Raw genomic sequence first — 51,260 nt, forward strand, 5'->3', positions numbered from 1 at the left:
CGAACGCCGCCCAGCCGTCGTTCACTTCCCAGTTCCAGTTGGCGCCGGTCGTGGACGATTCAGCGTTGATATCGTCGATCATGTGGTAGCCGGCGTCGATGGCGCCGTACCAACCATTGGGTTCCGCTGATGCAACACCAGCCGACAGGGCCAGGGCGGCCGCTGCGCTGGAGGCCAGCACGAAAGTCTTCATACGCATAGGGGGGTATCCCTCCGCCTCTGTTATAGTAGGGGGCGGGTCTACCGCCTACGCGGGTCTTACCAGCCTTGCTGTATAAGGTCGAGGCGGAAACGTGACGATATAGACCAGCAAATCTGAGACCGTGGCCTTGATGATACACGTGAATTTCGGGTTGGGCCACAGAATGGTTAATCACAAGCCCTCGACACGTCACAATCTAGGACCGCGCGGCGGCATAACCTATGCGAGCGTCACGTCTCGTTTTTTGGATCGACCATCTGCATCCCGAGCCACTCCGCAATCAGCGCCGGCTTGTCGGCCCCCTCGATCTCGACCGTCAGTTCGTGTTTCAGCAACCAGCGTCCGCCGCCCTTGTCGTCTGCCGATAACAGCTTGAAGCGACCGCGAATGCGTGATCCTGCTGGCACCGGCGCCAGGAACCTCAGCTTGTCGAAGCCGTAGTTCACGCCCATCACGACGCCCTCCAGGGGCGCCACCGCGTCATAGCTCATGGCCGAAGCGAGGCTCAGGGTCAGGAAGCCGTGCGCGATGGTTCCGCCGAACGGCGTGGCCATGGCCGCCTCCGGATCGACATGGATGAACTGGTGGTCTTCGGTGCAATCGGCGAAGGCGTCGATACGGGCCTGAGTGACGTCGAACCATTTCGACACCCCAACCTCCTGACCGATCAATGCTTGAAGTTCACTAGCCTTGGTCATTGTGCGTTTCCTCAGTTCATTTGATGTGAGGTTGGCCGACCCTTGCCACGAAGGAAAGATCCTCAGCCGCCAAAGCGCCCCTCGATGATCTCGGCGTACAGTGTCGGATCGACGTTGCCGCCCGAAAGGACGATGGCCGTCGCCCGTCCTTTCGTCCCGATCTTTCTGGCAAGCAGGGCCGCGAGCGATACGGCGCCGCCTGGTTCGAGGACGATCTTGAGATGGCGGAACGCGAACCGCATCGCTTCCGCAACCTCGGCATCCGAGACGGTGATCGCCCCCGCCAGCCGCCGGTTGATCGGCCAGGTCAGCACACCCGGCATCGGCGACATCAGGGCGTCGCAGATCGAGGGCGCGCCATGCGGATGACCGACCCGCTCTCCGGCTGCCAGCGACCGCGCCGTGTCGTCGAAGGCTTCCGGCTCGACCACGAACACCTTCGTCGCCGGACTGCGCTCGGCCATGACCAGATTGATCCCGGCCATCAACCCGCCGCCGGACGCCCCGCATAGCAACTGGTCGAACGGCGCATCCGCCTGATCCAGCATTTCCAGCGCCGTCGTCCCCTGGCCCTCGATAATGAAGGGATCATCGAACGGCGGAACCAGGATCGACCCGCGCTCGGCGGCGATGGCTGCGCCGATCGCCTCGCGGCTTTCGGTCCAGCGGTCGTAGAAGCGCACCGCGCCGCCGAAGCCGATCACGCCCTCGACCTTCACTCTGGGCGAATCCGACGGCATGACGATGATCGCCGGCGTCCCGACCATGGCGGCGGCAGCGGCCACCCCTTGGGCATGGTTCCCGGACGAGAAGGCGACGACGCCGCGCGCCTTCTCCTCTTCGGTCAGTCGGCTGATGCGGTTGTAAGCGCCGCGAAACTTGAAGGCTCCGGCGCGCTGCAGGCTTTCTGCTTTCATCAGAACCCGCCCGCCGACCACCGCGTTCAGAGCCGGGCTTTCGAGCAGGGGCGTGCGGACGGCGACTCCGTCAATCTGGCGGGCGGCGTCGAGGACGCCTTCATAGCTGGGCAGGTGCGTCGTCATATGCTCCCCTTAGCCCAAGACGCAGCCGGGAGAGAACCATGAGCCTGATCCTCGCCATCGACCAGGGCACGACCTCCACCCGCGCCATCGCCTTCGAGGTCGCGCCTCAAGCAGCGCGAAGCGCGGTAGGCGAAGAAAAAGGGGACCTGAGGCCCGTCGCGGTCAGCCAGATCGAGCTGGCCCAGCATTTCCCGAAGTCCGGCTGGGTCGAACATGACGCCGCCGAAATCTGGACCGCGACGCTCCAGACCTGTCGAGAGGTGGTGCGCAAGGCCGGAGGCGTCGCCCGCTTCAACGCCATCGGCATCACCAATCAGCGGGAAACAGCCGTAATCTGGGACGCAGCGACCGGCGAGCCGCTGCATCGCGCCATCGTCTGGCAGGATCGCCGCACCGCCGACGTCACCGCACGCCTGACCGCCCAAGGCCACGAGCCTAGGGTCCAGACCGCGACCGGCCTGATCCTTGATCCCTATTTCTCGGCAACCAAGTTCGCCTGGCTGCTGGACGCCGTGCCCGGATCGCGCGAGCGGGCGGCGAAGGGCGAGGTCAAGCTGGGCACGATCGACGCCTGGCTGATCTGGAAACTGACCGGCGGTCGAGTCCACGCCACCGATGCGACCAATGCATCACGCACGTCGCTGATGGATCTGAGGACGGTCGAATGGCGTGACGACCTGTGCGCCTTGTTCGACATCCCGCGCGAAGCCCTGCCTGACATCGTCCCCTGCGCGGGTGTGATCGGCGAGACCGATCCAGCATTGTTCGGCCAGCCTCTGCCGATCGCCGGATCGGCGGGCGACCAGCAGGCGGCCCTTGTCGGGCACGGGGCGCTGAAGGCTGGGGACGCCAAGATCACGTATGGCACCGGCGCCTTTCTGGTCGCCAATGTCGGCGCGGAGCCCGTGGCCTCGACACGGCGTCTGTTGGGCACGCTCGGCTATCAGGCCGACGGCCAGTCCGCCTATGCGCTGGAGGGGTCGATCTTCTCGGCCGGCTCGGCGATCCAGTGGCTGAGAGACGGGGTCGGGCTGATCTCGGAGTCGCGCCAGTCGGAGGCGATGGCGCAGACCCTCAAGGACAACGGCGGGGTGTACATGGTCCCCGGCTTCACGGGTCTGGGCGCACCATGGTGGGAACCGGAAGCGAGAGGAACCATCGTCGGGCTGACACGGGATTCCGGTCCGGCCCATTTCGTACGCGCCGCGCTGGAAGCCCTGGCCTATCAGACGCGCGATTTGCTCGACGCCCTGGCCGCCGACGGAGCCCCGCCGCTGAAGACGCTGAAGGTGGACGGCGGCGTCACCGCCAACAGTTTCGCCATGCAGTTCGTCGCCGACATCTGCGAGGTCGAGGTGGAGCGTCCGGCCTTCCAGGAGATGACGGCCCTGGGCGCCGCGCGCCTGGCGGCCCTGGGCGTCGGCCTTTTGCCGGACTTGGAGGCGCGCCCGGCCGAGGCGCCCGCCTGCTGGAAACCACGCATGAAGGCGGACGAGCGCGAGCGTCTGCTTTCCGGCTGGCGTCGGGCCGTGAAGGCCGCCATCATCGCCGCGTCGGACCGGGCGTGAGATCCGGACGGCTCAAGGAAACGAAGAGGACCGCCGCATGACTGACGCCGCCCCGCTGGACGCCCAAAGCGCCTTCTCCGGCACGCGCGAGGTCGATCCGCGCTATCGCCTGGACGAGGCGGCGCTGGACGCCTGGATGCGCGCCCACGTCTCGGGATACGCTGGCCCGCTTACGGTGCGTCAGTTCAAGGGCGGCCAGTCGAACCCGACCTATGAACTGGTGACGCCCACGCACGCGTATGTGCTGCGTCGCAAACCGCCCGGCGTCCTGTTGCCCAGCGCCCACGCCGTCGACCGCGAGTTTCAGGTCATCTCGGCTCTGGCCGCGCAAGGCTTCCCCGTCGCCAAGCCTCATGCCCTATGCCTGGACGAAACCGTCATCGGCTCGATCTTCTATGTGATGGACAAGGTCGAGGGTCGGATCTTCTGGGATTTGAAGCTGCCCAGCCTGACGCCCGTGGAGCGGCGCGCCGTATATGAAGCCCAGACGGACACGCTGGCCCGGCTGCACGCCTTCGATCCGGCCGCCATCGGCCTGGGCGACTACGGCAAGGCCGGAAACTATTTCGCGCGTCAGGTCGGCCGCTGGACCAAACAGTATCATGCGTCGGAGACCGAGCCGGTTCCGGCAATGGACCGGCTGATCGCCTTCCTGCCCGACAGCCTCCCGGCTGAAGGCCCGAGCCGCATCGTCCACGGGGACTTTCGTCTCGACAACATGATCCTCGCGCCGGATCGAGCAGAGGTTCGCGCCGTGCTGGATTGGGAGCTGTCGACCCTGGGCGATCCGATGGCCGACTTCTCCTATCTGCTGATCGCCTGGGCCATTCCGGCTTCGCTGCGCAACGGCCTCGCCGGGGCTGATCTGGAGGCCCTGGGCATCCCGTCCGTGGAGGAGACCGTCGAACGCTACGCCGCCGCGACAGGCATGCGGCCCGCCAACCTCGACTGGCTCTACGCGTACAACCTGTTCCGCCTGGCCGCGATCTGCCAGGGCATCGCCGGCCGCGTCCGCGACGGCACGGCCGCCAGCGCCCACGCCAGGACCATGGCGGCCCAGGTCGGTCCGCTCAGCGACGCGGCGTGGGCCTTTGCGAAGCAGGCAGGCGCCTAGTCCCTGACGGCGGCACCCAGGATGCGCTTGTCCGTCTTGCCTTGCACCAGCACCGCCACGGCCTCGCCGGGGCGGGCGGACGGCAGGGCGTAGAGCATCGGGCGGCCGCGCCATTCGCCCAGGCGCGTCACACCGCGCACGACGTTCATGTGCCGCACGGCCTGGCCGCGGTTCTCGCCCTGGCGGACCTCGACCACCAGAGGGCCGGGCGTATAGGTCACCGCCACCACCTCAGCGCCGCCGACCGGCGCGCGGCCGGAACCGACGCCGACGCCGGCTCCGTTCTCGCGGAATTCGATTTCCGGCGGCCAGGCCTGACGCACCGCCTCCTGATCGATGGCGGTTTCAAGCTCGACGCTGCGGGCGCCTGACACCTGACGTCGGCCGTCGATCACGACCTGGGGCGTCGAGACGCCGCGCTGGCGCAGGGCGGCGCGATAGGCGCGCTGGCGCTGAACGAACTCTGGCCGGGCGAAGGTGTCGGTCCAGCCCAGATAATCCCAGTAGTCGACGCCATAGGTCAGGGCGATGACGCCCGGCTGGGCCGCTGCCTTCTCCACCGCCGCATTCGCCTCGATGCAGCCGCCGCAGCCCTGGGCGGTGAACAGTTCGACGACCACCGGCGGGCCGTTGGCCGTCGCATGGCGCGGCGCGAGCGGCGGACGCCCCGCCGCCGGCTGGGCCGCCGAGGCGACGGCTGCAAGGGCGCCCGCCATGACCGTGCCCGCGATGATCCAGCCCTTGGTGTTCATGCCGTCGTTCTTAGCCCTTGGGCTGCAATGGAGCGCCTCATATTCGCGTGAGGCTCTCTCCGCTTCATTCAATCCATCAGTTGTTGCGACAGATAGACATAGTGGCGGGCCCAGCGACGGGCGTTGGCGACCGGGTCGGCGTCGTTGGAGTGGCCGCCGGCCGTGTCCTCATAATAGAGGTGGGCATAGCCCATATCCCCCAGGCGCGCGGCGAACTTGCGCGCATGGCCGGGGTGGACGCGGTCGTCGCGTGTGTTGGTGGTCAGATAGACGCGCGGATAGGGCTGGCCCGGACGGAGCTGCTGATAGGCGGAATATTTCGCGATCCACGCGGCTTCTTCCGGGATGCGCGGGTCGCCGTATTCGCCGATCCACGACGCCCCGGCCGGCAGTTCGTGATAGCGCAGCATGTCCACCAGCGGGCTCTCGATCACCGCCGCATTGAACAGTTCAGGGTGCTGGGTGATCGACACCGAGGTCAGGACCCCGCCGTTCGACCGCCCATAGATGCCCAGGCGACGCGGGCTGGTGATCCCGCGCTGTTCCAGATCGCGCGCTACGGCGGCGAAGTCGTCAAAGGCCTTCTGACGATCGCCGTCCAAGGCCGCCTGGTGCCAGTCGGGGCCGAACTCGCCGCCGCCGCGGATGTTGGCCTGCACGAACACGCCGCCCCGCTCAAGCCACAGCTTGCCCATCTCGGGCTTGTAGGCCGGGTTGAGACTGACCTGGAAACCGCCATAGCCAAGCATGACGGTCGGGTTGGACCCGTCCAGCTTCATGTCGCGCGGGCGGGTGACGAAATAGGGGATCTTGGTCCCGTCGGTCGAGGTCGCCTCGAACTGTTCGGTCACGTCGCGCGACGCGTCGAACTTGGCTGGCGCTGACTTCAGCGGGGTCAGGGTCGCGGCGCCCGCATCGGCCAGGCTTAGGGTTGGCGGAACGAGGAAGCCCTGGGTCGAGACGAAGACCTCGCCGCGTGATTTGGACGAGTCGCCGAGACCGACCGCGAGGTTGTCGGGGACCGTGATGTCCTGACGGCTCCAGCCGCGCTCGCCGTTCGAACGGAAGACGCCAGCACGTCCACGCACATTGTCCGTGTAGGAAACGACCACGCGATCCGACAGAACGCGAACGTCGCGTACAGCCTGACGCGCGTCAGGCGAGAAGATCAGCGGCGCGGCGTTGCTGACAACCGTCTCGCCGTCGGCCCGCGCCTGCAGCACCTCCAACGGCATCGACAGCAGGTCGCCGCCCTTGAACGCCGTCCCGCCGGTCAGGCTCCAGTTCTCTTCCGGCGAGAAGATCAGGGCGTCGTTCAGGACGCCATAGACCGAGACGCGGGCGGGCAGCCTAAGCTGGGTCGTCTTGCCGTCGTGCGCCAACTGCCATGTCTCGGACCGGAAGGTGTCCAGCGGACGGGTGATGATGACGGCCGTCACCTTGCCGTCCTTGGCGCGATAGACGGCGGGGCTCACGCCGTATCCGCCGTCGCCCTGTTCGCCGCGATAGACCTCGGTCGCCTGGGCCAGGGTCTGGCCGCGCTTCAGCGTCTTGACGATGAAGGGATAGCCGGACTCCGTCATGGTGCCCGCGCCGAAATCGGTGGCGACCAGAAGCGTGTCGCGGTCCAGCCATTCGATGCGGTGCTTGCCTTCGGGCAGGCTGAACCCGCCGTCCACGAAACGCTTGGTCGTCAGGTCGAACTCGCGCACGACCACCGCGTCCTTGCCGCCGTCGGACAGATTGATCAGGCAGCGGGTGTCGTCCGGCGCCAGGCAGTCGGCGCCTTTGAACACCCAGTCTTTGCCCTCCGCCTTGGACAGGGCGTCGATGTCCAGCAGCGTCTCCCATTGCGGCGTTGCGGTCCGGTAGCTGGCCAGCGTCGTGCGACGCCAGACGCCCTTGGGATTGGTCGCGTCCTGCCAGAAGTTGCCGATGCCGTCGCCCAGGAAGGACGGGCTGGGGATGCGATCGGTCGCCGTCAGGATCGCCTGGGCCTCGGCGCGGAAGGTCTCGTAGCGCGGATCGCCGGTCAGGGCGGCCAGGGACTTGCGGTTCTCTTCGGCGACAAAGGCCATCGCCTCGGCCCCGTCCACCTGCTCCAGCGCCAGATGATCGTCCGCCGCCGCAACGCCCGCCGGGGTCAGGTCGCGGGGGAAGTGTGGAGGGGGGCTGTCGTTGGTCGAGACCACGATTTCTTCGCCGCCGGTCGGGACCGGTGCGGTTGCGCAAGCGACCATAAGAAGTGCCGGGATGGCGGCTGACAGGATCAGGTGACGCATGGCTTGAACTCCGCAAATCTGATCCTCCCCCGCGTCGCGGTGGAGGGGGACCGCCGTCAGGCGGTGGAGGGGGCGGAACCAGACACGGTGCGCGGGGTCGCCCCCTCCACCACTTCGTGGTCCCCCTCCCCCATTTCGCTGCGCGTCATGGGGGAGGATCGAAGAAGACCTATTCCTGCGCCGGCGTGTCCATCAGGCGGCGCGACAGATAGGTGTATTCCAGCGCCAGACGACGCGCGGTTTCGCGCAGGTTGGCCCCGGCCGCGTGGCCGCCATCGACGTTTTCATAAAACAGCACCGGATAGCCCAGCTCTTCCAGACGCGCCGCCGCCTTGCGGGCGTGACCCGGATGGACCCGGTCGTCCTTGGTCGAGGTATGGATGAAGACTTCCGGGTAGGGCTGGCCCGCCCGCAGGTTCTGGTAGGGCGAATACTGCTCGATCCAGGCGCGCTGTTCCGGAATGTCCGGGTTGCCGTATTCGCCGATCCACGAGGCGCCGGCGAGCAGCTTGTGAAAGCGCAGCATGTCGAACAGAGGCACCTGGATGACGGCGGCGTTGATCAGGTCCGGCCGCTGGGTCAGCATCGCCCCCATGAACAGCCCGCCCTGCGAGCCGCCCATGATGCCCAGCTTGGGCTGGCTGGTGATGTCGCGGGCGATCAGATCCAGGGCTACGGCCTGGAAATCCTCATGCGCGCGCTGGCGGTTCTGTTGCAGGGCCGCCTCGTGCCAGCGGGGTCCGAATTCGCCACCGCCGCGCGTATTGGCGATGACATAGACGCCGCCCCGCTCCAGCCACAGCTTGCCGACCGTCGCCGAATAGCCGGGCAGCAGCGAGCTTTCGAATCCGCCGTAGCCATACAGAAGCGTGGGGTTGGAGCCGTCCAGCGGCATGTCCGCCTTATGCACCACGAAATAGGGGATCAGCGTCCCGTCCGCCGAACGGGCCTCGTGCTGATCGACCGTCATGCCGGCGGCGTCGAACTTGGCCGGCATCGACTTGACCTGATCGACCGCGCCGGTCGCCGCATCGGCCAGCCACAGGCTGGAGGGGTTCAGATAGCCGGTGACGCTGACGAAGACCTTGTCGTCCTTCTCCGAGGCCGAACCGACGCCGACCGAAACGTTCTGGGGCAGGTCCAGCGTCGTGTGCGCCCATTCGCCGTCACTTCCTTCTGGGCCGGGCGTATAGACCCGCACCGAGCCGCGCACATTGTCGTACAAGGCCACGACCAGCCGGTTGCGCGTGACGTTGACGCCCTCGATGGCCTGACGCTCGGTCGGGCGCAGCACCAGCTGAGCCGGGGTCGACTGATCGGCGAGCCAGGCCTCCAGCGGCCAGGCGATCAGGTCGCCGGTCTTGAAATCCTGACCCGACGGCGCGGTCCAGTCCTGTTTCAGCGACACCAGAAGCTGGCCCTGGACCAGGCCGGTGATGTCGGACTTGGCCGGCAGTTGAAGCTGCGTCAGGGCGCCGTCGTCGCCCAGCCGCCAGGTCTCGGACGAATAGAAGTCCACCGAACGGTTGATCAGCGTCGCCTTCACCACCCCGTCGGCGTCGCGCAGCGTATAGCCGGACACCGAAACGTCGGTCGGCTGGCCGGTGAACAGGGTCTCGGCCTGGTCGGGCGTCTGGCCGCGCTTCATACGCTTGACCACCATCGGATAGCCCGAGTTGGTCAGGGTGCCGGGACCGAAGTCGCGCGAGATCAGCAGGGTGTCCTTGTCGATCCAGGATGCGCCGCCCTTGGATTCCGGCAGGGTGATGCCGCCGTCGACGAACTTGCGCTCGACCGTGTCGAACTCGCGCAGGGTCACCGCGTCCTTGCCGCCGTTCGACAGGCTGATCAGGCAGTAGCGCTCTTCAGGCTGAAGGCAGGTCGAGCCCTTGTAGACCCAGTTCTGGCCCTCGGCCGCCGCCAGGGCGTCGATGTCGAGGATGGTCTGCCAGTCGGGCGTGGCGGTGCGATAGCTGTCCAGCGTCGTGCGACGCCACAGCCCGCGCACATGCTGAGCGTCCTGCCAGAAGTTGTCGATATGGCCGTCGTGGGTGAAGCCAGGCGACGGGATGCGGTCCTGGGCCTGGACGATCTCCAGCGCCTGCTGGTGCAGGGTCTCGTAACGCGGATCGCCTTGCAGGACGGCGAAGGTGCGTTCGTTGTGGGCCTTGACCCACTCCATCGCCCGCTCGCCCTCGACCTCTTCGAGCCACAGATAGGGGTCGGTCGCGTCGCTGGTCGCGAAGCCGCCGGATGCGGGGGCGGGTGAGGAGGCGGAAGTCTGGGCCATGGATACCGAGGTCAGGCTGGTGGAGGCGAGAAGCGTCGCAAGCGCGACGGCGGAAGCACGGATCATGGACAGGTCCCCGAAAACGAAGCCGGCACCTTAACGACGCCTCCCCGTGCGGCAAGCCGTGCGACCTTACCGTTTTGTCACACCGGCGGGACGCGCCGCATCATCCCTCGTCGGGAATGCAAAGCAGATTGCCGCACGCCTTGCAGTGGACGGCGTCAGGGTCGTGGTTCTGCAGGCCGCAGCGATCGCAGGGGAAATGCACCTTGTGCGGTCGGATCAGGGCCTGGGCCAGGCGCAGGAACAGGGTGATGCCGACCAGCATGACGGCGATGGACAACAACCGCCCCCACGGCCCCGGCAGGGTGACGTCGCCAAACCCGGTCGTCGTCAGAGTAGCCACTGTGAAATACAGCGCATCCACATAGCCGGCGATGCCGTCATGCCCCCTGAAGGTCGCATAGACGAAGCCGGTCGCCACGAAGACGAAGGTGATCAGATTGGCCAGGGCGCGGGCGATCCCCTCGACCCGCGTGTCGTCGAACCGCGCCCCCACGGTGCGCCAGAAAAAGTCCGAGTTCAGCAGGGTCCACAGCCGCAACATCCGCAGGAAGCCGAGATTGAACAGCCAGGCCGGAAACAGCAGGGTCGCCAGCACGAACAGGTCGACCCAGACGATCGGCCGCTTCAGCCAGTCCTTGATGTTCGCATAGGCATAGGCCCGCGCGGCCAGATCCAGAGCCAGAATGGCGGCGATGAAATAGTCCAGCGCATAGAAGGCCCAGCCCATGTTCTTCAGGATGGGCGCCGCAAGGAAAAAGCCGATGATCGCCAGGTCGATGCCGATGACCATCAACCGGAACCGCACCGCCGCCGGCTGACTGCCGTGATACAGATATCGCAGTCGGGCGCGCAGTCGCAGGCCGTTGTCCTTGGGGTCGGTTTCGGTCTGGGACACGCTGGTTTCCGCGACGCTGGGTTGGGCCTATATGGCCTGCATGACCCGTCCTTTCGTCAAGATGAACGGCGCCGGCAATGACTTCGTCGTCGTCAATGCGCTGGAACAGCCGTTCGCTCCCGGCGAGGACCAGATTCGTGCTCTGGGCGACCGCCGGACGGGCGAGGGCTTCGACCAGCTGATCGCCATCGAACCGTCAGACACAGCCGACGCCTTCATGCGGGTGTGGAACGCCGACGGATCGATGGTCGAGACCTGCGGCAACGCCCTGCGCTGCGTCGGCTGGCTGCTGATGCAGGCCAACGCCTCCGACCGCGTGGTGATCGACACGGCGGGCGGCCCGACCACCGCCACCCGCGCCGGCGACCACCGCGTGACCGTGGACATGGGCAAGCCTCGCCTGGACTGGACCCAGGTTCCGCTGGCCGAAGAGATGGACACGCGCGGGATCGAGCTTCAGGTCGGGCCGATCGACGCGCCGATCCTGCATACGCCCGGCGCCGTCTCCATGGGCAATCCGCATGTGGTCTTCTTCACCGACCGCCAGGACGACGGCTTCGTCACCGGATCCGGCTCGCTGGTCGAGCATCACCCGCTGTTCCCGCAAGGGGTCAATGTCGGCTTCGCCAACGTGCTGGACCGGGACCATATCCGCCTGCGGGTCTGGGAGCGGGGCGCTGGCCTGACCAAGGCCTGCGGCACCGGCGCCTGCGCCGCCCTGGTCGCCACTGCGCGGCGCGGCCTGACCGAACGCAAGGCGACAGTGGTCGTCGATGGCGGCGAACTGCTCATCGACTGGGATGCGGAAACCGATCACGTCCTGATGACCGGGCCGGTCGAGATCGAACGGACGGGCGTGCTGTCGATCTGACGGCGTTGACGCTGACGCGAAGGTAAGTCTCCGGGCCGATTGCGCAGGCTTCCTCCGCGTCAAGGGTTGGCGCGGCCCGTCCCAGCCTCTAGGACACGAACGGTTACAGCCACGCCGACGCCCTGGACGACCGATGCCCGATCAGACCGAAAAGCAAACCTTCTCCGACGACGAAGCGCTGGACTTCCACCGCATCCCGACGCCGGGCAAGATCTCCATGGCGCCGACCAAGCCGATGGCGACCCAGCGCGACCTGTCGCTGGCCTATTCGCCGGGCGTAGCCGTGCCGGTCCTGGCCATCGCCGCCGATGCTGACAAGGCCTACGACTACACCTCCAAGGGCAACCTGGTCGCCGTCATCTCGAACGGCACGGCGATCCTGGGCCTGGGCAACCTGGGTCACATGGCCTCCAAGCCGGTCATGGAGGGCAAGTCGGTCCTGTTCAAACGGTTCGCCGACGTCGATAGCTTCGACGTCGAGGTGAAGACCACCGATCCGGACGAGTTCATCACCGTCGTCAAGAACATCGGCGACACCTGGGGCGGCATCAATCTGGAGGACATCAAGTCCCCCGAATGCTTCGTCATCGAAAGCGAGCTTCAGGACCTGCTGGACATCCCCGTCTTCCATGACGACCAGCACGGCACCGCCATCATCTCGACCGCCGGCCTGATCAACGCCGTGCATATCGCCGGCAAGAAGCTGGACGAGATCAAGGTCGTGCTGGCCGGCGCCGGGGCGGCGGGCCTGTCCTCCATCGCCCTGATGAAGGCCGCGGGCGTCAAGGCCGAGAACACCGTGATCTGCGACCGCGACGGCGTCGTCTACAAGGGTCGCGACCACGGCATGGATCAGTGGAAGGCCGCCCACGCCACCGACACCCCACTGCGCACCCTAGCCGAAGCCATGGTCGGTGCCGACGTGGTGCTGGGCCTGTCCGCCAAGGGCGCGATCACCAGGGAGATGGTCGCGTCGATGGCGCCCAATCCGATCATCTTCGCCATGGCCAACCCCGACCCCGAGATCACGCCCGAGGACGTCAAGTCGGTGCGTTCGGACGCCATCATCGCCACAGGCCGCTCGGACTATGTGAATCAGGTCAACAACGTCCTGGCCTTCCCCTATCTGTTCCGAGGCGCGCTGGACGTGCGCGCGCGCCGCGTGAACCACGAGATGAAGATCGCCTGCGCCCAGGCTCTGGCAGCCCTGGCGCGCGAAGACGTGCCGGACGAGGTCGCCGCCGCCTATCGCGGACGCAAGCTGAAGTTCGGCCCTGACTACATCATCCCGACGCCCTTCGATCCGCGCCTGATCTGGTACATACCGCCCTTCATCGCCCAGGCGGCGATGGACACAGGCGTGGCCCGCGTCCAGATCGAGGACATGGACGCCTATCGCCACGCGCTGCGTTCGCGCGTCGATCCGTCCGCCGCCCTGATGCAGAAGATCAGCTCGGCCGTGCGCGGCGGGCCGAACAAGCGCGTCGTCTTCGCCGAGGGCGAAGAACCCGCCGTCATCCGCGCCGCCTGGGGCTTCAAACAGGCCGATCTGGGCACGCCAATCCTAGTCGGCCGCGAGGATCTGATCCGTCAGAACGCGGCAGAGGCCGGTCTGAACTTCGACGAGCTGGGCATCGAGATCACCAACGCCCGCGTCTCCGACCACAATGTCGAGGACACCGACTGGCTGTACGAAAAACTCCAGCGCCGGGGCTATCTGCGCCGCGACGTGCAGCGGATGATCAATCAGGACCGCAACTATTTCGCCGCCACCCTGGTCGCCAAGGGCCGGGCCGACGCCATGGTCGCGGGCGTGACACGCAACTTCAACATGGCGCTGAAGGAGGTCCAGCGCGTGCTGGATGTGGACGACACCCTGATCGGGCTGTCGATCCTGCTGGCCAAGGGTCGCACCCTGTTCGTCGCCGACACCACCATCCACGAACTGCCGAACGCCGAGGAGTTGGCCGACATCGCGGTCAAGGCGGCCGATACGGTCAGGAAGCTGGGTCGCAATCCGCGCGTGGCCTTCCTGTCCTATTCCACCTTCGGCAACCCGCCCGGCGACCGCGCCGAGAAGGTGCGCGAGGCGATCCGCATCCTGGACAAGAAGGGCGTCGATTTCGAATACGAGGGCGAAATGCCTCCGGAAGTCGCGCTGGATCCCAAGGGGCATTCGGCCTACGCCTTCAACCGCCTGACCAAGCCGGCCAACGTCCTGGTCATGCCCGCCATTCATTCGGCCGCCATCTCGACCAAGCTGGTTCAGGCCCTGGGCGGCGCGACCGTGATCGGACCGTTGCTGGTCGGTTTGGAGAAGCCGGTGCAGATCGTCAGCTTGGGCGCCTCGGTCAGCGAGATCATCACCGCCGCCACCTTCGCCGCCTATGACGCCGGCCCCGCCTTCCAGGGCTCGGGCCTGACCTCGGCGCCGCGTCCCCCTGCGGCCGTGGTCGAGCGTTGAGCGAACCTTCGCCCTTTCCACCCGCCGCCCCGCCGCCCCGGCGGGTGGAGCCGGGCCTCTATCTGGTCGCCACCCCGATCGGCAACCTGCGCGACATGACGCTGAGGGCGCTGGACGTGCTGGCCGCCGCCGATCTGGTGCTGGCCGAGGACACCCGCGTCACCGCTAAACTTCTGAGCGCCTATGGTCTGAAGGCGAAGCTGGAACGGTGCGACGACCATGCGTCCGGCCGCGCCGCCGAACAGGCGATCGAACGGCTGCGTGAGGGTCAGGTGGTGGCCCTGGTTTCGGATGCGGGCACGCCTCTGGTCAGCGACCCCGGCTTCGTCGTCGCCCGCGCGGTGATCGCCGAAGGACTGCCCGTCCATCCGATCCCCGGCGCCTCGAGTCTGCTGGCCGCCCTGTGCATCGGCGGCCTGCCGGCCGACCGGGTGCTGTTCGCCGGCTTCCTGCCGCCCAAAACGGCAGGCCGCACCGCCGCGCTGGACGCCTTGAAGGGTCAGCGCCAGACGCTGGTCTTCTTCGAAAGCGGGCCGCGCCTGAAGGACAGCCTGACCGATATGGCCGCCGTGCTGGGTCCGCGCCCCGCAGCCGTCGCCCGCGAGCTGACCAAACTCTATGAAGAGTGCGTGCGCGGGACGCTGGACAACTTGGCCGTCGATCCGCGCCTAGACGCGCCCAAGGGCGAGATCGTCGTGGTCGTCGGCCCCGGCGAAGAGGTTCAGGCGACCGAGGCCGACGCGGACGCCGCCCTGATCGACGCCCTTCAGACCCTGTCGACTGGGGACGCCGCCTCCGAGGTGGCCAAGGCCCTGGGGCTGAACCGAAAGACCCTATATCGCCGGGCGCTGGAGCTGAAGGGCAAGTGAAACGCCTGTCTCGTCCCGCGCCGGTCCGTCGCTCCAAGGCGGCGTGGCGTCAGGCGAAGGGCGGGGCGGCTTTCAAGTCCGGTCACGCCGCCGAATGGATCGCGGCCTTCTGGCTCATCCTGCGCGGCTATCGCGTGCTGGGGTTTCGTCTGAAGAGCCGGGCCGGCGAGATCGATCTGCTGGTCTGTCGCGGTCGGGTGTTGGCGGTCGTCGAGGTCAAACGCCGCGCGACGATGGAGGCGGCCCTCCTGGCGCTGAAGCCGGTCCAATACGATCGACTGGTCGCAGCGGGCGAGGCGATCCGACGCAATCGGCCGGGTCTGCAACGTCTGGATTTGAGAATTGATATGGTGGCGCTGGCTCCTTGGCGCGTTCCACGTCATCTTCGCGGCGTCGAGAGGCGCTGACGAGGGGATCGCATGACGCGCGAGGAGGCCGAGGCCGTTCTGACCGCCGCCGGTCAGGCCGAAGACGACGCCTTCCCCTTGCTGGAGGCGGCGATCGCCTGCGCCATCCATGACCATCCGTTGCGTGATCCCGAGCCTGTTCGCGCCCTGGCCCGCAACGCCTGCGACCGGCTGAAGGAGCGGATCGGCGGCGAAGGGCCCGACGAGGCCCTGGCCGAAACCCTGTGCGCCGACCTGCGGCTGAACGGCGACCTGATCCATTACGACCATCCCGACAACACCGACATCATCGCGGTCGCCGAGCGGCGGCGCGGCCTGTCCGCCGTGCTGGCGGTCTTCTATCTGCACGCGGCGCGCGCGGCCGGCATCACCGCGGCCGGCGTCGATTTTCCGGGCCATTTCATGGTTCGCGTCGAAACGCCCGAAGGTCCTGTCGCCCTGGACCCGTTCAGCCAGGGGCGGCTGATCCTGCCCAGCGAACTGACCCGGCGCGCGCTTCGCGCCGGTCTGATGCCGCACGTCGCGGATCGGCTGGATCTTCTGATGGCGCCGGTGACGGATCGTCAGTCGTTGATCCGGCTGCAGAATGTGCTGTTCAGCCGGGCCATTCGCGGCCGGGACTATGAGGGCGCCGAGCGGTCGGCCCTGCGTCGCGCCCTGCTGGACCCCGAGGACCACCGGCCGTGGCTCGATGTCGCCTCGGCTCGCGAGAAGCAGGGGGCGCTCGCCGGCTCGTTGCAAGCCCTGGCGCGCGCCCAGGGTCTGGACGGCGTCGAGGAGGCGCGGCGGTTCACGACCTTCGAACGCGTGCGGATGCAGTTGAACTAGACGACGGCCTCGCCGCGCAAAAGCCGGGGCAAGTCGCCTGTCGCGCCGCCCGCCTCCTGCATGAAGGCGCGGCGCAGAGGACCGATGCGATTGACCGCGGCCATGCCCAGGTCGCGCGCCAGACGCACCGGCGCGATGTCGTTGGAGAACAGGCGCACAAAGGCATCGAAGCCCGCCGCCAGGGCCGCATTGTCGAACCGGCGCCAGCGGGCGTAGCGCTCCAGAACGGTTTCCGACCCGATGTCCTCGCCCAGGCGCGCGGCCTCGGCCAGCACCTCGGCCAGAGCCGCCGCATCCTTCAGCCCCATGTTCAGACCCTGACCGGCGACGGGGTGAACACCGTGCGCCGCATCCCCGATCAGGGCGATGCGCGGCGCGATCAGTTTTTCCGCCAGGCTGAGCGACAGCGGATAGACGAAGCGCGGACCCTCGACCGTCGCGCCATCAAGAAACTCCCCAAACCGCCGCATCAGATGGGCGTGGAAGGCGTCGTCCGAGGCGTCGCGCAACGCCTCGCCCCGTCGCGTCGTCTCGGTCCAGACCAGGCTGGCGCGCTGATCGGTCAGGGGCAGGATGGCGAAGGGGCCGCTGGGCAGGAAATATTCGTGCGCGACATTTCCGTGGTCGCGACCCAGCCGCACCGTGGCCACCACGCCGCTCTGGCCATAGCCCCAGCCGACGGTCTCGATCCCGGCCGCGCGGCGCACGGCCGAGCCTCGCCCCTCGGCGCCGACGACCAGGGGCGCGATCAGGGTCGATCCATCGGCCAGGGTCACGGTCGCCTTGCCCGCATCCGTCTCGACGCTGGCGACAGAGGCTGGGGCTCGCACTGCAATCCCCGCGCGCGTCACCGCCTCGGCCAGAGCCGCGCGGATGCGGCGGTTCTCGACCATATAGCCCAGCGGCTCGCCGCCGGTGCGGCCTCCGATCTCGTCGGCGTCGAAGCGCAGGAAGGCGGGCGAGGCCGATCGGCTGGCCGCGCCCGGCCGACGCCCGTCGGTCACCAGAATATGGTCCATCCGACAGGCGTGGGGACGAAGGCTTTCGCCCAGGCCCAGCGCGTCCAGCATGCGGAAGGTCGAAAAGGCGACGGCCGTCGACCGTCCGTCGAAGGTCGGCGCCAACTGGGCGCTGAACGGCTGCGGATCGATCATCACGACCTTCAACTGCGCTTGCGCCGCCGCCAGGGCGAAGGCCGCCCCGGTCAGCCCCGCGCCGGCGATGACGATGTCGTAGCGTTCGGTATCAGCCATGGAAGGCTTGTCGCGCCGTCGCGGCCAAAGGTCCAGAGGGCGAAACGCCCACATAGTCTCCTCCCCATTTCATGGGGAGGTGGCGCGGCGCGGCTTCGCGTCGTGACGGAGGGGTTCTTTGCCGCATCGCAGATGTCTATGGGGCTTCAAGAACCCCTCCACCGCTTCGCGGTCCCCCTCCCCGCAAAGCGGGGAGGAGACAAAACGCCGTCGCAAAGCCAAGCTGGTAAACAGCCCCTTAACCCTGTGGGTGCGACAAAGGCGGCCGAACGTCAGCCGCAGGAAGGTTCGATCCTTCATGTCCACCGCCCTCGTCATCGGCCGTCAGGCCTGGATCAGCGCCCGCATCCTGTGGGACGCGCCGTTCGTGGTGCGGTTCAGGGGGGTCTTGCAGGCCCTGCTGGCGACCCTGCTGCTGGTCGCCCTGGTGTCGTGGAATCCGGCGGACGCCAGTCTGAATGCCGCTTCCAGCCTGCCGACGACCAACTGGCTTGGGACGAACGGGGCCCTGTTCGCCGACCTGTTCATGCAATCGCTGGGCCTTGCGGCCTGGCCCGCCGCCCTGCTGCTGGTCGCCTTCGGCCTGGCGCGCGCGGTCGGTGATGCGATCCAGCAAAGGCTCAAGCCCACGCCGTTGAAAGCCCTGGCCGCGACCGGCGGGACGCTGCTGCTGTCCAGCGCGCTCGCCGCCCTGGCCGCGCCCGCCGCCTGGCCGCTCGCCGCCGGTCTGGGCGGTTTGTGGGGCGATGCGGTGACAGGCTTGGCGGCGCGCGGCCTCGGCGCCCTGCATATCCCCGGCGGCCGCATCATTGCAGGCCTCGTCTTCCTGGTCGCCGGGCTGTGGCTGGTCGGTTTCGCCATCGGCCTGCGCGCCATGGATTTCCTGGACGCCCTGCACTGGGGCAAGTCGTTGCGCGCGCCCACGCCGCCCCAGCCGAAGCCCCAAGCCGCTCGCGAAAAGGCGCCCGCCAAGGCCCGAGCGCCCCGCGCGGCCCCACCGGAAGAGACGCCGCTGGCCCCGACCTATGCAGAAGAGCCGCCTCAGACCGCCTATGACGACCTGCCGCCTTGGGAGGACGACGCCGTCCAGCCCGCGCCCCGCCCCTCGGCCGCGCGCCCGGTCGAGCCTCGCGTCGCTGCGGTCAAGGCGCCCAAGGTCCGCAAGGACGACGTGGACCAGCAGGCCTTCGACTTCGTGCGGCCGGAAGGCGATTTCGACCTGCCGCCGCTCGGCATCCTGACCAAGCCGGCCCAGCGCGTCGGTTCGGTGGACGAGGACTCCCTGAAACAGAACGCCAAGATGCTGGAAGGCGTGCTGCAGGAATTCGGCGTGCGCGGCGTGATCGACCAGATCCGTCCCGGCCCTGTCGTGACGCTCTACGAACTGGTGCCCGCGCCGGGCGTGAAGCACGGCCGCGTGGTCGCCCTAGCCGACGATATCGCCCGGTCGATGTCCGCCCGCGCCTGTCGTATTTCCGTGGTCCAGGGCCGCAACGCCATTGGCATCGAACTGCCCAACGCCAAGCGCGAGACTGTCTATCTGCGCGACCTTCTGGCCAGCGCCGAATACGACAAGAGGGGTCACCTGCTACCCCTGGCGCTTGGTGAGACCATCGGCGGAGAACCCTATGTCGCCGACCTGGCGCGGATGCCTCACCTCTTGATCGCGGGCACCACGGGCTCGGGCAAGTCGGTCGGGGTCAACGCCATGATCCTGTCGATCCTGTATCGCCACAGCCCGGCCGAATGCCGCTTCATCATGATCGACCCCAAGATGCTGGAGCTGTCGGTCTATGACGGCATCCCGCACTTGCTGGCGCCGGTCGTGACCGATCCGAAGAAGGCCGTCGTCGCCCTGAAATGGACGGTGCGCGAGATGGAGGATCGCTATCGCCGCATGTCCAAGCTGGGGGTGCGCAACATCGCCAGCTACAACGAGCGCGCCCGCGAGGCCCAGGCCAAGGGCGAGCATTTCGAACGTACGGTCCAGACCGGCTTCGACGACCAGGGCCGCCCGGTCTACGAATCCGAGAAGATCCGCCCCGAACCCCTGCCCTTCCTGGTCGTCGTCATGGACGAGATGGCCGACCTGATGCTGGTCGCCGGCAAGGACGTCGAGGGCGCGGTTCAGCGTCTGGCCCAGATGGCCCGCGCCGCCGGCATCCACCTGATCATGGCCACCCAGCGCCCGTCGGTGGACGTCATCACCGGCACCATCAAGGCCAACTTCCCGACCCGCATCTCCTTCCAGGTCACGTCCAAGATCGACAGCCGCACCATCCTGGGCGAACAGGGCGGCGAGCAGCTGCTGGGCCAGGGCGACATGCTCTACATGGCCGGCGGCGGGCGCATCACCCGTCTGCACGGCCCGTTCGTCGACGACAAGGAAGTCGAGGACGTCTGCAAACATCTGAAGGCCCAGGCCGAGCCCGACTATCTGGATCTGATCACTGACGAGCCGGACGGCGACGGCGACAACGGCTATGACGAAGGCGGCGGCGGCGGATCGGGCGACGACCTGTACGATCGCGCCGTCGCCGTGGTCACCCGCGACCGCAAGGCCTCGACCAGCTATGTCCAGCGCCGTCTCCAGATCGGCTACAACCGCGCCGCCTCCCTGATCGAGCGGATGGAGCAGGAGGGCGTGGTCAGCCCCGCCAACCACGCCGGCAAGCGCGACGTCCTGGCCGGCCCGCCGCCGATGGTGTGACGAAAATCGAGGAACGGCTGCGGCTCGGAGCCGTTGTCTGACCCGCTATCGCGTCCAAGCTTCAGCATTTCGATGAACAGGGCTTCATCGCAGCGCCGGAATATGGTCAGGCTCGCGTCATTCCGACGCCAAGCCGACCGGGCAAGACGGCAGGATCGACAACCATCCCGAACGGGAGACGAACTTCATGACCTCGCGCACCAAGACCCTGGCCTTGCCGGCCGCCGATCTGCACCGCCGCAGCCTGCTGCTGGGCGCCGGCCTGACGACCGGCCTGATCGCGCTGGGCGCCTTCGACGCCGCCCACGCCCAGTCCAACCTGTCGGCCGAGGATCGCGCCGTGGTGCAACAGGCGCAGGGCTATCTGCAGGCCCTGACCTCGGCGCAAGGCACCTTCACCGAAACGGGCCCGAACGGTCAGACGCGTCAGGGCCGCTTCTATCTGCAACGTCCCGGCAAGATGCGGTTCGAATACACCAACCCCGCAGGTCTGCTGGTGGTGTCGGACGGCTACAACGTCAAACGCTACGACCCGCGCCTGAACAGCTTCCAGCAGGTGCCGCTGGGTCGCACCCCCCTGTCGACCTTCCTAGCGCGCAATGTGCGGCTGGATCAGGGCGTGCGTATCGAGCGCGTGACCCGGATGGCCTCGGGCGCCTTCGCCATCACGGCGCGGGATTCCAACCGCCCGAACGATGGTCAGGTCGTGCTGGCCTTCGCCGGCAATCCGATGCGTCTGCAAGAGTGGACCATCACCGATCCGCAGGGCGCACGGACCCGGACCCAGTTGACCGCGCTGCAACCGGCGTCCGGCCTGTCGGCGCGCCTGTTCCAGCTCAGCGACCCGACCCGTCGTCCCGGCCGCAACTAAGGGCGTTCAGTCTTAGGGTGTTCTGGGGCGGGTGACCATTCCTCAACCCCTGTTCCCCTAGATTGGCCGCATGAGCGCGACCGCCCCGCCATCCGGCGCCCCATCGCTGAAATGGATCGCGGCGGTCGGCGCGGGCGCCTTTGCTCTGTTCATGCTCGGCGCACTGGTGGTCGAACCGGCTCTGAATCGCCTGATCGCGCCGATCGACGCCTCTGCCAGACCTCGCGTGTCCGGACAGGTCGAGGTCGGGGAAGTCGTGCTGTCCGGCCGCTACGTCGCGGCCAAGTCCGACATGGCGCTCGACGTGGACGGCGGCGCGCTGAGCACGACCACGGGCGGCCGCCTGACCTCGTCGCCGCATCGGCTGGTTCAGGCGGATCAGCAGGCCAGCGTCTCCAAGAGGTTCACCGACGCCATGGCCGTGCCGCCGACGGCCCAGATCGAGGTGCGGCGTGTCACGGCTGACGACGACACGCGGCTGTGCGCCGGTCATCCCGTCGGATGGCTGGCGCTGGCCGTGCGGCGCGACGGCTTCGTCCTGATGCCGGTGCGACAGGGGCCGCCGCCGGGGGCCCTACTGGCCGACAACCGCCTGTGCGCCGTCTTGGACCTCAGCCGATGATCCGTGGTCTGGTGCTCGCGGCGTTGGCCGGACTGGTCGCCGCGCTTCTGACCTGGACCCGGCCGGGCGCGACGGATGGGACGGCGACAGACCCTGTCGTCATTCAGGTGCTCGACAACGGCTTTCACACCGATATCGCCGTCCCGCGCGCCGCGCTGGAGCGCCGCGGCGGTCCTCTGGCGCTTGCAGTCCAATCCTTGGCGCCTAGCGACTGGATCCTGATCGGATGGGGCGATGCGAAATTCTACGTCGATCAGCGGCCGATTTCGGATCGCTTGCCCGACGGGGCGCGCGCCTTCCTGCATCCCGGCAATCGATCGGTGCTGATGCTGGCCCCTCGACGCGACGATCCACGCCTGACCTATGGCGAAGACAGCGCCGCTCTGACCCTGAGCCGCGTCCGCTTCGAGCGTCTGGCCGCGCGGGTCGAGGCCTCGCTGGATCTGTCGAACGGCCGGCCGCACATCGCAGCCATGCGTGCCGGCGACGAAGCGCGCTTCTTCGCCAGCCGCGAGACCTTCTCCATCCTGCATCTGTGCAATCACTGGACGGCCGGCGTCCTGAACGCCGGTGGCGTGGCGATCCGGCCTGTTCCGGCCATCATCTCGGGCGAGGTGATGCGCTCGGTTCGGGCCGCCGAACGGGCGCGAAAACTGGACAGACCCCCGCTGCGGGCCTAGACCGCCCGACTTTCGCCTATCCAGCCGGGTCCGATCCCCAGCGGGCGAACAAGAAGGAGAGGCCGATGGCCCACAAGCAACACACCCGCAACGCCTCCGGCCCCGCCGGACCCAGCCAGCGCCAGCTGCGCGCCGGCGAGCTGATCCGTCACGCCCTGGTCGACATCCTGCGCGAGGAGGATATCCGCGACGAGGCCCTGGCCGGGGTGTCCATCACCGTGACCGAAGTGCGCCTGTCGCCGGACCTGAAACACGCCACCTGTTTCGTCGAGCCTCTCGGCGCCGGCGTCGAGGCCGCGCCGACCAATGGCCATGAGAGCGAGATCATCAAGGCGCTGAACGTCCACGCCAAATTCGTGCGCGGCCAGCTGGGCCGTCGCCTGGACATGAAGTTCACGCCCGACCTGAAGTTCCGCCACGACGAAAGCTTCGACGCCGCCAGCCACATCGACCGCCTGTTCGACGACCCCCGCGTGCGCGCTGACCTGGAGCGCCGCGACGACGAGGACGATCAGTGATCCTCCGGCCTCAAGTAGCGCGAAGCGCGGTAGGCCAAGCATAATGGGCCGCAAGAAGAAGGGCGACATCGTCGACGGTTGGGTCTGCCTGGACAAGCCGTTCGAGATGGGATCGACCGAGGCCGTCAGCCGTATCCGTCGCCTGTTCAACGCCCAGAAGGCCGGTCACGCCGGAACGCTCGACCCGCTGGCCAGCGGCATCCTGCCCATCGCGCTCGGCGAGGCGACCAAGACCGTGCCGATGATGATGGAGGCGCAGAAGGTCTATCGCTTCACCATCAACTGGGGCGTCTCGACCGACAGCGTGGACCGCGAGGGCGAGATCATCGGCCGCTCCGACGTGCGACCCACGGTCGATCAGGTGAAGGCCGCCCTGCCCACCTTCGTCGGCGAGATCGACCAGACGCCGCCGCGCTTTTCCGCAATCAAGGTGGACGGCGCCCGCGCATACGACCTGGCCCGCGACGGGGTGGAGTTCGAGCTTCAGGCTCGCCGCGTCACCATCCATTCGGCCGAGGTGACGGATGCGCCCGACGCCGACCACGTGGAACTGACCATCCGCACCGGCAAGGGCGTCTATGTCCGCTCACTGGCCCGCGATCTGGCTGCGGTTCTGGGCGCCGAGGGTCATGTCAGCGCCCTGAGACGCGAGCGCGTGGGGCCGTTCAGCACGCAAAACGCCGTCACTCTGGATTCTCTGGAGGAAATGGTGCATAGGGGCGCCGCCTCGGAAGGCTTGCTTGCCGTCGCGACCGCTCTGGACGACATCCCGGAACTGGCCGTGAATGAACAGGACGCCTTCTCGCTTCGGCAGGGACGCCCGATCGTTCTGCTCCCCCGTCAGGTGGAAACCCTCAAGGATCGTCTTACCGGCGGTTCGCGCACGGTTTCAGCCTTTCAGGGCCAGACCCTCGTCGCCCTCTGTCAGTTGCGGGCCGGTCGGCTAGAACCCGACCGCGTTTTCAACCTCTAGGCCCGCGCCATCCGGCAAGGGCCGAGACCCCACGGCCTCAAGTAGCGCGAAGCGCGATAGGCCAAGAAAGGACTCTTACGATGTCGGTTACTGCTGAACGCAAGCACGAGATCATCGCCGATAACGCCCGCTCCGCTGGCGACACCGGCTCGGCCGAGGTTCAGGTCGCGATCCTGTCGGAACGCATCGCCAACCTTACCGAACACTTCAAGACCCACAAGAAGGACAACCACTCGCGTCGTGGCCTTCTTAAGATGGTGTCGCAACGTCGCCGCCTGCTCGACCACCTGAACAAGGTCGACGCCGGTCGCTACCAGGCGCTCATCTCCAAACTGGGCCTGCGCCGCTAAGGCGTCGGAACAGTGTAGAATACGCTTTCGAGGCGCGGGCGGTCACGTCCGCGCCTCGTTGTGCAACTAAGCGCTTCCAGGCCAAGTGGCTGCCGGTTGGCCGCCCGGGAAGCGCGACTACAAGATACGACCTGTGCGCCGCAGGACTTACCGGCGCAGCTGCGAGGGCCATGACGGTCCTCTCCCGGTCGTCGCGATGGCGCGGCGGCCTCTGGATCGAAGGACTGAACGCCGACGCATCCGCCCCATGATGGGACCCCGCACGGAATACGCCGTCCGGGATACGAAAGACGAAATATGTTCGACATCAAACGCAAGACGATCGACTGGGCCGGCCGCCCGCTGACCCTGGAAACGGGCCGCATCGCCCGCCAGGCCGACGGCGCCGTACTGGCGACCTACGGCGAGACCGTGGTTCTGGCCACCGTCGTCTATGGCCGCGCGCCCAAGCCCGGCCTGGATTTCTTCCCCCTGACCGTCAACTATCAGGAAAAGACCTTCGCCGCCGGCAAGATCCCGGGCGGCTACTTCAAGCGTGAAGGCCGTCCGTCCGAGAAGGAAACCCTGGTTTCCCGCCTGATCGACCGTCCGATCCGCCCGCTGTTCGTCAAGGGCTTCAAGAACGAGACCCAGGTCGTCGTGACCGTGCTGCAGCACGACATGGAAAACGACCCCGACGTTCTGGGCATGGTCGCCGCCTCGGCCGCCCTGACCATCTCGGGCGTGCCCTTCATGGGCCCCATCGGCGCCGCGCGCGTCGGCCTGATCGACGGCGAGCTGGTGCTGAACCCCGCCATCGACCTGATCCCGTCCTCGGACCTCGACCTGGTGGTCGCCGGTACGCAAGACGCCCTGATGATGGTCGAATCCGAAGCCAAGGAGCTGTCGGAAGAGAAGATGCTCGAGGCCCTGATGTTCGCGCATGCGGGCATGCAGCCGGTGATCGACGCCATCATCGAACTGGCTGAACACGCCGCCAAGGAGCCCTTCGACTTCCAGGCCGAAGACCACTCCGACGTCGTCGCCTCGATCAAGTCGCTGGTCGGCGAAGACATCAAGAGCGCCTACACCCACGCCGGCAAATACGAGCGCCGCTCGGGTGTCGACGCCGCCAAGAAGGCCGCCGCCGCCAAGCTGGTGAAGACCGACGAGAACCCCGACGGCGTTGACGGTTCCAAGTTCTCGGCCGCCTTCAAGGAGTGCGAAGCCGAAGTCCTGCGTCGCGACATCATCGAGAACGCGCACCGCGTCGACGGCCGCGCCCTCGACAAGGTCCGCGCCATCGTGTCGGAAGTCGGCGTCCTGCCGCGCACCCACGGTTCGGCGCTGTTCACGCGTGGGGAAACCCAGGCCCTGGTCGTCGCCACCCTCGGCACCGGCGAGGACGAGCAGTACATCGACAGCCTGCAGGGCACCTACAAAGAGAACTTCCTGCTGCACTACAACTTCCCCCCCTATTCGGTGGGTGAAGCGGGCCGCATGGGTTCGCCCGGCCGTCGCGAAATCGGTCACGGCAAGCTGGCCTGGCGCGCGATCCGTCCGATGCTGCCGACCAAGGAAGACTTCCCCTACACCATCCGTCTGGTCTCCGAGATCACCGAGTCGAACGGCTCGTCCTCGATGGCCACGGTCTGCGGTTCGTCGCTAGCCCTGATGGACGCCGGCGTGCCGCTGATCCGTCCGGTCTCGGGCATCGCCATGGGCCTGATCCTGGAGCCGTCGGGCGAGTTCGCCATCCTGTCGGACATCCTGGGTGACGAAGACCACCTGGGCGACATGGACTTCAAGGTCGCCGGCACGTCGGAAGGCATCACCAGCCTTCAGATGGACATCAAGGTCGCCGGCATCACCAAAGAGATCATGAAGCAGGCCCTGACGCAGGCTTCGGCCGGTCGCCTGCACATCCTGGACGAGATGTCCAAGGCCATGGATGCGCCGCGCGCCGAACTGGGTGAACACGCGCCCAAGATCGAAACGGTCAAGATCCCCGTCGACAAGATCCGTGAAGTCATCGGTTCGGGCGGCAAGGTCATCCGCGAGATCGTCGAGAAGACCGGCGCCAAGATCGACATCGGCGATGACGGCACCATCAAGGTCGCCGCCAACGACCAGGAGAAGATCGACGCCGCCAAGGCCTGGATTCAGTCCATCGCCTCGGAGCCGGAAGTTGGCACCATCTACTCCGGCAAGGTCGTCAAGGTCGTCGACTTCGGCGCCTTTGTGAACTTCTTCGGCGCCAAGGACGGCCTGGTCCACGTGTCCCAGATCGCTCTGGAACGGGTCGCCAACCCGGCCGACGTCCTGTCGGAAGGCCAAGAGGTCAAGGTCAAGTTCCTGGGCTTCGACGACCGCGGCAAAACCAAGCTGTCGATGAAGGTCGTCGATCAGGAAACCGGCGAAGATCTGACGGACAAGATCAACGCCGAGCGCGCCGAGCGCGGCGAGGCCCCGCTGTCGGAAGACACCGGCGGTCGTCCCAAGCGCGACGGTGATCGCGGCGGCGATCGCGGACGTCGTCGTCGCGACTAAGCGACTTCGCATCCAAGACTGATGAGGCCCGGCGGAGCGATCCGCCGGGCCTTTTTCTTTGGACCGGCGCACAGACTGTCCGCGATTTCACTTGCCGCTTCGGCCCATGCGGTTTCCATTGCCGCATCCAGTTTCGAGGGGCCGTTCCATGTTCGATCGTCGTCGTCTTCTTCAGTCCGCCGCCCTGGGCGCCGGTCTCGTCGCCGTGGGCGGCCCCGCCTTCGCGCGTCAGGCCGGGGCGTCTCAGGGCGACGCCGCCGCCCAGCTGAAGACCTTCATGGACGCCACGTTCGAGCAGACGCTGGACAAGAGTCCGGAGGTCGTCACCATGTTCGGCCTGGACAAGGGCGACCGCGCCGCCGCCAAGTCGAAGCTGACCGTTCCGACACGCGCCGAGGAAGACGACCAGCGCGCCTTCACCCGTCGCCAACGCGCCGACCTGTCCCGCATCGACCGCTCCAAACTCGATGCGCGCAACGCCAACTACTACGACAGCCTGACCCAGAATCTGGACGGGGTGATCGCCACCTACGACATCCCTTACGGCCAGGGCGGCTGGCCCAATCCGTACCGCGTCAGCCAGCAGGGCGGCGCCTATCAGTCCACGCCCGACTTCCTGGCCAACCAGCACACGATCGAGACGGCCACCGACGCCGACGCCTATGTCGCCCGCGTCAACGTCTTCGCTGACGTGCTGCTGGCCGAGACGGATCGGCTGAAGGAAGACTATGCGCTGGGCGTCATCCCGCCCGACTTCATCCTGGCCAAGGCCATCCGCCAGCAGGACGGCGTCCTGGCGACGCCTGCGGCGACCTCGCCCCTGACCCAGTCGGTCGTGGATCGGGCCCGCGCCAAGGGCCTGACCGGCGATTGGGGCGCGCAGGTGGAACGGCTTGTGACCGAGCGGGTCTATCCGGCCCTGGCCGCCCAGAACGCCGTGCTGAAGGCGGCCCAGCCGAACGCCGTGCACGAGGCCTCTGTGCGCCGCCTGCCGCAGGGCGAGCAGTATTACGCCAACAGCCTGCGCTACATCACCACGACCCGGCTGACCGCCGACGAGATCCACCGCACCGGCTTGGAACAGATGGCGGATCTGACGGCGCGCGCCGATGTCCTGCTGAAGGCGCAAGGCCTGACGCAAGGCTCGGTCGCCGAACGGATCAAGGCACTGGGGGACGATCCCAAATACGTCTACGCCAACACCGACGCCGGCAAGGCCGAGCTGATCGCCAAGCTGAACGCCCAGATGGCCGACATGCAGGCCCGGCTGCCCAACGCCTTCGGCCGCCTGCCCAAGGCCAAGGTCGAGATCAAGCGCGTCCCGCCCGAGATCGAGGCCGGCGCGCCGATGGGCTATTACAACTCGCCCAGCCTGGATGGGACGCGACCCGGCATCTACTGGATCAATCTGAAGGACACGGCGGAATGGCCGTCCTGGACCCTGCCGACCTTGACCTATCATGAGGCGACACCGGGCCACCATCTGCAGATCAGCCTGCAGCAGGAGAGCGAGTCGGCGCCGCTGCTGATGAACCTGCTGGGCTTCTCGTCCTACGTCGAGGGCTGGGGGCTATATGCCGAACAGCTGGCCGACGAACTGGGCGCCTATGAGAACGATCCGGTCGGTCAGATCGGCTACCTGCAATCGTTGATGTTCCGCGCCGCGCGCCTGGTCGTCGACACCGGCATCCATTCCAAGGGCTGGAGCCGCGAAGAGGGCATCCGCTACATGATGGAGGCCTATGGCGATCAGGAAGGCGCGGCGACGTCCGAGGTCGAACGCTATTGCGGCTGGCCGGGCCAGGCCTGCGCGTACAAGGTCGGTCACAACGAATGGGTTCGCCTGCGCGAAAAGGCTAAGACGATCCTGGGGCGCAAGTTCGACATCAAGGGCTTCCACGACACGGCGCTCGCCGCCGGCGGCGTGCCCCTGTCGGTGCTGGAACGGATCGTCGACGGCTGGGTCGCGACCCAGGCCTAGTTCCGGCGCTCAGTCGGCGACGGTCAGGCCGTCGGCCTGACGCAGGCGGTTGTGGATGTCGGTAGCGGCGACGGCGGCTTCGGCGGTCGCGACGGCGATCTGGTTGAGGCCGCGCACGACGTCGCCGGCGGCATAGAGGCCCGGCACGCTCGTGGCCTGATGCAGATTGACCTCCAACCGGCCGTCGTCGGCCAGACGCGCCTCCAGCCCCTCGGCCAGTTCGGCGTTCGGCGATGTGCCCAACGCCGAATAGACCAGGTCGAACGCGCGGCTCTGGCCGGCGTAGCTCAGGGCCGTCACGCGATCGTTCTCGATGTCGATCGCATCTAGCGGCGCCAGGATCAGTTCGACGCCCAGCCGTTCCAGTTCGTCACGCCGGCTGAGCGCGTCGGGCGCGCCGATATGAATCAGGGTCACACGGTCGGAATAGGTGCGCATGAAGGCGGCCTCGCGCGCGCCCTTGTCGCTTTGGCCGATGATGGCGACAGCCTTGTCGGTCGCCTCATAGCCGTCGCAGATGGGACAGATGCGGACCAGCGCCTTTTGCACCGCCGCTTCGACGCCGGGCAGATCCGGATGGTGATCGACGACCCCGGTCGCCAGCAGGACGGCGCGGGCGCGAACGACGCGGCCATCCATCTCAGCGACAAAGCCGTCGCCGTCGTGGCTCAGGCGCTGGACGCGACCCGGTTCGACGACCGCGCCATATTCCTCGGCCTGTTCGCGCATCCGCTTCAGGATGTCGGCGCCGGTGATGCCGGCCGGAAAGCCCGGCATATTGTGGCTGAGCGGGATCCAGCAGGCGCGGGGCGCGCCGCCATCCACCACCAGGGTCCGCCGCCGAAAGCGGCCCAGATAGGTCGCCGCCGTCAGGCCGGCCGGGCCTGCGCCGATGATCAGAACCTCCGGATCGGTCACCGCGTGCGCCAAGTGACAGGCCAAAGGTCGGACGGCACGCCGGCGCATTCGCCCATGATGCTTTCCTGCGTCAGGGTGAAGCCCTGTCCCGTCCAGGCCCAGGTCTGCGCCGCGCCGCAATCCCCGATGCCCCGCGCCTTGGCGAAGGCCGACAGGGTGCGGGTCTTGGGATCATAGGCGCCGTTGACGGTCGCGTTGTCCGGCATGACGGGATCGGAGCCCGGACCTTCCGATCCGGCGAGGATTGCGGGCCGGGGGTCGCGACCGCCCGGTCCTGTCAGATACCAGTTGTGGGTGACGTTATAGGCGCCCGATCCGCAGGGCACGGCCCACAGCTCGGTGCGGGCGTCCAGCCGGGCGGACATGACCATGTCGCTGACGGCCGGCATGGCCGACTCCTTGAGGCAGTCGCCGACCTCGGTGCGGGCGCGCAGCGCGGCGGGCAGGCGCTGGTTCTGATCGCCGAAACCGGCCTGATCGACGGCCGGAGCGAGCGTCACCGTCGGCAGCGACGGCGCGATCGGCACAAGGGCGGCCGGGCGGTCGCCGCGTCGGATCAGGGCGGTGGGCGTATTCAGACGTCCCTGCTTCTCGTCGATCCACAACAGGGCGGCGGCGGCGCCGTGCAGCGAGACCTCCTGGGTCGAGGCGCCGCGAATGATCATGACCTTGCCTTGGGCCAGGGCGTCGAGGGTAGTGCGGGCGCCGTCGCGGATCTCACCGACGGGCGCCTCGGCGTCGCTCGCCTCGCCGCGCACAGCCGGATAGGCGCGGCCGTCGATGGTCAGGCTGAGGGGGCCGGCGCCCTTGGCGTCGCCGTCGGGCCAATAGCCGAAGAGGAGTTGCGGCTGGGCGTCCGGACCGGGCGCCAGGGTGATGCGGACCCAGCCGGCGGCGAACTCGGGCGCGAAGCCGAAGGCCCAGCAGGTCCCTTCGTTACCGCAGGTGGCGCTCCAGTCCCGGAAGGTCTTGGTTTCAGGGCGGATCTGCAGCACCGGCGCGGCGGCGGCGGGCGCAGCAGGATGGGCGGCCTTGGTCGCGGCAGGCGTCTTGGCCGCATCCTTGTCTCCGCATCCGGCGATGGACAGCGCAGACAGGACAAGGGCCGAAAGGGCGACGCCGCGCCACAGGCCTTTCGGGGTCATGCCTTCTTCAACTCCGACGGCTTGTGCGCCGCGCGAGCGCCGGTCTTGGCGCTCTCGACGATATACTCCGGATTGTCCTTGGAAGCCGCAACCTTGTGGCCCTTGATCTTGGTTTCCGAAGTGACCTTCTTGACCACCTTGCCGGTCGTGGCGCCCTGGCTGTGGTCCCACTTCACCTTGTCGCCGGCCTTGAACGTCTTTTCTGACATGACGATGACTCCTGCTGTGTCGCTTCCTGTTCAGCGATCAGCCTGCGCATCAGTTCCGCGTCGATCACGGGCGGCGCCTCGCAGAAGGTGACGATCCAACGATCCACCAGCTGGCGCTCTTCTTCCGTCATCCTGCCGTCCGTCTCTGTTGCTGGGCCCAAGAGAAGTCCGGGCTGGCCAAAGGGTTCAGGAACGATCTGCGTTATTCCGGGCGGCGACGACGGGCGGCGGGGTTTGCGCGGGCGCGCGGCCTCGCTATACCGCCGCGACGACATTCCCTTCCCCACAGTCACAGACGGACCGCACGCATGGCCAAGATCAAGGTCGAAAACCCCATCGTCGACATCGACGGCGACGAAATGACCCGCATCATCTGGCAGATGATCAAGGACAAGCTGGTCTTCCCGTTCCTGGATCTCGAGCTGGACTACTACGACCTGGGCATGGAGCACCGCGACGCCACCGACGACCAGGTGACGATCGACGCGGCCCACGCGATCCAGAAGCACGGCGTCGGCGTGAAGTGCGCCACCATCACCCCGGACGAAGCCCGCGTGCAGGAGTTCGGCCTGAAGAAGATGTGGAAGTCGCCGAACGGCACCATCCGCAACATCCTGGGCGGCGTGGTTTTCCGCGAGCCGATCATCTGCTCGAACGTGCCGCGCCTGGTGCCCGGCTGGACCCAGCCGATCGTCGTCGGCCGTCACGCTTTCGGCGACCAGTACAAGGCCACCGACTTCCTGATGCCCGGCCCCGGCACCCTGACGATCAAGTTCGTCGGCGAGGACGGCGAAGTGATCGAGCACGAGGTCTACAAGGCCCCGGGCGCAGGCGTGGCCATGGCCATGTACAACCAGGACGCCTCGATCCGCGAGTTCGCCCACGCCAGCTTCGCCTATGGCCTGCAGCGCAACTACCCGGTCTATCTGTCGACCAAGAACACGATCCTGAAAGCCTATGACGGCCGCTTCAAGGACCTGTTCCAGGAAGTGTTCGACGAGCACTACGCCGCCGAGTTCAAGGCGCGCGGCCTGACCTATGAGCACCGCCTGATCGACGACATGGTCGCGGCCGCGATGAAGTGGTCGGGCGGCTTCGTCTGGGCGTGCAAGAACTATGACGGCGACGTGCAGTCCGACGTCGTGGCGCAGGGCTTCGGCTCGTTGGGCCTGATGACCTCGGTTCTGATGACGCCGGACGGCAAGGTGCTGGAGACGGAAGCCGCCCACGGCACCGTGACCCGCCACTATCGCCAGCATCAGAAGGGCGAGGCCACCTCGACCAACTCGATCGCCTCGATCTTCGCCTGGACGCGCGGCTTCAAGCACCGCGCCAAGCTGGACGGCAACGCCGCCCTGGACCAGTTCGCCGACACGCTGGAGAAGGTGGTCGTGGACACCGTCGAGGCCGGCTTCATGACCAAGGACCTGGCGCTGCTGGTTGGCGACCAACAGGGCTGGCTGACCACCGAGGGCTTCCTCGACAAGGTGGCCGAGAACCTGAAGACCGCTCTGCCCGACGTGGGCTGAGGATAAGGGGAGCTGGAACGCCACGAGGCGTCCGGCCCCCTCCACCGCTTCGCGGTCCCCCTCCCCCGATGGGGGAGGAGACGTCCTCAAGCAGCGCGAAGCGAGGTAGGACAAACAAGATGAGCCCCGTCGGATCGCTCCGGCGGGGCTTTTCGTTGTGCGAAGGGCCGGGGCGTGCATGATCGGTGGTAATGAGGATGCGTTCGTGAAGCGGCTGTTCGGAAACCTGGTGCTGGCGGCGGTGGTCGTGGCGGTGCTGTCCTTCTTCGCGGCGCCCGCAGTGGCCTTCTTCGCCATTCGGTCGGCGGCCGAGGCGAACGACGTGGCGGGGCTGGCGCGGCTGATCGACTTCAACGCCGTGCGCCAATCGTTGCGGCCGCAGCTGGCGGGACGGCCCGAGGCGATGGCGCCCGCGCCGTCCTTCCTGGAAGACCCCATCGGCGCCTTCCGGCGTCAGATCCAGCAGAACCCGATCCTGCGCCAGCCGGACGTGGACGCCTATCTGACGCCCGCCGCCCTCACCGCCCTGCTGAAGGGCGAGGGCCGCTACGCCAGCCAGCGCACCTCAGCGGGGATAGCGCCGGCCTCGGAGCGCAGCCGCAAGCCCTGGCCCGGCCCCGCCTACTGGAGCGTCAACCGGGCGCGGATGGCGGTGACGGATCAGGGCGGGTCGCGCACCCTGTTCACCTTCGAACGGCGCGGGCCGTTCGAGTGGAAGCTGGTTCACATCGGCCTGCCCGACGGGACGGCGCCGGCCGTCACCGTCACCCCGCGATAAACCCGGCAACCGACGCCGCCCAGCCTGCGTTGGCTTTCCAAGGAGACGACATGAGCCGCAAGATCATCACCGGAGCCCTGATCGCCGTCGTCATCGGCGTGGTCGTCGCCCTGTTCGTTTCGCCCTTCATCGCCGCCCAGGCGCTGGTGCGGGCCGCGCGGACAGGGGATGCGGCCGGGCTGGAGCGGCAGGTGGACTTCCCGGCGTTCCGCACCAGCCTGAAGAGCGAGCTGAACGCCCGCGCAGCCCTGGAAATCCGCAACCGGACCAAGGGCGACACCGGCCTGGCGGCGCTGGGCATGCTGCTGGCCCCGTCGCTGGTCGAGGGGGCGGTCGATAACTTCGTCACGCCGCAGGGCATCGCCGCCATGGTCCGCTCCGGCGAGACGCCCGAGCCGGAACGGCCCGTGCCCGCCGACGACACGCCGGCGGTGGACAAGGACAAGATCCGCCAGTCCTGGGCCTATCGCGGGCTGAACACCTTCGCCGTCACTCTGACGCGCGACGACCGGCCGGACGATGCGCTGGTGCTGATCATGGAACGCCGGACGCCCTTCACCTGGAAGCTGGCCGGGGTCGATCTGACGCCCGACCCGATGGGTTGAGACGGTCGGGGACAAAAACACCGTCTAAAGTGTCTAATTCGTCTGATTGGACGGCGGGGCGCCGATCAGAAAGTGAGTGCATTTGGTGCGCTTTGCCTTGGGTGCGCGGCCTCCTCTGTGGTGAGCGCAGAGTATAGGCCGTCTCTGCGGCATGCTCAGGAAGCGGACGCTGCGGCCGGCTAAGCCGCTGAGTTGCAAGGCTGTCAGGTTCGAAATTGCGATGGATTACCCTCTCCCTTTGGGAGAGGGCTTGAGCGCACGAGCGCGCAGCGATCGTACTTGCGCGAAAGGGTGAGGGTCGGCTGGTGCGTCATGGTCCGCCGGCCGACCCTCATCCGGCCCTTTGGGCCACCTTCTCCCAACGGGAGAAGGTCATCGTATTTTTACGCCAGCGCCGCGCGAACCGCCGCCAGGCCGTCTTCGGCCTTGGAGCCGTCGGGGGCGCCGCCTTGGGCGAAGTCGGGTTTGCCGCCGGCGCCTTGGCCGCCCATGGCGATGACGGCGGCGCGAGCCAGGTCGGCGGCGTTGACGCGGTCGGTCAGGTCCGAGGTCACGGCGACGGTGACCGCGGCCTTGCCCTCGGTGACGCCGATCAGGGCGACGACGCCGGTTCCGACCTGTTTCCTGAAGTCCTCGGCGACGCCGCGCAGACCCTTGCCGTCCACGCCGTCCAGCACGCGGGCCATCAGTTTGACGCCGTTGATCTCCTCAGGCGCAGACGACGCGCCCGAGCCGCCGCCCAGGGCCAGTTGCTTCTTCAACTCGGCGACCTGTTTCTCCAGCGACTTGACCGAGGCGGTCAGGGTGTCGACGCGGGCGGGGACGTCGGCGGTCTGGACCTTGAAGCTTTGGGCCAGCAAACGGGCGACGCCGGCCTGGGCCAGCAGATACTGACGCGCGGCCTCGCCGGTCAGGGCCTCGATGCGGCGCACGCCGGCGGCGACGCCGGTTTCCTGAACGATCTTGAACAGGGCGATGTCGCCGGTACGGGCGACGTGGGTGCCGCCGCACAGTTCGACCGAATAGGGGGCGTTGTCGCTGACCAGCGAGCGACCCAGCGTCAGGACGCGGACCTCGTCACCGTATTTCTCGCCGAACAGGGCGATGGCGCCGGCCTCGATCGCCTCCTGCGGGGCCATCAGCTTGGTTTCCGCCGGCACGTTCTGGCGGATGACGGCATTGACCTCGGTCTCGATGGCGGACAATTCGGCCTCGGTGAGCGGGGCGCCGTGGCTGAAGTCGAAACGGGCGCGCTCGGCGTCGACCAGCTGACCCTTCTGGGCGACTGCGGGGCCAAGCACATTCTTCAGCGCCGTATGCAGCAGGTGGGCGGCGGAGTGGTTGGCGCGGCTGGTGCGGCGCTTTTCGGCGTCCACCAGCTGGGCCGCGCGGGTTCCGATCTCCAGCTTGCCGGCCGTGACCTGGGCCACCAGGACGTGCAGGTCGCCGGCGTGTTTGCGCACGTCGATGACCTCGGCCTCGCCGGCAATTCCATCAGAACTGGGCCATTCCAGCGTTCCGTGATCGCCGGCCTGGCCGCCGCTTTCGGCATAGAACGGGGTGGTGTCGAACAACACTTCGACGATGTCGCCGGCCTCGGCCGTTTCGACCGGCGCGCCGGCGTTCATTAGGGCCAGGACCTCGCCCGAGCCCTCGATATTGTCATAGCCGGTGAAGACGGTCGGCCCCATCCGGTCGCGGATCGCCAGCCATTCGTTTGTGTTGGCGGTCTGGCCCGAGCCTTTCCAGTTCTCGCGCGAACGCTGGCGCTGTTCGGCCATGGCGGTCTCGAAGCCGTCGACATTGACCGAGAAGCCGCGACGACGGGCCTCGTCCTGGGTCAGGTCCAGCGGGAAGCCGTAGGTGTCGGACAGGGTGAAGGCCGTCTGGCCGTCCAGCATGTCGCCGGGACGGAAGCCCTGAACCGCCGTGTCGAACAGGGCCATGCCGCGGCCGAGCGTGGTGCGGAAGCGGACCTCTTCCTGCTTCAGCGTGTCCTCGATGAAGGGCTGGGCGCGGGCGAGTTCGGGATAGGCGTCGCCCATCTGGGCCACCAGGGTTGGGACCAGACGGTGCATCAGGGGATCGGCGGCGCCCAGCAGGTGGGCGTGGCGCATGGCGCGGCGCATGATGCGGCGCAGCACATAGCCCCGGCCTTCGTTCGACGGAGTGACGCCGTCGGCGATCAGGAAGGACGACGAGCGCAGGTGGTCGGCGATGACCCGGTGGCTGGCGGCCTGGTCGCCGTCCGACTTGGTCGCGGTGGCGTCTTCGGACGCGGCGATCAGCGTCTTGAACAGATCGGTTTCGAAGACCGAATGCACGCCCTGGAGCACGGTGGTCATCCGTTCCAGACCCATGCCGGTGTCCACGCTGGGCTTGGGAAGGTTGCGAACGATCTGATCGTTCTCCTTCTCATACTGCATGAAGACGTTGTTCCAGATTTCGACGTAGCGGTCGCCGTCCTCGTCCGGCGAACCGGGAGGGCCGCCGGCGATCTTGTCGCCGTGGTCCCAGAAGATCTCGGTGCAGGGGCCGCAGGGACCGCTGTCGCCCATAGCCCAGAAGTTGTCCGAGCCGGCGATGCGGATGATCTTGTCGTCGGAGAAGCCGGTGACCTTTTTCCAGATCGCGGCGGCCTCGTCGTCATCGATATAGACGGTGACCAAGAGACGTTTGGGGTCCAGGTCGAAGTCTTGGGTGACCAGGTTCCACGCCTTCTCGATGGCGTGTTCCTTGAAATAGTCGCCGAAGGAGAAGTTGCCCAGCATCTCGAAGAAGGTCAGGTGGCGGGCGGTGTAGCCGACGTTGTCCAGGTCGTTGTGCTTGCCCCCGGCGCGGACGCATTTCTGCGACGACGTGGCGCGCGGATAGGGCGGCTTGGACGCGCCGGTGAAATAGTCCTTGAACGGCACCATGCCCGCGTTGACGAAGAGCAGGCTCGGATCGTTCTGCGGCACCAGCGGGGCCGAATGGACCTTGGCGTGGCCGTCCGCCGCGAAATAGTCGAGGTAGGTGGCGCGGATCTCGTTCAGGCTGGGCATTCGGCGTGTCTTCGGCTGGGGCGGTCGCTAGGAACCGGCGTCATATAGGGTTTTGGCGGGGAGCGCATCATCTGCGCGGGGAGAGGCGCGCGCCCCAGAGAAGACGATGTCTCCTCCCTGCTTTGCGGGGAGGGGGACCGCGGAGCGGTGGAGGGGTTGCGCCGCCTCACGTCCCTTGATCGGTGACGCTCCGAAGAGCCCCTCCGTCACGGCGCTGAAGGAGCGCCGCGCCACCTCCCCGCAAAGCAGGGAGGATACGGAAGCGCCCGCTTCACACCCTCGGGGGCGGGCCGAACTTGCCGGACTGGTAATCCTGGATGGCCTGGATGATCTCCTCGCGGGTGTTCATGACGAAGGGGCCGTGGCTGAAGACCGGCTCGCCGATGGGATCGGCGTGGCCCAGGAGGACGACGGCGTCGGTGGTCGCCGTGATCTGGACCGTGTCGCCATCGGTCAGTCCGGCGAGGTTCCATTGCGGCACCGGCGTTCCGGCGACGGCGATCTCGCCCTTGACCCCATAGAGGAAGACATTGCGGCCGGGGGCGACGGGCGTCTCGAACGTCGCACCGGCGGGCAGGCGCACGACCGCCAGATGGATGTCGATCAGGGACTGGATCGGCGCCTTCACACCCAGCCAGTCGCCGGAGACCGGCTCGACCGTGACGCCGGCCTCGGTCGTGAAGGTCGGGATGTCGGATTTCTGCAGCCCGATGTAGTCAGGCTTGGTCATCTTCAGCCGTGACGGCAGGTTGACCCACAGCTGCAGGATTTCCATCGGCCCGCCGTCGCGCTTGAAGGCGGCCGGTGACAGTTCGGCGTGGATCAGGCCGGAGCCGGCGGTCATCCACTGGATGCCGCCCGCCTTGATGATGCTCTCGCCGCCGCCGGAATCGTTGTGGGCCAGTTCGCCGTCCAGGATGAAGGTGACGGTCTCGAAGCCCCGGTGCGGGTGCGGGCCGAACGGCAGCCCGGCGTTGCCCGGCGCATAGGTCTGGGGCCCGTGGTGGTTCAGGAACAGGAAGGGATCGATCTGGTCCACGCCGGGACCGGGCACCGGACGCCGGGTGGTCAGGTCGCCGATGTCGTCGCGATGGGCGGGGTGCAGGCGAAGGACGGAACGGGGCTGGGTCATTCGCTACATATAGGGTGGCGGATCGGCGGTGGCGAGATCAGCCTGAACGGGTCGCCGTAACAGGACGGGCGCGGCCGTCCTGAACCCATTCTCCGGCCCAGCCACTCGCCGCCGCATGCAGACGCAGTTCGCCCTCCGACAGAGGGATGACGATGACCTCGCCCAGGGTGGAGACCGGGCCGGCGAAGCCCATTCGGTCGATCCCGGCCGGCGCATCCAGACGTCGCCAGGCGCCCTCAACCCGACGGCCCTCGCCCCGGTCGGTCAAGGACAGCGACAGCAAGGGTCTTCCGTCCGGCTGGGCGATGCGCCAGCGGCCGTCCAGCGGGCCCATTGCGGCTTCGGCGTCGATCGCTGCCTGGGACACGCCCTGATCATAGGTCGTCTGGCTGTCGGAGGGGCTGAACTCGTAGTCGCCGGCGTAGTCGTCGACCGCGACCGGAGCCGTCAGAGGACGGCGATGCAGGTCGGTCGCGGCGTCCCCCTCGGCCGTTTCGCGCCCGAAACGGGACGGCGGCTGATAGGGGCGAACGGCCGGCGCACGATAGGTCTCCGGCGTCGCGTCCAGAAGACCGGTCGTCTGAATGGCGGGCTCCAGGGCGACGGCGGACATCAAGGCGAGCAGCAACATGAGCCCACCCTGCCAAATCGTCTGGCGCGTCGCCTAGCCGTCGATCGGACGCTGAACGCAAACGTGATCCGTCGTGATGGAACCCACGTAAACCGCACAATCCGTCGATCTGGGGGTCTGTGCGTTGACACCGGCCCCACAGGGTCACAAAAGCCTTCGCAACCGCACACGGCGATTGAATTCATTCGCTTTTGAGAACCATTCGCATGAACCAGCCCAACCCGACGCCGGGTGGCGCCTCAAGCGACCGGACGGGTCGCTTCGTCACTCAACCGAACGGACATATCGCGCCGCTGTCGCCCCACATGGGCGTCTGGCGCTGGCACGTCACCATGATGGCCTCGATCCTGTTCCGCGCGACGATCATCGCCGCCACGGTCGGCGTGCTGTTCGTCCTGGCCTGGCTGGGCGCGCTGGCGTTCGGGCCCGAGGCGTTCCAGAGCGCGCTCGATCTGGCCGGATCGCCGCTGGGCCTGCTGGTCTTCTTCGGTCTGACGGTCGTGCTGTTCTCCTTCATCCTGAACGGCGCGCGCCACACCTATAACGACACCGGCAACGGGCTGACGGTGAAGTCGGCGACCGCCCTGTCGAACATCGCCGTGTGGGGGCCGATCCCGCTGGCCGTGCTGTTCTGGGTCGTGCTGTTCGCCACGGGGAGGGTTTCGCTGTGAGCGGCGCCGCAAAGTTCAAGAACAACGTCAAGGTCTCCGAGCGTCACGGCGCCGGTGAATGGCTGATCGAGCGGATCCTGCTGGTGGCCCTGCTGCCGCTGGGTCTGTGGGTCGCCTCGACCGGCTTCACCTTGGCGGGCGCCGGCTATGACGCGGCGATGGCCTGGTTCGCCAATCCGCTGAACGCGGCCCTGATGGCGATCACCTCGGTGATCTTCTTCGGCTACGTCAGCCTGGCTTGGAAAGTCATTCTGGAAGACTACGTGCCCAACGTCGGAACGCGCGGCCTTCTGGTCCTGCTGCTGAACGTCGTCTTCCTGGTGCTGGCCGCCGCCAGCGTCTTCTTCATCGTGCGGCTGGCGCTGGGTTCGGCGCCGCTGCCCGCTGGTTTCGGAGCCTGATTACCTGATGGCCGCTTACGAACTGATCGATCACGAATATGACGTCGTCGTCGTCGGCGCTGGGGGCTCGGGCCTTCGCGCCGCGCTCGGCGCCGCCCAGCAGGGGCTGAAGGTCGCCTGCGTGACCAAGGTCTTCCCCACCCGCTCGCACACCGTCGCGGCCCAGGGCGGCATCTCCGCCTCGCTCGGCAACATGGGCGAGGACAGCTGGCAATGGCACATGTACGACACCGTCAAGGGGTCGGACTGGCTGGGCGACCAGGACTCGATCGAATATCTGGTCCGTAACGCGCCCAAGGCCGTCTATGAGCTGGAACACTGGGGCGTGCCTTTCAGCCGCACCGAAGAAGGCAAGATCTATCAGCGCGCCTTCGGCGGCATGACCCGCAACTTCGGCGAAGGCCCGGTGCAGCGCACCTGCGCCGCCGCCGACCGCACCGGCCACGCCATCCTGCACACTCTGTACGGCCAGTCGGTGCGCCGGGAAGTGAAGTTCTTCGTCGAATATTTCGCGCTGGACCTGATCATGCAGGACGGGGCCTGCACCGGCGTGACGGCGCTGCAGCTCGACAACGGTCAGGTTCACCAGTTCCGCGCCAAGATGGTGGTTCTGGCGACCGGCGGATACGGCCGCGCCTATTTCAGCGCCACCTCGGCCCACACCTGCACCGGCGACGGCAATGCGATGGTGCTGCGCGCCGGCCTGCCGCTGCAGGACATGGAGTTCGTGCAGTTCCACCCGACCGGCATCTATGGCGCCGGCTGCCTGATCACCGAGGGCGCGCGAGGCGAGGGCGGTTATCTGACCAACTCGGAAGGCGAGCGCTTTATGGAGCGCTATGCGCCGACCGTGAAGGACCTGGCCCCGCGCGACATGGTCTCGCGCTCCATGACTATCGAAATCCGCGAGGGTCGCGGCGTGGGTCCGAACAAGGACCACATCTTCCTGCACCTGGATCACCTGGATCCGAAGATCCTGCACCAGCGCCTGCCGGGCATCTCGGAGTCGGCCAAGATCTTCGCCGGCGTGGATGTGACCAAGGAGCCGATCCCGGTCCTGCCGACCGTCCACTACAACATGGGCGGCATCCCCACGAACTATCACGGCGAAGTCCTGACGCTGCGCGACGGCAACCCCGACAGCGTGGTGCCGGGCCTGATGGCCGTGGGCGAGGCGGCGTGCGTTTCGGTGCACGGCGCCAACCGCCTGGGCTCCAACTCCCTTACCGACCTGGTGGTGTTCGGCCGCGCCGTCGGCCTGCGCTGCGGTGAAGTCGTCGACAAGGCCTCGGCCGTGCCGTCGGCCTCCAAGAGCCAGACCGACCAGCACCTGGCCCGCCTGGATCGCTTCCGCTACGCCGACGGCTCGACCCCGACCGCCGAGCTGCGTCTGTCGATGCAGCGCGCGATGCAGGCCGATGCGGCGGTGTTCCGCACCGGCGAGACCCTGCAACAGGGCACCGACAAGCTGCGCGCCATCGAGGCGGCCGGCGCCGACATCAAGACCACCGATCGCGGCCTGATCTGGAATACGGACCTGGTCGAGACGCTGGAGTACGACAACCTGATCGCCCAGGCGATGGTGACGATCGAGGGCGGCCTGAACCGCACGGAATCGCGCGGCGCCCACGCCCGCGAGGACTATCCCGATCGCGACGACGTCAACTGGATGAAGCACACCCTGGCGTGGAAGCGTCCGGGCGAGCAGGTCCAGATCGATTATCGTCCGGTCCACAACTACACCATGTCCGACGACATCGCGTATATCGAACCGAAGGCGCGGGTTTACTAAGATGGTCCAGCTTACTCTCCCCAGAGGCTCCAAGCCGACGACCGGCAAGGTCCACAAGGCCGCGCCGGGCTCCAAGGACGTGAAGACCTACAAGGTCTATCGCTACGATCCGGAAACCGACGCCGATCCGCGCTGGGACACCTATGAAGTGCCGACCGGCGACCACGGCCCGATGCTGCTGGACGCCCTGATCCATATCAAGAACACCATCGATCCGACCCTGTCGTTCCGGCGCTCGTGCCGCGAGGGCATCTGCGGCTCGTGCTCGATGAACATCGACGGGCGCAACGCCCTGGCCTGCACCAAGGGCTGGGACGAATGCGCGTCCAACAACATCACCATCTCCCCCCTGCCCCACCAGCCGGTGGTCAAGGACCTGGTGACGGACCTGAGCCTGTTCTACGCCCAGTACGACTCGATCCAGCCGTATCTGCAATCGGACGAGCCGGACCCCGAGAAGGAACGTCTGCAGACCCCGACCGAGCGCGAGAAGCTGGACGGCCTGTACGAGTGCATCCTGTGCGCCTGCTGCTCGACCTCGTGCCCCAGCTACTGGTGGAACCAGGAAGAGTACCTCGGCCCGGCGGCGCTGCTGCAATCCTATCGCTGGATTTCCGACAGCCGCGACGACGCGACCCAGAAGCGTCTGGACGACCTGGAAGACCCGTTCAAACTGTATCGCTGCCACACGATCATGAACTGCGCCCAGGTTTGCCCCAAGGGTCTGAACCCCGCCAAGGCCATCGCCGAGACCAAGAAGCTGATGGTCGCGCCGAGCCGCAAGAAAGCGGCCTGAGTATCCGGCGCCGGGGGCCTTGCCTCCGGCGCCGCCTCGTTTAAGAGCGGCGCATGGCCAGCATCACCTATATCGAGCATGACGGAACCGAGCACGTCGTCGACGTGAAGTCGGGGCTGAGCGTCATGGAAGGCGCGATCCGCAACAATGTGCCGGGCATCGACGCGGACTGTGGCGGGGCCTGCGCCTGCGCGACCTGCCATGTCTATGTCGACGAGGCCTGGCGCGAGGTGACGGGCAAGCCGTCGGCGATGGAAGAGTCGATGCTGGACTTCGCCGACGAGGTCGAGCCGAACAGCCGCCTGTCGTGCCAGATCCGCGTGTCGGACGCCCTGAACGGCCTGATCGTGCGGTTGCCGGAAAACCAGCACTGAGATGATCGACGCGCGGCTGATCGACAGGATCGGCCGATGGATCGACCAGCGCACCGAGGCCATGGGCCAGGACAGTCCGCCGCCGGTTCTAGGGATCGCGGGTTCGCAGGGTTCGGGAAAATCGACCCTGGCCAAAGCCGTCGCCGAGCGGTTCGGCGGGGCGAGCCTGTCGCTGGACGACGTCTATCTGACGAAGGCGGAGCGGGCGGCGATGGCGGCGCGAGTGCATCCGCTGTTCGCCACTCGCGGGCCGCCAGGGACGCATGATCTGGGCCTTCTGAACCGTCTGCTGGATCGGTTGCAGGCGGCGGGGCCGGACGATCTGACGCCTCTGCCGCGTTTCGACAAGCTGGGCGACGACCTGGCGACTGGGGCGGACTGGCCTTTCGTGAAGGGTCGGCCGCGGGTCATCGTGCTGGAGGGATGGTGCCTAGGCGCGATCCCGCAGGCCGAGGCGGACCTGGTTGCGCCGATCAACATCCTGGAGGCCCGGCAGGACTTCGAGGGCGAGTGGCGCAGAGCGGTCAATGCGGCGCTGGGTCAGCCCTACGCCCACCTGCGCGGGCGGCTGGACGCCCTGATCTTTCTGAAGGCGCCGGGGTTCGATGTCGTGCTGGACTGGCGCTGCGAGCAGGAGGCGGGATTGATGGGGCAGGACGCCGTATCGCCCGAGCGACGCGCGGCCCTGGCGGTCTTCATCCAGCATTATGAGCGCCTGAGCCGGCATATGATGACGGGCGGCGTGGAGGCCGACCTGATCGTCGCTCTGGACCGGAAACGCGGAGTTCGCAGCCTTGAAGGCGGGCTTGGCGCCTGAGCCGCATCTGTGCGTTATCGGACCATGAGCCTGTTTGGATCCAAGCCCGCCGTCGAGCCCGACCGCCGCATGGGCGCGCGCCGGCCCGCAAACGCGCGCGGCGTCATCTGCGCGCCCGGCCTGGAGACGGCGTGTCTGATCGTCGATCTGTCGGACGCGGGGATGAAGCTGCGGCTGGACCGGGGCGGGGCCTTGCCGCGCGAGGTGGTGGTGGTCGATGTGGCCGCGGGCGTCGCCTATCCCGCCACCGTCGTCTGGCAGCGCGGGCAGGAGGCCGGGCTGAGGCAGACCGGGGCCAAATCGCTGAGAGGCTTGGCGCCGGCGAGGCTGATCCCCGCGCGCGACGCCTGGCTGAGAGCCGGCGGGCGCTGATCAGCCGGGCTAGTCCGCCGTGTCGGCGGGCATAGAGCCGGCGTTGATGGCGATGCGGCCCACCAGCCCCTTGACGATCAGGTCCAGCGCCGAGCCCTCACGATAGTCGGCGGCGGCGACGAAGTTCACCCGGTCCTCCGAGATCAGGGAATAGACCTTCTTCTGGTCCCGCTCGTTCGAGCGCGGATCATAGACGGCGATCGAGAAGCCGCCCTTGGTGTGCATCATCTTCATGGTCGGCACGTCGGTGTCGCCGTCGCCGATGAAGATCATCCGGTCGAAAGGCACGGCGCGCTCGTCGTCGGGGATGAAGTGGTTGATGCGTTCGTGCTCCCAGTGGTTCTTCACGCCCTTGTTGATGCGGAACAGATACTGGGTCTTGGTGGTGTAGTTGACGCCGACCGCCGGCCAGGCGGCCTCGCCCTTGTCGTCATAGACATAGTGGGAGGCGAAGACGTGGGTCAGGGCGGGGCGGATCGGCGTGCCGTCGATCATCTCCTCCAGCCCGGCGGAGATGATGTAATGCTCGATCTCCAGCCCGTATTTGGCGCCGAAGGCGTTCATCCGGTCGAACCAGCTAAGGTCCTTCAGTCCCTCGAACAGGGCCACCGCCTCGCCGTGCTGGCGCAGGGTCTCGCGCGTCACGGGGGCGCCGTTCTGGCGCGCGTGATGCAACATCAGTTGCATGTACATCAGGATGCCGTCGCCGTCGGCGTCCTTGGTCAGGCGCTCAGCCTCTTCCCAGAAGGCGCCGATGCCCATGCCGACGGAGGGGATGAAGGACACCTCCTGCATATTGCCGCGCGCTAGGGTGCCGTCGAAATCATAGATCAGGGCGGTCTTCAGCAGCGGGGTCTTGGGTTCGGCCGTATCGGACATGGGGCGAGATCCTTGGTGGAACCCGCCCTCTATATCAGCCCGCCGCGCCCGTCGATTGGCGCCGCTGGCCGAAGGTGGGCGCCGCCGCCTTCTGCTCGGCCCAGTAGTCGGCGCCCGTCGTCGGCTTGAACATGGTGCGGGGCGACCCGTTGCGGGCCACCACGGCGAAGGTGTTGGTCGAGGCCTGATAGATCAGGGTGTCGCCATTTGGCCGTTTGACGGTCTCGGCGTCGCGCGGAGGCTTTGTCGTGAAAGCCGTGACCTTCGTCAGATAATCCTCGGCTGAGCGCGCGCCGAAGTCTGCGCCGTTGCGGTCGTAGAGACGCGCGATCTTGGCGTCGACGGTTTCGCGCCGATTGGCGGTCAGGACGGGCTTCTCCTGAGGCGTCGCAGCCTCTTCCCTTGCCGTCGGCATGGACGTTAGGGCGACGGGTTCGGCGCTCGCCGTCCGATCCCGCGTCTCGACCGCCGAACTGTTTTCGCAGGCACTCAGCCCCAGCAGACCGCACAGGACCAGCGCGGTCCCTCCCCTCGTCAGCATTCTCATTCTTCCCTCCAGATACCCGCTGGACGCGACGAAAGCACAACTTTATTGTTCGTGCAATGTTCTCGTCTCGACGGCGTCACGCGCGGCGGCTAGACCGTGGGCATGGACAATCGCCTCCTTTCGAACCGCAAGATCCTGCTGATCGTGGGCGGCGGCATCGCGGCCTATAAGGCGCTGGAACTGGTGCGGCTGATCGCCAAGGCGGGCGGGCAGACGCGGGTGATATTGACCGAATCCGGGGCCGAGTTCGTGACGCCCCTGTCGCTGGCGGCGCTGAGCGGCCATCCGGTGCGGTCGGGCCTGTTCCACCCGGACGACGAGACCAGCATGGGCCATATCGAGCTGTCGCGCTGGGCCGATCTGGTGGTGGTGGCGCCGGCGACGGCGGGGCTGATCGCCAAGGCGGCGAACGGGTTGGCCGACGACCTGGCCTCGACCACCCTGATCGCCACGGACAAGCGGGTGCTGTTGGCGCCGGCGATGAATGTGCGGATGTGGGAGCATCCGGCGGTCCAGGCCAATATGGAACGGTTGAAGGCCTTTCCGGGCTTCCACGGCGTGGCGGTGGTGGGGCCGGATGACGGAGAGATGGCCTGCGGCGAATACGGGCCGGGTCGGATGGCGGAGCCCGCCGCGATCCTGGAGGCCATTGCGGGCCTGCTGGCAGGCGCGGCCGGACGACCGCTCAAGGGACGCAAGGCCGTGGTCACGGCCGGGCCGACGTTCGAACCGATCGACCCGGTGCGGGGCCTGACCAACCGCTCCAGCGGCAAACAGGGCTACGCCATCGCCGCCGCCCTGGCCGAACTGGGGGCCGAGGTGACGTTGGTGTCGGGGCCGACGGCGCTGGCGGCGCCGACCGGCGTGACGCGGATCGATGTCGAGAGCGCGCTGGAGATGCAAGCGGCGACGCAGAGCGCCCTTCCCGCCGACATCGCCGTGCTGTCGGCCGCCGTCGCCGACTGGCGCGTGGACACCATCGCCGGCGGCAAGATCAAGAAGGGACCCGGCGGCCCGCCGACCCTGGCCCTGATCGAGAACCCCGACATCCTGGCCGGCGTCGCCGCGCCCGGTCCGAACCGCCCCGCCCTGGTCATCGGCTTCGCCGCCGAAACGACGGATCTGGAAGCCAATGCGCGCGCCAAGCTTTCGCGGAAGGGCTGCGACTGGATCCTGGGCAATGACGTGTCCGACGACGTGTTCGGATCGGACGGCAACGCCGTGCTGCTGGTCACTGCCGACAAGACCGAAACCTGGCCGCGCCAGTCCAAGACCGCCATCGCCCGGGCTGTCGCCGCCCGCATCGCCGATCATTTCAAGGCTGCTGAATGACCGAGACCCCGATCCAGATCCTGCGCCTGCCGCATTCCGAAGGCTTGCCCCTGCCCGCCTATGAGACGGCCGGTTCGGCGGGCATGGACCTGCGCGCCGCCGTGCCGGAAGACCAGCCGATGACCCTGGCGCCGGGTCAGCGGGTGCTGGTGCCCACGGGGCTGAAGATCGCTCTGCCGCTGGGGTATGAGGCCCAGGTGCGGGCGCGCTCGGGCCTGGCTTTGAAACACGGCATCATCTGCCCGAATGCTCCCGGCACCATCGACAGCGACTACCGCGGGGAGTGCGGTGTGATCCTGGCCAACATCGGCGCCGAGCCCTTCGTCATCCGCCGCGGCGAACGCATCGCCCAGCTTGTGATCGCCCGGCATGAGCGGGCGGACTGGATCGAGGTCGAAACGCTGGACGAGACCGCACGCGGGGCGGGCGGGTTCGGATCGACGGGGCGCTGACGCCCTAAACCAGCGGCGCCGTCGGCTGGATGAGGCTGGCCTTGCGGCGGATATGTTCGCGCCAGGCGGTGTAGAGGCCGCTGCTCGCGATCAGGGCGGCGCCGGCCAGGGTGGTGAGGGTGGGCGTCGCGGCCATCAGCCACCAGCCGAAGACGATGGCGCCGACAATCTGGAGATAGTCGAAGGGCGCGACCACGGCGACCGGGGCCTTTTGCAGCGAGGCGGTCATGAACAGCTGGGCCAGACCGCCGGCGACGCCCGATCCGATCAGCAGGCCGAAGGTGCCGAGCGCGTGCCAATGGCCGACGAAGGGCAGCAGGATCGCTCCCACGACCGAACAGGCGACGAAGAACCAGAAGACGATGGCGGCGACGTGTTCGGTGTCGCGTAGCTGGCGCAGAGTGATGGTCACGCCGGCCGTCAGCACCGCCCCGATCAGGGCGAAGGTCACGCCGGCCAGCGGCAGGACCGAATGGCCGACGCCCGGCCGCATGACCACGATCACGCCGATGAAGCCGACGGCGACGGCGGCCCATCGGCGCGGGCCGACCGCCTCCTTCAGCACGAAGAAGGACAGGATGGTGGCGAAGATCGGAGCGGTGAAGCTGAGGGTCGTCGCGTCGGCGAGCGGCAGCAGCGTCAGCGTCTGGAATAGGCACAGGATGGCCGCGACGCCCAGGGCGCTGCGTCCCAGATGAGCCACGGGGCGGCGCGTCGACAGGGCCGAGAGGCCGCCCGGCTGGGTCAGCACCCAAGCCAACACCACCGGCAGGCCGAAGAAGGCGCGATAGAACAGCATTTCCGGCGCCGCGACACCGTCCTGCGACGCCAGTTTCAACGTCGCCGTCATGATCGAGAAACAGCCGGCGGCGGCGACGCGCAGAAGAATGCCGCGGACGACGTCCTCGCCCGCGGCATTCGATGGATCAGGCGAAGGCCGCGCGGTGGCGACCATGTCGCGCGCTTACGCCTGGCCGGTTTCGACCGGCTGCTGGGCGATCTGCTGCTGGCGCGCGATGTAGATGGCGGCGAAGTCGATGGGGTCCAGCTGGAACGGGGGATAGAAGCCGCCGTCGGCCGTGGCGCCCGAGATGATCTCGCGCGCGAACGGGAACAGGTAGCGCGGGCATTCGATCAGCAGCAGCGGCTCGATGTCCTGCTCCTGGACATTGGCCAGCTGGAACAGGCCGCCATAGACCAGTTCGACGTGGAAAACGGGCTGGTTCTCGTGCGTCGCCTTGATCGACAGCTTGAGGTCCAGTTCGAACAGGCCGTCGGGGCGGCCCTGGGCGGCCATTTCGACGCCGAGGTCGATCGCGGGCTTGCCGTCGATGCGCAGGGATTCCGGGGCGCGCGGGTTCTCGAACGAGAAGTCGCGGACGTATTGCGCCAGGATGCGAAAGCCGGGACCGGCGGGCTGACCCTGTTGGGCGTCGCCTTGCTGGGGCTGTTCGGCGGGAGGAGCGGCGTCGGTCATGAAACGGTCTTTGGCGCAGTTTGGGGCCGATGAGGCCGGAATGAGGCGCCGCGACTACCATGCCGGGACGCTTGGCCGCAACGTCGCGCGCGAGATTGGGGGCGCGCTTCGCCTTGCCTCACCCTATATGAGCCCGTAATCACGCCAGACTAAGTGTTTGGCGCACCCGTCGTTCGCTACAGGAATCTCCTCTTGAACATGCCGGTTCAGTTCCAGGTCGTCGTCTTCGCCTTCATCGCAGCCTTTGTGCTGTTCCAGCTCTACAATGTGCTGGGCAAGCGGGTGGGCCGTCAGCCGCAGGAAGACGCCAAGATCGCGCCGCCCGGCCCGGCCCAGGCCGAGACGCCCAAGATCGCGGCGATCGACCCGGCGACCCTGGCCTCCATCGCCAGCCTGAAGGCGCGCGATCCCGCGTTCGACCCGGCCCGTTTCCTGGACGGCGCGCGCCAGGCCTATGAGACCATCGTGCGCGGCTACGCCGCCGGCGACAGGGCCGCGCTGAAGCCGTTGCTGAAGCCCAACGTCTTCGCCTCGTTCGAGGCCGGCGTCGCAGCGCGCGAGACGCGTGGCGAGACCGAGACGGTCGAGTTCCTGTATCCGCCCCGGGCCGATCTGGAAGGCGCAGTGGCCGAGGGCGACAAGGCCGTGGCCAAGGTGCGGTTCCTGGCCGAACTGCGCAGCCGGGTGACCAAGGCTTCTGGCGAAACGGCGGACGCGACGACGGGCGAGCCGCTGGTCGAGGAACGCCGCACGGCCGAGCATTGGACCTTCGAACGCACCCTGGGCGCGACGGACCCGAACTGGGTCCTGGCGCGCGTCGAGCCGGCCAACGCCTGATGGCGGTTCGCGGCCGGTCGGGCGCGCTGGCGACGCTGACGGCCGCCCTGGCTGTCGCCGCCTGTTCGACCGGGCCGATGACGCCGACGGGCGCGACGGGGACGACAGGGCTGCAGACAGGGCCGATCCCCTATACGCCATCGCCCAATCCGACCCCGCTTCCCGCGCCGTCCCACGCCCTGAGCCCCGCCGTGCTGCCGGGCTGGAGCCAGGAGGACCATCTGGCCGCCTTCCGGGCCTATGTGGACGGGTGCGGCGCGGCGCGTGACGAGGCCGCCCGCCGGGTCTGCGGACGCGCCAAGGCCATGGCGACGACGATGACGATCACGCCGTCGCAGGCGCGCGCCTTCTTCGAGGCCAGCTTCAGCGCGATCCCGGCTCAGACGCCGGACGGGCGACCGGGCCTGCTGACCTCCTACTTCGCGCCCGAATATCCGGCGCGGCGACGACCGGACGCCGAGTTCTCGGCCCCCGTCCTGCCCAAGCCCGCCAATCCACGCGCGGCCGGCGACCGGGCCTATATCGAATCCGCCGCACGGCCCGAGCAGGCCTTGGCCTGGATGCGGGCCGAGGACCTGTTCTTTCTGCAGATCCAGGGGTCGGGCTATCTGACGTTCGAGGACGGGACGCGCGGCCGCGCCGCCTATGCCGCCGACAACGGCAAGCCGTTCGTGGGCATCGCCCGACCGATGGCGCAGCAGGGGCTGTTGCCCCAGAACGGCACCTCCGGCGATGCGATCCGGGACTGGCTGGCCAGCCACCGCGGCTATGAGGCGCAGGCGGTCATGGCGCTGAACCCACGCTACATCTTCTTCCGGCTGGACCCCGACGATGACGGCCACCCGGCGGGGGCGGCGGGCGTGCCCCTGACCGAGCGGCGGGCCATTGCGGTCGATCCGGCGCACTGGCGCTATGGCGAACTGGTCTGGCTGGAGGCCGACGGGGGCAATCTGCGCGGTGCCACGGCCAGCTATCGCGGTCTGGCCATGGCGCTGGACACGGGATCGGCCATTCGCGGACCGGTGCGCGCCGACCTCTATATGGGTCGCGGCGACCGCGCGGGGGCTGAAGCCGGGACTGTGCGCCATCCTTTGCGGATGTGGCGCCTGGTCCCGAAGGGTTAGGCGACGGTCAGGGTCACCGCGATATTGCCCCGCGTGGCGTGCGAATAGGGGCAGACGGTATCCGCCTCGGCGATCAGGGCTTCGGCCTCGGCGCGATCCACGCCCGGTATGCTGACCTCCAGCGCCACCTCCAGGCCGAAGCCCTTGTCGCTGCGCGGACCGATGCCGACCGTGGCGTTGACGGCGGCGTCGGCAGGCACCTTGGCGTAACCGCCCTGAGAGGCGACGAACTTCATGGCGCCGAGGAAGCAGGCCGCATAGCCGGCCGCGAACAGCTGTTCGGGATTGTTGCCGACGCCGGCGCCGCCCAGTTCCTTGGGCGTGCCCAGCGCGACATCCAGGGCGCCGTCGGTGGTGGCGGCGCGGCCGTCGCGGCCGCCCGTGGCGACGGCGGTGGTGCGGTACAGGGTATTGATGGACATGGGCATCAGCTCCGGGAGGTCATAAATATCGTGCGCGATTTAATCGCTTGAAGCCATTTAGCGCGTAGCGTCAGAGGCGTCAAGCTTGCGATTGTATCGCGTGCGATTATCATCCCCCTATGACCTCACCCGCCCCCTCC

At 67.6% G+C, this 51,260-nt stretch carries 48 protein-coding genes and 1 pseudogene; 30 read left to right on the forward strand and 19 right to left on the reverse strand.

Annotated features, from left to right (window positions below):
- The 3 genes and pseudogenes from GGC30_RS13420 to GGC30_RS13430 form a co-directional block, all read right to left on the reverse strand.
- Positions 1–199, reverse strand: a pseudogene (locus GGC30_RS13420) (cell envelope biogenesis protein OmpA); the annotation flags it as partial.
- Positions 200–432: 233 nt separating this feature from the next.
- Positions 433–900, reverse strand: a complete 468-nt coding sequence (locus GGC30_RS13425) for a MaoC family dehydratase (protein ID WP_153925186.1) — start codon at positions 898–900, stop codon at positions 433–435.
- A gap of 62 nt (positions 901–962) precedes the next feature.
- Entirely contained in the window at positions 963–1,943 is a 981-nt protein-coding gene (locus GGC30_RS13430) for a threonine/serine dehydratase (RefSeq protein WP_153925189.1), read from the reverse strand.
- Positions 1,944–1,981: 38 nt separating this feature from the next.
- Between GGC30_RS13430 and glpK the strand changes: the two genes are divergently transcribed.
- A complete protein-coding gene (gene glpK, locus GGC30_RS13435) occupies positions 1,982–3,511 on the forward strand; it encodes a glycerol kinase GlpK (RefSeq protein ID WP_153925192.1) in 1,530 nt (509 codons plus the stop codon).
- Between the two features lie 37 nt (positions 3,512–3,548).
- On the forward strand, positions 3,549–4,625 hold the full coding sequence (locus GGC30_RS13440) for a phosphotransferase family protein (RefSeq protein ID WP_153925195.1): 1,077 nt from the start codon (positions 3,549–3,551) through the stop codon (positions 4,623–4,625).
- Here the strand turns inward: GGC30_RS13440 and GGC30_RS13445 are convergent.
- The 4 genes from GGC30_RS13445 to GGC30_RS13460 all read right to left on the reverse strand — a co-directional run bounded on the left by GGC30_RS13445 (position 4,622) and on the right by GGC30_RS13460 (position 10,910).
- The gene (locus tag GGC30_RS13445) at positions 4,622–5,377 is read right to left on the reverse strand and encodes a thioredoxin family protein (RefSeq protein WP_153925196.1); all 756 of its coding nucleotides are present in this window, start codon (positions 5,375–5,377) and stop codon (positions 4,622–4,624) included. The genes GGC30_RS13440 and GGC30_RS13445 overlap by 4 nt on opposite strands.
- A gap of 68 nt (positions 5,378–5,445) precedes the next feature.
- Complete coding sequence (locus GGC30_RS13450; protein ID WP_153925199.1) at positions 5,446–7,659, reverse strand: prolyl oligopeptidase family protein; 2,214 nt, start codon at positions 7,657–7,659, stop codon at positions 5,446–5,448.
- A gap of 169 nt (positions 7,660–7,828) precedes the next feature.
- Positions 7,829–10,015 (reverse strand): prolyl oligopeptidase family protein, encoded by a 2,187-nt coding sequence (locus tag GGC30_RS13455; RefSeq protein WP_153925202.1) that lies wholly within the window; start codon positions 10,013–10,015, stop codon positions 7,829–7,831.
- A 100-nt stretch (positions 10,016–10,115) separates the two neighbouring features.
- A complete protein-coding gene (locus GGC30_RS13460) occupies positions 10,116–10,910 on the reverse strand; it encodes a potassium channel family protein (RefSeq protein WP_370451995.1) in 795 nt (264 codons plus the stop codon).
- A 40-nt stretch (positions 10,911–10,950) separates the two neighbouring features.
- On the opposite strand from GGC30_RS13460, the gene dapF reads away from it, so the two are divergent.
- The 5 genes from dapF (at position 10,951) to GGC30_RS13485 (ending at position 16,349) form a co-directional block, all read left to right on the forward strand.
- On the forward strand, positions 10,951–11,781 hold the full coding sequence (dapF, locus tag GGC30_RS13465) for a diaminopimelate epimerase (RefSeq protein ID WP_194943606.1): 831 nt from the start codon (positions 10,951–10,953) through the stop codon (positions 11,779–11,781).
- A gap of 133 nt (positions 11,782–11,914) precedes the next feature.
- Entirely contained in the window at positions 11,915–14,245 is a 2,331-nt protein-coding gene (locus GGC30_RS13470; protein ID WP_153925205.1) for an NADP-dependent malic enzyme, read from the forward strand.
- Entirely contained in the window at positions 14,242–15,114 is an 873-nt protein-coding gene (gene rsmI, locus GGC30_RS13475; RefSeq protein ID WP_153925208.1) for a 16S rRNA (cytidine(1402)-2'-O)-methyltransferase, read from the forward strand. The genes GGC30_RS13470 and rsmI overlap by 4 nt, the downstream gene beginning before the upstream one ends.
- Positions 15,115–15,119: 5 nt before the next feature.
- The gene (locus tag GGC30_RS13480) at positions 15,120–15,521 is read left to right on the forward strand and encodes a YraN family protein (protein ID WP_153925293.1); all 402 of its coding nucleotides are present in this window, start codon (positions 15,120–15,122) and stop codon (positions 15,519–15,521) included.
- 12 nt (positions 15,522–15,533) lie between these two features.
- Positions 15,534–16,349: a SirB1 family protein gene (locus tag GGC30_RS13485; protein ID WP_153925211.1), complete on the forward strand. Its 816-nt coding sequence runs from the start codon at positions 15,534–15,536 to the stop codon at positions 16,347–16,349.
- Here GGC30_RS13485 and GGC30_RS13490 read toward each other — a convergent pair.
- Positions 16,346–17,602 carry a UbiH/UbiF/VisC/COQ6 family ubiquinone biosynthesis hydroxylase gene (locus tag GGC30_RS13490; protein WP_153925214.1) on the reverse strand — a complete coding sequence of 419 codons (1,257 nt, stop codon included), beginning with the start codon at positions 17,600–17,602 and terminating at the stop codon, positions 16,346–16,348. The genes GGC30_RS13485 and GGC30_RS13490 overlap by 4 nt on opposite strands.
- A gap of 298 nt (positions 17,603–17,900) precedes the next feature.
- On the opposite strand from GGC30_RS13490, the gene GGC30_RS13495 reads away from it, so the two are divergent.
- The 9 genes from GGC30_RS13495 (at position 17,901) to GGC30_RS13535 (ending at position 28,836) form a co-directional block, all read left to right on the forward strand.
- On the forward strand, positions 17,901–20,312 hold the full coding sequence (locus tag GGC30_RS13495; RefSeq protein ID WP_153925218.1) for a DNA translocase FtsK: 2,412 nt from the start codon (positions 17,901–17,903) through the stop codon (positions 20,310–20,312).
- A gap of 187 nt (positions 20,313–20,499) precedes the next feature.
- Positions 20,500–21,183 (forward strand): outer membrane lipoprotein carrier protein LolA, encoded by a 684-nt coding sequence (locus GGC30_RS13500; RefSeq protein ID WP_153925221.1) that lies wholly within the window; start codon positions 20,500–20,502, stop codon positions 21,181–21,183.
- Between the two features lie 70 nt (positions 21,184–21,253).
- A complete protein-coding gene (locus GGC30_RS13505; protein WP_153925224.1) occupies positions 21,254–21,805 on the forward strand; it encodes a hypothetical protein in 552 nt (183 codons plus the stop codon).
- Positions 21,802–22,485 carry a DUF2459 domain-containing protein gene (locus GGC30_RS13510; RefSeq protein WP_153925227.1) on the forward strand — a complete coding sequence of 228 codons (684 nt, stop codon included), beginning with the start codon at positions 21,802–21,804 and terminating at the stop codon, positions 22,483–22,485. Before GGC30_RS13505 ends, GGC30_RS13510 begins: the two co-directional genes overlap by 4 nt.
- 65 nt (positions 22,486–22,550) lie before the next feature.
- Positions 22,551–23,003, forward strand: coding sequence for a 30S ribosome-binding factor RbfA (gene rbfA, locus GGC30_RS13515; protein ID WP_091752041.1), 453 nt, complete (start codon positions 22,551–22,553; stop codon positions 23,001–23,003).
- Positions 23,004–23,046: 43 nt separating this feature from the next.
- Positions 23,047–23,976 carry a tRNA pseudouridine(55) synthase TruB gene (gene truB, locus GGC30_RS13520; protein WP_153925230.1) on the forward strand — a complete coding sequence of 310 codons (930 nt, stop codon included), beginning with the start codon at positions 23,047–23,049 and terminating at the stop codon, positions 23,974–23,976.
- 80 nt (positions 23,977–24,056) lie between these two features.
- Positions 24,057–24,326: a 30S ribosomal protein S15 gene (gene rpsO / locus GGC30_RS13525; RefSeq protein ID WP_017506665.1), complete on the forward strand. Its 270-nt coding sequence runs from the start codon at positions 24,057–24,059 to the stop codon at positions 24,324–24,326.
- A gap of 297 nt (positions 24,327–24,623) precedes the next feature.
- Positions 24,624–26,855, forward strand: a complete 2,232-nt coding sequence (gene pnp, locus GGC30_RS13530; protein ID WP_153925233.1) for a polyribonucleotide nucleotidyltransferase — start codon at positions 24,624–24,626, stop codon at positions 26,853–26,855.
- Between the two features lie 148 nt (positions 26,856–27,003).
- Positions 27,004–28,836 carry a DUF885 family protein gene (locus GGC30_RS13535; RefSeq protein WP_153925236.1) on the forward strand — a complete coding sequence of 611 codons (1,833 nt, stop codon included), beginning with the start codon at positions 27,004–27,006 and terminating at the stop codon, positions 28,834–28,836.
- Between the two features lie 9 nt (positions 28,837–28,845).
- Here the strand turns inward: GGC30_RS13535 and GGC30_RS13540 are convergent, their stop codons facing one another.
- Genes GGC30_RS13540 through GGC30_RS13550 form a run of 3 tightly spaced genes read right to left on the reverse strand, consistent with a single transcriptional unit; the run spans position 28,846 to position 31,108 of the window.
- Positions 28,846–29,754, reverse strand: coding sequence for an NAD(P)/FAD-dependent oxidoreductase (locus GGC30_RS13540; RefSeq protein WP_370451996.1), 909 nt, complete (start codon positions 29,752–29,754; stop codon positions 28,846–28,848).
- On the reverse strand, positions 29,751–30,899 hold the full coding sequence (locus GGC30_RS13545; RefSeq protein WP_153925242.1) for a DUF1176 domain-containing protein: 1,149 nt from the start codon (positions 30,897–30,899) through the stop codon (positions 29,751–29,753). Before GGC30_RS13545 ends, GGC30_RS13540 begins: the two co-directional genes overlap by 4 nt.
- On the reverse strand, positions 30,896–31,108 hold the full coding sequence (locus GGC30_RS13550; RefSeq protein ID WP_066627295.1) for a DUF2945 domain-containing protein: 213 nt from the start codon (positions 31,106–31,108) through the stop codon (positions 30,896–30,898). Before GGC30_RS13550 ends, GGC30_RS13545 begins: the two co-directional genes overlap by 4 nt.
- A gap of 308 nt (positions 31,109–31,416) precedes the next feature.
- Between GGC30_RS13550 and GGC30_RS13555 the strand changes: the two genes are divergently transcribed.
- The 3 genes from GGC30_RS13555 to GGC30_RS13565 all read left to right on the forward strand — a co-directional run bounded on the left by GGC30_RS13555 (position 31,417) and on the right by GGC30_RS13565 (position 34,020).
- Positions 31,417–32,637: an NADP-dependent isocitrate dehydrogenase gene (locus tag GGC30_RS13555; RefSeq protein ID WP_039246750.1), complete on the forward strand. Its 1,221-nt coding sequence runs from the start codon at positions 31,417–31,419 to the stop codon at positions 32,635–32,637.
- A gap of 205 nt (positions 32,638–32,842) precedes the next feature.
- The gene (locus GGC30_RS13560) at positions 32,843–33,415 is read left to right on the forward strand and encodes a DUF2939 domain-containing protein (protein ID WP_370451998.1); all 573 of its coding nucleotides are present in this window, start codon (positions 32,843–32,845) and stop codon (positions 33,413–33,415) included.
- 50 nt (positions 33,416–33,465) lie between these two features.
- Positions 33,466–34,020 carry a DUF2939 domain-containing protein gene (locus GGC30_RS13565; protein WP_017506657.1) on the forward strand — a complete coding sequence of 185 codons (555 nt, stop codon included), beginning with the start codon at positions 33,466–33,468 and terminating at the stop codon, positions 34,018–34,020.
- A 383-nt stretch (positions 34,021–34,403) separates the two neighbouring features.
- Here the strand turns inward: GGC30_RS13565 and alaS are convergent, their stop codons facing one another.
- The 3 genes from alaS to GGC30_RS13580 all read right to left on the reverse strand — a co-directional run bounded on the left by alaS (position 34,404) and on the right by GGC30_RS13580 (position 38,827).
- Entirely contained in the window at positions 34,404–37,064 is a 2,661-nt protein-coding gene (gene alaS / locus GGC30_RS13570) for an alanine--tRNA ligase (RefSeq protein WP_153925247.1), read from the reverse strand.
- 271 nt (positions 37,065–37,335) lie between these two features.
- On the reverse strand, positions 37,336–38,196 hold the full coding sequence (locus GGC30_RS13575; protein WP_153925250.1) for a pirin family protein: 861 nt from the start codon (positions 38,194–38,196) through the stop codon (positions 37,336–37,338).
- A 37-nt stretch (positions 38,197–38,233) separates the two neighbouring features.
- Positions 38,234–38,827 carry a hypothetical protein gene (locus tag GGC30_RS13580; protein WP_153925253.1) on the reverse strand — a complete coding sequence of 198 codons (594 nt, stop codon included), beginning with the start codon at positions 38,825–38,827 and terminating at the stop codon, positions 38,234–38,236.
- Between the two features lie 206 nt (positions 38,828–39,033).
- Here GGC30_RS13580 and sdhC point away from each other — a divergent pair, with 206 nt between their 5' ends.
- Genes sdhC through GGC30_RS13615 form a run of 7 tightly spaced genes read left to right on the forward strand, consistent with a single transcriptional unit; the run spans position 39,034 to position 44,050 of the window.
- Positions 39,034–39,498, forward strand: a complete 465-nt coding sequence (sdhC, locus tag GGC30_RS13585; RefSeq protein WP_194943607.1) for a succinate dehydrogenase, cytochrome b556 subunit — start codon at positions 39,034–39,036, stop codon at positions 39,496–39,498.
- Positions 39,495–39,899, forward strand: coding sequence for a succinate dehydrogenase, hydrophobic membrane anchor protein (gene sdhD / locus GGC30_RS13590; RefSeq protein ID WP_055755118.1), 405 nt, complete (start codon positions 39,495–39,497; stop codon positions 39,897–39,899). Before sdhC ends, sdhD begins: the two co-directional genes overlap by 4 nt.
- Before the next feature lie 7 nt (positions 39,900–39,906).
- The gene (gene sdhA, locus GGC30_RS13595; protein ID WP_153925256.1) at positions 39,907–41,691 is read left to right on the forward strand and encodes a succinate dehydrogenase flavoprotein subunit; all 1,785 of its coding nucleotides are present in this window, start codon (positions 39,907–39,909) and stop codon (positions 41,689–41,691) included.
- Between the two features lies 1 nt (position 41,692).
- The gene (locus GGC30_RS13600) at positions 41,693–42,487 is read left to right on the forward strand and encodes a succinate dehydrogenase iron-sulfur subunit (protein WP_153925260.1); all 795 of its coding nucleotides are present in this window, start codon (positions 41,693–41,695) and stop codon (positions 42,485–42,487) included.
- A gap of 53 nt (positions 42,488–42,540) precedes the next feature.
- Complete coding sequence (locus GGC30_RS13605) at positions 42,541–42,861, forward strand: 2Fe-2S iron-sulfur cluster-binding protein (protein ID WP_153925262.1); 321 nt, start codon at positions 42,541–42,543, stop codon at positions 42,859–42,861.
- A 1-nt stretch (position 42,862) separates the two neighbouring features.
- A complete protein-coding gene (locus GGC30_RS13610; RefSeq protein WP_153925265.1) occupies positions 42,863–43,678 on the forward strand; it encodes a kinase in 816 nt (271 codons plus the stop codon).
- 9 nt (positions 43,679–43,687) lie between these two features.
- Positions 43,688–44,050: a PilZ domain-containing protein gene (locus tag GGC30_RS13615; RefSeq protein ID WP_292078058.1), complete on the forward strand. Its 363-nt coding sequence runs from the start codon at positions 43,688–43,690 to the stop codon at positions 44,048–44,050.
- 9 nt (positions 44,051–44,059) lie between these two features.
- On the opposite strand, the gene GGC30_RS13620 is transcribed toward GGC30_RS13615, so the two are convergent.
- A complete protein-coding gene (locus GGC30_RS13620) occupies positions 44,060–44,929 on the reverse strand; it encodes an HAD family hydrolase (protein ID WP_039246730.1) in 870 nt (289 codons plus the stop codon).
- A gap of 34 nt (positions 44,930–44,963) precedes the next feature.
- Entirely contained in the window at positions 44,964–45,476 is a 513-nt protein-coding gene (locus tag GGC30_RS13625; RefSeq protein ID WP_153925268.1) for an S-type pyocin family protein, read from the reverse strand.
- A gap of 102 nt (positions 45,477–45,578) precedes the next feature.
- Between GGC30_RS13625 and coaBC the strand changes: the two genes are divergently transcribed.
- Both coaBC and dut read left to right on the forward strand, forming a co-directional pair.
- Positions 45,579–46,808: a bifunctional phosphopantothenoylcysteine decarboxylase/phosphopantothenate--cysteine ligase CoaBC gene (gene coaBC, locus GGC30_RS13630; RefSeq protein ID WP_153925272.1), complete on the forward strand. Its 1,230-nt coding sequence runs from the start codon at positions 45,579–45,581 to the stop codon at positions 46,806–46,808.
- Entirely contained in the window at positions 46,805–47,260 is a 456-nt protein-coding gene (gene dut, locus GGC30_RS13635; RefSeq protein WP_153925275.1) for a dUTP diphosphatase, read from the forward strand. The genes coaBC and dut overlap by 4 nt, the downstream gene beginning before the upstream one ends.
- 4 nt (positions 47,261–47,264) lie before the next feature.
- Here dut and GGC30_RS13640 read toward each other — a convergent pair whose 3' ends face one another.
- Both GGC30_RS13640 and secB read right to left on the reverse strand, forming a co-directional pair.
- Positions 47,265–48,215: a DMT family transporter gene (locus GGC30_RS13640; RefSeq protein WP_153925278.1), complete on the reverse strand. Its 951-nt coding sequence runs from the start codon at positions 48,213–48,215 to the stop codon at positions 47,265–47,267.
- A gap of 9 nt (positions 48,216–48,224) precedes the next feature.
- Positions 48,225–48,737: a protein-export chaperone SecB gene (gene secB, locus GGC30_RS13645; RefSeq protein WP_017505358.1), complete on the reverse strand. Its 513-nt coding sequence runs from the start codon at positions 48,735–48,737 to the stop codon at positions 48,225–48,227.
- A gap of 198 nt (positions 48,738–48,935) precedes the next feature.
- Here secB and timA point away from each other — a divergent pair, with 198 nt between their 5' ends.
- Together timA and GGC30_RS13655 are read left to right on the forward strand one after the other, a co-directional pair.
- Positions 48,936–49,574 (forward strand): TIM44-related membrane protein TimA, encoded by a 639-nt coding sequence (gene timA / locus GGC30_RS13650; RefSeq protein WP_153925304.1) that lies wholly within the window; start codon positions 48,936–48,938, stop codon positions 49,572–49,574.
- Entirely contained in the window at positions 49,574–50,698 is a 1,125-nt protein-coding gene (locus tag GGC30_RS13655) for an MltA domain-containing protein (RefSeq protein ID WP_153925281.1), read from the forward strand. Before timA ends, GGC30_RS13655 begins: the two co-directional genes overlap by 1 nt.
- On the opposite strand, the gene GGC30_RS13660 is transcribed toward GGC30_RS13655, so the two are convergent.
- The gene (locus GGC30_RS13660; RefSeq protein WP_370451999.1) at positions 50,695–51,114 is read right to left on the reverse strand and encodes an organic hydroperoxide resistance protein; all 420 of its coding nucleotides are present in this window, start codon (positions 51,112–51,114) and stop codon (positions 50,695–50,697) included. The two genes, GGC30_RS13655 and GGC30_RS13660, sit on opposite strands and share 4 nt — an antisense overlap.
- Between the last annotated feature and the right edge of the window lie 146 nt (positions 51,115–51,260).

This window comes from Brevundimonas sp. SPF441 (assembly GCF_009661015.1).
Lineage (GTDB): Bacteria > Pseudomonadota > Alphaproteobacteria > Caulobacterales > Caulobacteraceae > Brevundimonas > Brevundimonas vesicularis.

Coding starts and splice junctions, on each gene's coding strand:
- alaS (WP_153925247.1), bottom strand. CDS start 37,064: ATGCCCAGCCTGAACGAGATCCGCGCCACCTACCTCGACTATTTCGCG.
- GGC30_RS13440 (WP_153925195.1), top strand. CDS start 3,549: ATGACTGACGCCGCCCCGCTGGACGCCCAAAGCGCCTTCTCCGGCACG.
- GGC30_RS13455 (WP_153925202.1), bottom strand. CDS start 10,015: ATGATCCGTGCTTCCGCCGTCGCGCTTGCGACGCTTCTCGCCTCCACC.
- GGC30_RS13600 (WP_153925260.1), top strand. CDS start 41,693: ATGGTCCAGCTTACTCTCCCCAGAGGCTCCAAGCCGACGACCGGCAAG.
- glpK (WP_153925192.1), top strand. CDS start 1,982: ATGAGCCTGATCCTCGCCATCGACCAGGGCACGACCTCCACCCGCGCC.
- GGC30_RS13625 (WP_153925268.1), bottom strand. CDS start 45,476: ATGAGAATGCTGACGAGGGGAGGGACCGCGCTGGTCCTGTGCGGTCTG.
- GGC30_RS13500 (WP_153925221.1), top strand. CDS start 20,500: ATGACCTCGCGCACCAAGACCCTGGCCTTGCCGGCCGCCGATCTGCAC.
- GGC30_RS13640 (WP_153925278.1), bottom strand. CDS start 48,215: ATGGTCGCCACCGCGCGGCCTTCGCCTGATCCATCGAATGCCGCGGGC.
- GGC30_RS13575 (WP_153925250.1), bottom strand. CDS start 38,196: ATGACCCAGCCCCGTTCCGTCCTTCGCCTGCACCCCGCCCATCGCGAC.
- GGC30_RS13470 (WP_153925205.1), top strand. CDS start 11,915: ATGCCCGATCAGACCGAAAAGCAAACCTTCTCCGACGACGAAGCGCTG.
- GGC30_RS13610 (WP_153925265.1), top strand. CDS start 42,863: ATGATCGACGCGCGGCTGATCGACAGGATCGGCCGATGGATCGACCAG.
- GGC30_RS13580 (WP_153925253.1), bottom strand. CDS start 38,827: ATGTTGCTGCTCGCCTTGATGTCCGCCGTCGCCCTGGAGCCCGCCATT.
- rbfA (WP_091752041.1), top strand. CDS start 22,551: ATGGCCCACAAGCAACACACCCGCAACGCCTCCGGCCCCGCCGGACCC.
- coaBC (WP_153925272.1), top strand. CDS start 45,579: ATGGACAATCGCCTCCTTTCGAACCGCAAGATCCTGCTGATCGTGGGC.
- dapF (WP_194943606.1), top strand. CDS start 10,951: ATGACCCGTCCTTTCGTCAAGATGAACGGCGCCGGCAATGACTTCGTC.
- sdhA (WP_153925256.1), top strand. CDS start 39,907: ATGGCCGCTTACGAACTGATCGATCACGAATATGACGTCGTCGTCGTC.
- GGC30_RS13545 (WP_153925242.1), bottom strand. CDS start 30,899: ATGACCCCGAAAGGCCTGTGGCGCGGCGTCGCCCTTTCGGCCCTTGTC.
- secB (WP_017505358.1), bottom strand. CDS start 48,737: ATGACCGACGCCGCTCCTCCCGCCGAACAGCCCCAGCAAGGCGACGCC.
- rpsO (WP_017506665.1), top strand. CDS start 24,057: ATGTCGGTTACTGCTGAACGCAAGCACGAGATCATCGCCGATAACGCC.
- GGC30_RS13430 (WP_153925189.1), bottom strand. CDS start 1,943: ATGACGACGCACCTGCCCAGCTATGAAGGCGTCCTCGACGCCGCCCGC.
- GGC30_RS13450 (WP_153925199.1), bottom strand. CDS start 7,659: ATGCGTCACCTGATCCTGTCAGCCGCCATCCCGGCACTTCTTATGGTC.
- GGC30_RS13425 (WP_153925186.1), bottom strand. CDS start 900: ATGACCAAGGCTAGTGAACTTCAAGCATTGATCGGTCAGGAGGTTGGG.
- GGC30_RS13490 (WP_153925214.1), bottom strand. CDS start 17,602: ATGGCTGATACCGAACGCTACGACATCGTCATCGCCGGCGCGGGGCTG.
- GGC30_RS13555 (WP_039246750.1), top strand. CDS start 31,417: ATGGCCAAGATCAAGGTCGAAAACCCCATCGTCGACATCGACGGCGAC.
- GGC30_RS13655 (WP_153925281.1), top strand. CDS start 49,574: ATGGCGGTTCGCGGCCGGTCGGGCGCGCTGGCGACGCTGACGGCCGCC.
- GGC30_RS13565 (WP_017506657.1), top strand. CDS start 33,466: ATGAGCCGCAAGATCATCACCGGAGCCCTGATCGCCGTCGTCATCGGC.
- GGC30_RS13505 (WP_153925224.1), top strand. CDS start 21,254: ATGAGCGCGACCGCCCCGCCATCCGGCGCCCCATCGCTGAAATGGATC.
- GGC30_RS13485 (WP_153925211.1), top strand. CDS start 15,534: ATGACGCGCGAGGAGGCCGAGGCCGTTCTGACCGCCGCCGGTCAGGCC.
- truB (WP_153925230.1), top strand. CDS start 23,047: ATGGGCCGCAAGAAGAAGGGCGACATCGTCGACGGTTGGGTCTGCCTG.
- GGC30_RS13535 (WP_153925236.1), top strand. CDS start 27,004: ATGTTCGATCGTCGTCGTCTTCTTCAGTCCGCCGCCCTGGGCGCCGGT.
- GGC30_RS13605 (WP_153925262.1), top strand. CDS start 42,541: ATGGCCAGCATCACCTATATCGAGCATGACGGAACCGAGCACGTCGTC.
- pnp (WP_153925233.1), top strand. CDS start 24,624: ATGTTCGACATCAAACGCAAGACGATCGACTGGGCCGGCCGCCCGCTG.
- GGC30_RS13550 (WP_066627295.1), bottom strand. CDS start 31,108: ATGTCAGAAAAGACGTTCAAGGCCGGCGACAAGGTGAAGTGGGACCAC.
- GGC30_RS13620 (WP_039246730.1), bottom strand. CDS start 44,929: ATGTCCGATACGGCCGAACCCAAGACCCCGCTGCTGAAGACCGCCCTG.
- timA (WP_153925304.1), top strand. CDS start 48,936: ATGCCGGTTCAGTTCCAGGTCGTCGTCTTCGCCTTCATCGCAGCCTTT.
- dut (WP_153925275.1), top strand. CDS start 46,805: ATGACCGAGACCCCGATCCAGATCCTGCGCCTGCCGCATTCCGAAGGC.
- GGC30_RS13445 (WP_153925196.1), bottom strand. CDS start 5,377: ATGAACACCAAGGGCTGGATCATCGCGGGCACGGTCATGGCGGGCGCC.
- GGC30_RS13510 (WP_153925227.1), top strand. CDS start 21,802: ATGATCCGTGGTCTGGTGCTCGCGGCGTTGGCCGGACTGGTCGCCGCG.
- sdhC (WP_194943607.1), top strand. CDS start 39,034: ATGAACCAGCCCAACCCGACGCCGGGTGGCGCCTCAAGCGACCGGACG.
- GGC30_RS13495 (WP_153925218.1), top strand. CDS start 17,901: ATGTCCACCGCCCTCGTCATCGGCCGTCAGGCCTGGATCAGCGCCCGC.